Annotated in this window: 61 protein-coding genes (2 of these 61 cut by a window edge); 21 read left to right on the plus strand and 40 right to left on the minus strand. The window is 34.8% G+C overall.

The window, feature by feature from the left end:
• Positions 1–1,005 carry the 3' portion of a hypothetical protein gene (locus GJV76_RS00725; RefSeq protein WP_155090726.1) on the plus strand. It extends 648 nt beyond the left edge of the window, so 1,005 of the gene's 1,653 nt are visible here — the last part of the coding sequence; its start codon lies beyond the left edge, outside the window; its stop codon occupies positions 1,003–1,005.
• A gap of 81 nt (positions 1,006–1,086) precedes the next feature.
• Here GJV76_RS00725 and GJV76_RS00730 read toward each other — a convergent pair whose 3' ends face one another.
• The 3 genes from GJV76_RS00730 to GJV76_RS00740 form a co-directional block, all read right to left on the minus strand.
• Positions 1,087–1,434 (minus strand): tRNA-binding protein, encoded by a 348-nt coding sequence (locus tag GJV76_RS00730; RefSeq protein ID WP_155090727.1) that lies wholly within the window; start codon positions 1,432–1,434, stop codon positions 1,087–1,089.
• Positions 1,435–1,644: 210 nt separating this feature from the next.
• Positions 1,645–2,205 (minus strand): 2'-5' RNA ligase family protein, encoded by a 561-nt coding sequence (locus GJV76_RS00735; RefSeq protein ID WP_155090728.1) that lies wholly within the window; start codon positions 2,203–2,205, stop codon positions 1,645–1,647.
• A gap of 217 nt (positions 2,206–2,422) precedes the next feature.
• Complete coding sequence (locus GJV76_RS00740) at positions 2,423–2,641, minus strand: hypothetical protein (protein WP_155090729.1); 219 nt, start codon at positions 2,639–2,641, stop codon at positions 2,423–2,425.
• Between the two features lie 769 nt (positions 2,642–3,410).
• Here GJV76_RS00740 and GJV76_RS00745 point away from each other — a divergent pair.
• Entirely contained in the window at positions 3,411–4,226 is an 816-nt protein-coding gene (locus GJV76_RS00745; protein WP_196216208.1) for a hypothetical protein, read from the plus strand.
• 9 nt (positions 4,227–4,235) lie between these two features.
• Positions 4,236–5,108, plus strand: coding sequence for a DUF3592 domain-containing protein (locus GJV76_RS00750; RefSeq protein ID WP_155090731.1), 873 nt, complete (start codon positions 4,236–4,238; stop codon positions 5,106–5,108).
• 56 nt (positions 5,109–5,164) lie between these two features.
• Here GJV76_RS00750 and GJV76_RS00755 read toward each other — a convergent pair whose 3' ends face one another.
• Positions 5,165–5,614, minus strand: a complete 450-nt coding sequence (locus tag GJV76_RS00755) for a GNAT family N-acetyltransferase (RefSeq protein WP_155090732.1) — start codon at positions 5,612–5,614, stop codon at positions 5,165–5,167.
• A gap of 208 nt (positions 5,615–5,822) precedes the next feature.
• Here GJV76_RS00755 and GJV76_RS00760 point away from each other — a divergent pair, with 208 nt between their 5' ends.
• Positions 5,823–6,023, plus strand: coding sequence for a hypothetical protein (locus GJV76_RS00760; RefSeq protein WP_155090733.1), 201 nt, complete (start codon positions 5,823–5,825; stop codon positions 6,021–6,023).
• Positions 6,024–6,070: 47 nt separating this feature from the next.
• Here GJV76_RS00760 and GJV76_RS00765 read toward each other — a convergent pair whose 3' ends face one another.
• Complete coding sequence (locus tag GJV76_RS00765) at positions 6,071–7,324, minus strand: aspartate kinase (RefSeq protein WP_155090734.1); 1,254 nt, start codon at positions 7,322–7,324, stop codon at positions 6,071–6,073.
• Between the two features lie 3 nt (positions 7,325–7,327).
• Positions 7,328–7,798 (minus strand): GNAT family N-acetyltransferase, encoded by a 471-nt coding sequence (locus GJV76_RS00770; protein ID WP_155090735.1) that lies wholly within the window; start codon positions 7,796–7,798, stop codon positions 7,328–7,330.
• A gap of 96 nt (positions 7,799–7,894) precedes the next feature.
• Between GJV76_RS00770 and fbp the strand changes: the two genes are divergently transcribed.
• Positions 7,895–8,911: a class 1 fructose-bisphosphatase gene (gene fbp, locus GJV76_RS00775; RefSeq protein WP_155090736.1), complete on the plus strand. Its 1,017-nt coding sequence runs from the start codon at positions 7,895–7,897 to the stop codon at positions 8,909–8,911.
• Between the two features lie 66 nt (positions 8,912–8,977).
• Here fbp and GJV76_RS00780 read toward each other — a convergent pair whose 3' ends face one another.
• Positions 8,978–9,406 (minus strand): tellurite resistance TerB family protein, encoded by a 429-nt coding sequence (locus GJV76_RS00780; protein WP_155090737.1) that lies wholly within the window; start codon positions 9,404–9,406, stop codon positions 8,978–8,980.
• Between the two features lie 210 nt (positions 9,407–9,616).
• On the opposite strand from GJV76_RS00780, the gene GJV76_RS00785 reads away from it, so the two are divergent.
• Positions 9,617–10,045 (plus strand): deoxycytidylate deaminase, encoded by a 429-nt coding sequence (locus GJV76_RS00785; protein WP_155090738.1) that lies wholly within the window; start codon positions 9,617–9,619, stop codon positions 10,043–10,045.
• Positions 10,046–10,053: 8 nt separating this feature from the next.
• Positions 10,054–11,643: a S41 family peptidase gene (locus GJV76_RS00790; protein ID WP_155090739.1), complete on the plus strand. Its 1,590-nt coding sequence runs from the start codon at positions 10,054–10,056 to the stop codon at positions 11,641–11,643.
• A gap of 57 nt (positions 11,644–11,700) precedes the next feature.
• Here the strand turns inward: GJV76_RS00790 and GJV76_RS00795 are convergent, their stop codons facing one another.
• Entirely contained in the window at positions 11,701–13,770 is a 2,070-nt protein-coding gene (locus GJV76_RS00795; RefSeq protein ID WP_155090740.1) for a M13 family metallopeptidase, read from the minus strand.
• A gap of 159 nt (positions 13,771–13,929) precedes the next feature.
• Between GJV76_RS00795 and GJV76_RS00800 the strand changes: the two genes are divergently transcribed.
• The 4 genes from GJV76_RS00800 (at position 13,930) to GJV76_RS00815 (ending at position 17,496) form a co-directional block, all read left to right on the plus strand.
• Positions 13,930–14,640 (plus strand): SCO family protein, encoded by a 711-nt coding sequence (locus GJV76_RS00800; protein ID WP_155090741.1) that lies wholly within the window; start codon positions 13,930–13,932, stop codon positions 14,638–14,640.
• A gap of 335 nt (positions 14,641–14,975) precedes the next feature.
• Positions 14,976–15,203 (plus strand): FeoA family protein, encoded by a 228-nt coding sequence (locus GJV76_RS00805; RefSeq protein WP_160339034.1) that lies wholly within the window; start codon positions 14,976–14,978, stop codon positions 15,201–15,203.
• 45 nt (positions 15,204–15,248) lie between these two features.
• Positions 15,249–17,357, plus strand: a complete 2,109-nt coding sequence (feoB, locus tag GJV76_RS00810) for a ferrous iron transport protein B (RefSeq protein ID WP_155090743.1) — start codon at positions 15,249–15,251, stop codon at positions 17,355–17,357.
• 7 nt (positions 17,358–17,364) lie between these two features.
• On the plus strand, positions 17,365–17,496 hold the full coding sequence (locus GJV76_RS00815) for a FeoB-associated Cys-rich membrane protein (RefSeq protein WP_155090744.1): 132 nt from the start codon (positions 17,365–17,367) through the stop codon (positions 17,494–17,496).
• 151 nt (positions 17,497–17,647) lie between these two features.
• Here GJV76_RS00815 and trpA read toward each other — a convergent pair whose 3' ends face one another.
• The 30 genes from trpA to pdxA all read right to left on the minus strand — a co-directional run bounded on the left by trpA (position 17,648) and on the right by pdxA (position 45,631).
• The gene (gene trpA / locus GJV76_RS00820) at positions 17,648–18,427 is read right to left on the minus strand and encodes a tryptophan synthase subunit alpha (RefSeq protein WP_155090745.1); all 780 of its coding nucleotides are present in this window, start codon (positions 18,425–18,427) and stop codon (positions 17,648–17,650) included.
• Complete coding sequence (gene trpB, locus GJV76_RS00825) at positions 18,417–19,607, minus strand: tryptophan synthase subunit beta (RefSeq protein ID WP_155090746.1); 1,191 nt, start codon at positions 19,605–19,607, stop codon at positions 18,417–18,419. The genes trpA and trpB overlap by 11 nt, the downstream gene beginning before the upstream one ends.
• Complete coding sequence (locus GJV76_RS00830) at positions 19,594–20,226, minus strand: phosphoribosylanthranilate isomerase (RefSeq protein ID WP_155090747.1); 633 nt, start codon at positions 20,224–20,226, stop codon at positions 19,594–19,596. The genes trpB and GJV76_RS00830 overlap by 14 nt, the downstream gene beginning before the upstream one ends.
• Positions 20,223–21,014, minus strand: coding sequence for an indole-3-glycerol phosphate synthase TrpC (trpC, locus tag GJV76_RS00835; protein WP_155090748.1), 792 nt, complete (start codon positions 21,012–21,014; stop codon positions 20,223–20,225). Before trpC ends, GJV76_RS00830 begins: the two co-directional genes overlap by 4 nt.
• Entirely contained in the window at positions 21,011–22,000 is a 990-nt protein-coding gene (gene trpD, locus GJV76_RS00840) for an anthranilate phosphoribosyltransferase (protein WP_155090749.1), read from the minus strand. Before trpD ends, trpC begins: the two co-directional genes overlap by 4 nt.
• A gap of 4 nt (positions 22,001–22,004) precedes the next feature.
• Positions 22,005–22,565 (minus strand): anthranilate synthase component II, encoded by a 561-nt coding sequence (locus GJV76_RS00845; protein ID WP_155090750.1) that lies wholly within the window; start codon positions 22,563–22,565, stop codon positions 22,005–22,007.
• Positions 22,566–22,567: 2 nt separating this feature from the next.
• Positions 22,568–23,956, minus strand: a complete 1,389-nt coding sequence (locus GJV76_RS00850; protein ID WP_155090751.1) for an anthranilate synthase component I family protein — start codon at positions 23,954–23,956, stop codon at positions 22,568–22,570.
• Positions 23,957–24,416: 460 nt separating this feature from the next.
• Complete coding sequence (locus GJV76_RS00855) at positions 24,417–25,373, minus strand: carbohydrate kinase family protein (RefSeq protein ID WP_155090752.1); 957 nt, start codon at positions 25,371–25,373, stop codon at positions 24,417–24,419.
• A 373-nt stretch (positions 25,374–25,746) separates the two neighbouring features.
• On the minus strand, positions 25,747–26,535 hold the full coding sequence (locus tag GJV76_RS00860; RefSeq protein WP_155090753.1) for a lipopolysaccharide kinase InaA family protein: 789 nt from the start codon (positions 26,533–26,535) through the stop codon (positions 25,747–25,749).
• Between the two features lie 516 nt (positions 26,536–27,051).
• Positions 27,052–28,431 (minus strand): NADH-quinone oxidoreductase subunit N, encoded by a 1,380-nt coding sequence (locus GJV76_RS00865; RefSeq protein ID WP_155090754.1) that lies wholly within the window; start codon positions 28,429–28,431, stop codon positions 27,052–27,054.
• A gap of 55 nt (positions 28,432–28,486) precedes the next feature.
• Positions 28,487–29,920 (minus strand): complex I subunit 4 family protein, encoded by a 1,434-nt coding sequence (locus GJV76_RS00870; protein ID WP_155090755.1) that lies wholly within the window; start codon positions 29,918–29,920, stop codon positions 28,487–28,489.
• Positions 29,921–29,929: 9 nt separating this feature from the next.
• Positions 29,930–31,816: an NADH-quinone oxidoreductase subunit L gene (gene nuoL / locus GJV76_RS00875; protein ID WP_155090756.1), complete on the minus strand. Its 1,887-nt coding sequence runs from the start codon at positions 31,814–31,816 to the stop codon at positions 29,930–29,932.
• Between the two features lie 6 nt (positions 31,817–31,822).
• Positions 31,823–32,143: an NADH-quinone oxidoreductase subunit NuoK gene (nuoK, locus tag GJV76_RS00880; protein ID WP_155090757.1), complete on the minus strand. Its 321-nt coding sequence runs from the start codon at positions 32,141–32,143 to the stop codon at positions 31,823–31,825.
• Positions 32,144–32,145: 2 nt separating this feature from the next.
• Positions 32,146–32,661: an NADH-quinone oxidoreductase subunit J family protein gene (locus tag GJV76_RS00885; RefSeq protein WP_155090758.1), complete on the minus strand. Its 516-nt coding sequence runs from the start codon at positions 32,659–32,661 to the stop codon at positions 32,146–32,148.
• A 2-nt stretch (positions 32,662–32,663) separates the two neighbouring features.
• Entirely contained in the window at positions 32,664–33,209 is a 546-nt protein-coding gene (locus tag GJV76_RS00890) for a NuoI/complex I 23 kDa subunit family protein (protein ID WP_155090759.1), read from the minus strand.
• Between the two features lie 7 nt (positions 33,210–33,216).
• The gene (nuoH, locus tag GJV76_RS00895) at positions 33,217–34,248 is read right to left on the minus strand and encodes an NADH-quinone oxidoreductase subunit NuoH (RefSeq protein WP_155090760.1); all 1,032 of its coding nucleotides are present in this window, start codon (positions 34,246–34,248) and stop codon (positions 33,217–33,219) included.
• 11 nt (positions 34,249–34,259) lie between these two features.
• The gene (locus GJV76_RS00900; protein ID WP_155090761.1) at positions 34,260–35,285 is read right to left on the minus strand and encodes a 2Fe-2S iron-sulfur cluster-binding protein; all 1,026 of its coding nucleotides are present in this window, start codon (positions 35,283–35,285) and stop codon (positions 34,260–34,262) included.
• Positions 35,286–35,329: 44 nt separating this feature from the next.
• Positions 35,330–36,688, minus strand: a complete 1,359-nt coding sequence (gene nuoF, locus GJV76_RS00905) for an NADH-quinone oxidoreductase subunit NuoF (RefSeq protein WP_155090762.1) — start codon at positions 36,686–36,688, stop codon at positions 35,330–35,332.
• Between the two features lie 4 nt (positions 36,689–36,692).
• Positions 36,693–37,223, minus strand: a complete 531-nt coding sequence (locus GJV76_RS00910; RefSeq protein ID WP_155090763.1) for an NADH-quinone oxidoreductase subunit NuoE family protein — start codon at positions 37,221–37,223, stop codon at positions 36,693–36,695.
• 4 nt (positions 37,224–37,227) lie between these two features.
• Complete coding sequence (locus tag GJV76_RS00915) at positions 37,228–38,463, minus strand: NADH-quinone oxidoreductase subunit D (RefSeq protein ID WP_155090764.1); 1,236 nt, start codon at positions 38,461–38,463, stop codon at positions 37,228–37,230.
• A gap of 22 nt (positions 38,464–38,485) precedes the next feature.
• The gene (locus GJV76_RS00920) at positions 38,486–39,007 is read right to left on the minus strand and encodes an NADH-quinone oxidoreductase subunit C (RefSeq protein WP_155090765.1); all 522 of its coding nucleotides are present in this window, start codon (positions 39,005–39,007) and stop codon (positions 38,486–38,488) included.
• A gap of 1 nt (position 39,008) precedes the next feature.
• Positions 39,009–39,560: an NADH-quinone oxidoreductase subunit B gene (locus tag GJV76_RS00925; protein WP_155090766.1), complete on the minus strand. Its 552-nt coding sequence runs from the start codon at positions 39,558–39,560 to the stop codon at positions 39,009–39,011.
• A 13-nt stretch (positions 39,561–39,573) separates the two neighbouring features.
• On the minus strand, positions 39,574–39,939 hold the full coding sequence (locus tag GJV76_RS00930) for an NADH-quinone oxidoreductase subunit A (protein WP_155090767.1): 366 nt from the start codon (positions 39,937–39,939) through the stop codon (positions 39,574–39,576).
• Between the two features lie 206 nt (positions 39,940–40,145).
• Entirely contained in the window at positions 40,146–40,346 is a 201-nt protein-coding gene (locus GJV76_RS00935) for a cold-shock protein (RefSeq protein ID WP_155090768.1), read from the minus strand.
• Between the two features lie 235 nt (positions 40,347–40,581).
• Positions 40,582–41,934, minus strand: coding sequence for an acetyl-CoA carboxylase biotin carboxylase subunit (accC, locus tag GJV76_RS00940; protein ID WP_155090769.1), 1,353 nt, complete (start codon positions 41,932–41,934; stop codon positions 40,582–40,584).
• Between the two features lie 76 nt (positions 41,935–42,010).
• Positions 42,011–42,496 (minus strand): acetyl-CoA carboxylase biotin carboxyl carrier protein, encoded by a 486-nt coding sequence (gene accB / locus GJV76_RS00945; protein WP_155090770.1) that lies wholly within the window; start codon positions 42,494–42,496, stop codon positions 42,011–42,013.
• 25 nt (positions 42,497–42,521) lie between these two features.
• Positions 42,522–43,520: a beta-ketoacyl-ACP synthase III gene (locus GJV76_RS00950; RefSeq protein ID WP_155090771.1), complete on the minus strand. Its 999-nt coding sequence runs from the start codon at positions 43,518–43,520 to the stop codon at positions 42,522–42,524.
• A gap of 164 nt (positions 43,521–43,684) precedes the next feature.
• The gene (gene rpmF / locus GJV76_RS00955) at positions 43,685–43,882 is read right to left on the minus strand and encodes a 50S ribosomal protein L32 (protein WP_155035003.1); all 198 of its coding nucleotides are present in this window, start codon (positions 43,880–43,882) and stop codon (positions 43,685–43,687) included.
• A gap of 9 nt (positions 43,883–43,891) precedes the next feature.
• Entirely contained in the window at positions 43,892–44,509 is a 618-nt protein-coding gene (locus GJV76_RS00960; protein WP_155090772.1) for a YceD family protein, read from the minus strand.
• A 57-nt stretch (positions 44,510–44,566) separates the two neighbouring features.
• Complete coding sequence (gene pdxA, locus GJV76_RS00965) at positions 44,567–45,631, minus strand: 4-hydroxythreonine-4-phosphate dehydrogenase PdxA (RefSeq protein ID WP_155090773.1); 1,065 nt, start codon at positions 45,629–45,631, stop codon at positions 44,567–44,569.
• Between the two features lie 56 nt (positions 45,632–45,687).
• Between pdxA and GJV76_RS00970 the strand changes: the two genes are divergently transcribed.
• From GJV76_RS00970 to GJV76_RS00990, 5 genes are all read left to right on the plus strand, one after another.
• Entirely contained in the window at positions 45,688–46,281 is a 594-nt protein-coding gene (locus GJV76_RS00970) for a riboflavin synthase (RefSeq protein ID WP_155090774.1), read from the plus strand.
• 56 nt (positions 46,282–46,337) lie between these two features.
• Positions 46,338–46,916, plus strand: coding sequence for an RNA polymerase sigma factor (locus GJV76_RS00975; protein ID WP_155090775.1), 579 nt, complete (start codon positions 46,338–46,340; stop codon positions 46,914–46,916).
• Positions 46,917–46,918: 2 nt separating this feature from the next.
• Complete coding sequence (locus GJV76_RS00980; RefSeq protein ID WP_155090776.1) at positions 46,919–47,152, plus strand: hypothetical protein; 234 nt, start codon at positions 46,919–46,921, stop codon at positions 47,150–47,152.
• Positions 47,142–47,969: a mechanosensitive ion channel family protein gene (locus GJV76_RS00985; protein ID WP_230381471.1), complete on the plus strand. Its 828-nt coding sequence runs from the start codon at positions 47,142–47,144 to the stop codon at positions 47,967–47,969. The genes GJV76_RS00980 and GJV76_RS00985 overlap by 11 nt, the downstream gene beginning before the upstream one ends.
• A 222-nt stretch (positions 47,970–48,191) precedes the next feature.
• Positions 48,192–48,668, plus strand: a complete 477-nt coding sequence (locus GJV76_RS00990) for a hypothetical protein (RefSeq protein WP_155090777.1) — start codon at positions 48,192–48,194, stop codon at positions 48,666–48,668.
• A gap of 861 nt (positions 48,669–49,529) precedes the next feature.
• On the opposite strand, the gene GJV76_RS00995 is transcribed toward GJV76_RS00990, so the two are convergent.
• The gene (locus tag GJV76_RS00995) at positions 49,530–50,357 is read right to left on the minus strand and encodes a universal stress protein (protein WP_155090778.1); all 828 of its coding nucleotides are present in this window, start codon (positions 50,355–50,357) and stop codon (positions 49,530–49,532) included.
• A gap of 174 nt (positions 50,358–50,531) precedes the next feature.
• Here GJV76_RS00995 and rimP point away from each other — a divergent pair, with 174 nt between their 5' ends.
• The 4 genes from rimP to GJV76_RS01015 all read left to right on the plus strand — a co-directional run bounded on the left by rimP (position 50,532) and on the right by GJV76_RS01015 (position 56,102).
• Entirely contained in the window at positions 50,532–50,999 is a 468-nt protein-coding gene (gene rimP / locus GJV76_RS01000) for a ribosome assembly cofactor RimP (protein WP_155090779.1), read from the plus strand.
• Positions 51,000–51,015: 16 nt separating this feature from the next.
• Positions 51,016–52,254 (plus strand): transcription termination factor NusA, encoded by a 1,239-nt coding sequence (gene nusA, locus GJV76_RS01005; protein ID WP_155090780.1) that lies wholly within the window; start codon positions 51,016–51,018, stop codon positions 52,252–52,254.
• 47 nt (positions 52,255–52,301) lie between these two features.
• On the plus strand, positions 52,302–55,298 hold the full coding sequence (infB, locus tag GJV76_RS01010; protein WP_155090781.1) for a translation initiation factor IF-2: 2,997 nt from the start codon (positions 52,302–52,304) through the stop codon (positions 55,296–55,298).
• A gap of 132 nt (positions 55,299–55,430) precedes the next feature.
• Entirely contained in the window at positions 55,431–56,102 is a 672-nt protein-coding gene (locus tag GJV76_RS01015) for a zinc metallopeptidase (protein WP_155090782.1), read from the plus strand.
• A gap of 72 nt (positions 56,103–56,174) precedes the next feature.
• Here the strand turns inward: GJV76_RS01015 and GJV76_RS01020 are convergent, their stop codons facing one another.
• A complete protein-coding gene (locus GJV76_RS01020; RefSeq protein WP_155090783.1) occupies positions 56,175–56,996 on the minus strand; it encodes an endonuclease/exonuclease/phosphatase family protein in 822 nt (273 codons plus the stop codon).
• Positions 56,997–57,148: 152 nt separating this feature from the next.
• On the opposite strand from GJV76_RS01020, the gene GJV76_RS01025 reads away from it, so the two are divergent.
• On the plus strand, positions 57,149–57,363 hold the start of the coding sequence (locus GJV76_RS01025) for a bifunctional riboflavin kinase/FAD synthetase (RefSeq protein WP_160339394.1). The gene runs 739 nt beyond the window's last position; 215 of the gene's 954 nt are visible here — the first part of the coding sequence; it begins with the start codon at positions 57,149–57,151; the stop codon falls past the right edge of the window.

Consider the following 57,363-nt stretch of genomic DNA (forward strand, 5'->3'; position numbering starts at 1 on the left):
GTTAAGATAGGCGATGGCCTCTTGTTTGATGAAGATAGTTTTAATTTTGAAAATGAAGATGGATTTTTCTTAGTAGCTGAAGACGATGTTACTGTTGATTACTTAGACATACAATATGCTGTCGAAGGTTTTAATATAATAGCACTCGGGTATATTTTCTTGGGTAATTTAAGAGTTAAAACGTCTCTATTCAGTCGAGAGGTAGATGCTGCTCCAAGTTTGATCGTGATGAAGGAGCTATATGCCCAAAATACTTTTCTATGTGGTAATACACATTATATTGGCGGAGATGTACGAGGAGAGATGTTATATGCCAAAGGCAAATATGGAAGTTTGTATGTTAAAGGAACACTATTGGTTACTTGTATTGTAACTAATGATATGGCTTGTTATATCAATAAGGTTAATGCAGGGGTTATTATTAGTGATAATAATGTGTATGGTATTGATTTATTGAGAGATGAACATGGTTTTCCTTTGTTTCATTTGAATTTGTATCCTACTACGCATCGCGCTAAAGAGGTTTTTATTGATGAAATTCAAATTGAAGAACGCTGTGGGCAAGGCTTTCCCAATGAAGAAAACTTGATTGACTGTTTTATCGAAGGAAGAAGTGTACTAAAAAGCCCTGTACATAACAATTATGATACCTTTGAAGGCTCTATTGACAAGAGGTTTGACGATATATTTAATCTCATAAGAACCGACAGTTTAAAGATTGATGATGGTCATTTCAATGAGTATTTTTATACTATTTTTGAGTATGGTGATAAACACTATCGAGAGGTCGGAAGACTGGATAAACTGGGACACTATCAGGTCCGGATTCTCCATTGTTTAGAGGATTACGCTTATGAGGCGATGGTAGAATTTTATCAAGATGACAATAAGACTTTTATCAGTGCCTTCAAATCAAGAATGTCTGATAACTTTACGTCAACAAATACAGCCAAGTGTACATTTAATATTGCCGAAGAACTTATTTTTAAAAAGTTTAAGGGATAAGATAATAAAAGAATAAGTATCACTTTTTCTTTTATTATCTCGTTTGATGTAGGGGATATATCCTGTATGGAAATTATCCATCTATCCTATTCTCAGTCCATTCTTTGTAGGCTTATCCATTGTCATTAAAGTAACTTCTTTGCCTTCTACTGCTCCCATAACTAAACATTCACTCATTAAGTTAGCAATTTGTTTTGGTGGAAAGTTAACTACTGCTACGACTTGTTTGCCAATTAGTTCTTCAGTTGTATAAAGCTTGGTAATTTGTGCAGATGATTTGCGTTTACCTATTTCTTCCCCAAAGTCTACAATTAGCTTATAGGCAGGGTTTCTCACTTCAGTGAATACTTCTGCTTCTACAATAGTTCCCACTCTCATCTCTACTTTCGAAAACTCGTCCCAAGTCAATGTATTGTTGTTATTCTCCATTTTTTTTGATTGTGATTAAATTCAAAAGTAATGAAATAATTGTTTTTTTGCTATCCAGTTGCATGATAATTCAAGGTGAGTAAGTACTTACTTATACGCTTTTTCGGAATGTTTTCAGGGGTGTTTTTGTTTGTAAAACAATGACATTTAGCGCTTTGTGTTATTCGCTAATAATGGATAAGAATGCGATTATCTGATCTATTTGAAAAATTAAAATAGGGATAACTGCTCTGGTTCACTTGATGGTAAGTTCAAGAAAGGGAAGATACTGATGATATCGTACTGTCCACGTTCAGGGTTGAATTGACGAAGGGCAACTTGTTCACATATGAAAGAAATGGCTGGTTGGTCAAAAGTAGATTGAGCGATAGATAGCTTTTCAGTGTTTAATTTCCGAGCGATTGACAAGTGAGGTTCACTATTTTTGTAGGAATTAGGGACTGTTATTCTTGCTTGAATATTTTTGGCATAGTCCTGTAATATTGGTTTCGAAAAGGGATCTACTCCCAAGAAGAAAGCGCCATTGGGATATTGACCAAAGTGATCTAAGGTAACTTTTACTGGTTGGTAAGTAGCACATAATTGTTCGACTAAGGCAGCCATCTTATTGATTCCCGTACTATCGGATTTGAATTCAACAATAGTTATGTGAGCTAAAGCATTTTTACTATTGTACCATCCTATTGCCTCAGCGAGTTTTAACTTCATTTGTTTGACTACGTCAATAGTTGTTTCGTCAGGTTGAAAACAGAGGGAATACTTATTAATCATACGTCGCTTATTCGATACTTAGAAAGACAAAAATAGATAAATTGTCCAGGCATTGCTAAATTGTCTGCAATTATACACTAGTCAGATGGCTTTTTATAAGGATTCGAAATTGTGGATAGGTTGGTATTGACTCAACAGCAGTAACAGGTTCTACTGTATTACTGCTGTTGAGTAATCTTAGTGGGTTTTACACTATTTATATTTTTTCGGTTTTGTTCTATAAGATAACCATTCGCCCATGGAAAGGTTCTTTAACGGAAATATTAATATTGTGGGCTTTGGAAATGTATATTTTACAAGGCTCTACCTGGTAAACGAATTCATCTATTAGGCGTGATACCTGCACAATTGGATTTTCAATTTGGTGATTTTTAAAATCAATATTTAATGCATTACTGTCAAAGTCTAAGGCAGAAAATTCTACAACGTATTTCATAATTAATGGGTTTTTAGATTTAACAGTAAGATACGAAATTTTAGTTGGAGAACTTAGTCATTTAGATTATTTAACGTGAATTCGATTCAAATCTGCAGTTTATGACTTCCTCCTATCTATTCCCAACCAGCCTATAAGTTTATACCGATATGCTTCGGTGTTGCGTGATATTTTCTTGCACCTTTCTTCGACAAAAGTGCCCTCTGGGCAAGAAAACCCCTAGAAAAGTGCAAGGAATCCCTAAGGAAGTGCAAGAAAACGCCCCTAATAAAGCATGCTAATCTACTTTGCAAACTACGTTTGACTTATCTTTAACTTCGGTTATTCTGTTACTATATAAGATAGGATTAATCTTTTAAGAAAGATAAGTTCCTATAAATCATTGTTTTAAATAATATTGGCTTTTTTAATCTCTTATATTAAACTCACGTTATTTATATTTTTTCGGAGTTTTATTCGACAAGAGAATGCTTTTTGAAAGTTTCACGTTTGTGCTGATACTGTTTGTTCTTGAGATTATACCATTTCTGTTTGAGGTTAGTATTTAAAAATGGATTTACAAAGGGATTATCTTTAAGGTAAGTAAGGCTATTTTATTGCAATATATTTGGTGGTGGGTTTAAAATATTTATTAATGAAATAGGTGTTTTGTTGTTTATTCATTTGATTTATTGCTTGTTAATAAATAATAATTTCGTTAATTTGTGTGAAATAGTTTTTTACATTTTTGTTTTTTGAAAAATCACGAAATCAAGGATGTGAAATAGAAATGTTATCAGAAAAAATCATGCAACTAAAAGAACAACATCTTAAGAAGGGTGTAAATACAGTACAAATCGTTGTGGCTGTTATTGTTTTGTATTTTATATTCCCATGGCTTATTTCTTTTGGAGAATCGCCGTACAAAGGTTTTATTGCGTTAAGTAAGGGTGTGGAGTATACAGGAGTTCTTGAAACAAGACCCAGTGATTTTGGAAGTGATTTAACGGGAATTGAAGTGACTTATCCAAATGGGAAAACTGATTTTATTATGTCTGATTTAATAACGGACCTTTCTCAAGAGGTATTTTTGGGTAAAGAACACACTGTTTTTATAGATGAAAACGGCAATCAGTTTTGGTTTATATATGAAAGTTTAGTGATTATTTTCTTTAGTCTTTTTGTGTTCTTCTTTTTCCTGAGAATAGTTTTGTCATTGCTTGCTGTTATTATAAGTAAATTGAAAGTAGGGCAAGATAATAGGATAATTGAGAGAACGAATCAAATTACTTTGCTTTTTAAACCATTAACACTCTTATTCTTTGGATTTTTTCTGTATGCATTCTCTCAGTATCGCATTTTTGGTTTTGAAGATGAGAAAGAGTTCTTTTTTATCGCCTTGTATATATATGCTGCTTTCACAGTATTCGTATTCATACGTCGACTAATGCGTTTGAAAAATGACGTTGTTGTCAAAAAAGAGCAAGGTAGTTATGCTAGTTCAAGGAGTACTGAAGAAGTAGACGTAATTACTCCTATCAATAACGATTTGATCAAAAGAGACAAGGTAAAGTACAAACATCAAACATCTCGTTTTGATAGATAAAACGACTGTATGAGCTATTTACCATTAATATTCACTTTATATAGTGGGGCAAGGATATTGACTCTTTTGTTTAGCTTGTGGTTGACTTTTAAGATGACTACTGTCATTGGTAAAAGAAATGTCATCGAAGGTAGAGGTAGGATAAATCGCTTCAGGGTTGTCTATGTTTTTATTGTTGTATATTTTTTATTAGAATTAGCTTTAGGATTAATTCTGGCTTTGAGTTCGAAGATATACGCTGATGCGACTTTTTTTGTTCAAGGGGATTACTACGATGCAAAGATTGTGTCTTTTGATTCTCATAGAAGTAGGGGCTCTGGTTCAAGTCAGACGATGTATACGCCAATAGTAGAATTTCAAACTCGGGCGGGTGAAAATGTACTACACAAGTTATCTTATTCTACCAGTACTAAGCCTCAATTAGGAGATCGTATTTCTCTTTTTTACAAAGAAAAGACCAATGAAGCAGTTAGTTTTGGATTTATAACCACCTTACTTTTTTTGGGTTCATGTTTACTATTGTTTTTTCTTTTGTATTTGCTATGGGGGGCTCTGTTGTATGCTACCGATGCCGAAATGCAGAGATACAATCGTGTTATCAAATTTGTAGGGCTTTGCATCATCATTCCTGCTATAATGATATTTTTTGAAGGGCTTTTAATTATGGCATTATTTTATGGAAACAAAGTGCCTTGGTATGTATCACTTATATTGGTCTTGTTTATTTTGATATTAATGTTTGGTATTTGGGGATACATCAAAATGATACAGTCCAACGATATTAAATGGGTAAGAACAGGGGGCGGAAGTTGGTCTGGAGTGGCAGTTCCTAAGGAGAGTAATGCAAAGAGAAAAGAAAACCCCCTAATTAAGAGAAAGTAAATAGTGGAGATCACTACAAATTGAAAGTCAAATGGCAGTGTGGTAAGACTATCTTCTTATAGCGTTTTTTCAAAACAAATACTACTTTCAATTTCTTGGTATTGACCATAGTTCGGAATTAGTGTATAATTGTTTTTTCGGTAGAGTATTTCAGCTTGTGTTTGACGTTTACCCATTTCGAGAATACAACGCGAATAGCCCAGCGCTTTACTCCATTTTTCTAATTCGGTTAGTATAGTAGAGGCAACACCTTTTCCTCGTGCGTTTGGTTTGGTATACATTCTTTTTATTTCTATAGTATGCTGGTCATAGGGCTTTATAGCTCCACAACCTATTGCAATATTGTCGAAATAGATAATAATGACATGATTAATCTGATCCAATTTGTTGTATTGATCAAAGAAGTCGTGTTCATCTCCATCAGTTGTCTTTAAGTAGTCGTCTAACTCTTTGGTTAGATTGATGAAATCTTCGTTTGTTGCATCTGTTCGGATAATATTTAGCATAGTTGTAGCGATAAATTTATTGGTGTAAAGTTACAGGTTTTTGAAAGTAAGGTAGAGCGCCTGCTGATTGTGTTGCAGTAGATGATGTAAACTACAGTTGACGATAACTTTGATTGTAGAATGATTTTATTGTAATTGTTTGATTATCTTATTGTTGTTGTTTTTTTGTTGAGGTAATTTTATCAGAATAACTTTAAAAACAATTGCGATGAAGTATGTAGTTTACACACTGATTACCTCAATGGTATTTTACGGTTTTTATAAGTTCTATTTCCTAAGTAGTACTGTTTGCATTAGAGATTATGCATGTTATCTTAAAGACCCTATATTTTATGGCGCGTTATGTATCACTGTATTAGTTGATATTCTAATTCTTCACCTTATCACTAAGACACATCAAGAGTTTTAAATTGTTTAATTGATATATTGAGGGAGCCCCATAGAGCTCCCTTATTTTTATTCTTTAGTGACAATCTGCATTGTTTCTCTATTTACTTGTTTGAGTAATAGTGTTTTTCCTGTTAGGATTCGCTCGGCAGAGTTATTGTCAAAGTGTCTTACGGTATACAAAGATACATTCTCGTTATAGCTTACTTTGTAATCATTGACTAATCGAAGTCTTAAATCCTCAAAGTGATTAAACTTATCCTCTACGCATACCGAGAAGCTAATTGCGGAGTTTTGAATTACATTCACCTTGATATTGTATTCACAAAAGAGTTTGAATATATCACTGATATTCTGTTCCATGATGAAAGAGAAGTCCTTAGATGAAAGCGAGATTAACAATTGATTTTTCTTGACAATAAAACAAGGAACTTGCGGAGTTAAAGGTGCCCCTTTCGAGACATTAGTTCCCGCCAAAGTCGGGTTCAGAAAAGACTTGACATATAATGGAATCTCTTTTTGTCGAAGAGGTTGTAACGTTTTTGGATGAATCACTGATGCACCATAGAAGGCTAACTCTATAGCTTCTTGGTAAGAAATATGCTGTAATAATGTGGTATCTTCAAAATAGCGAGGATCAGCATTTAATACACCAGGAACATCTTTCCAAATGGTCACACTTTGCGCTTCTAACGCATAAGCAAAAATAGCTGCAGAATAATCAGATCCTTCTCGACCAAGAGTAGTCGAGAATCCATTGTAATCCGATCCTATAAAACCTTGTGTGATACACAAGTCATCAGTGTTTATTTCTCGTTTAATATTTTCTACTGTTATGTCCCAATTCACATTGGCATCTCGATAAACAGTGTCCGTTTTTAGTGCGTTACGGGCATCAATCCACTTGTTTGTTATGCCGCATTCTTGTAGATAAAAGTGGAGTATTGTGGTGGAGATTATTTCACCGTAGCTTACAATTTGATCGTAAACGAAATTGTAGTTTGGTGATTTGTTGTTTAACAAGAAATAAGTAATCGAATCGAAAAGCTCTTTCAATCGCACAAATACTTGGTGTTCTTTGTCCGTAAATAGTTCGTTTACTATGTCGAAGTGATATTTTTTTACTACTTCTACTGATTCAGCTAAGTCAAAGCGATTTTGGAAATAATTGTGAACCACTACTTCCAGTGCATTTGTTGTTTTCCCCATTGCTGAGGCAACGATAAGGCTATCTTTGTAGCCTACTGTCTGTAATACACGACAAACGTTTTTTACATTTTCTGCATCGCGTACTGAGGCTCCCCCAAATTTGAATACCCTCATGGATTACTGTTTGATAATATTATTTATTCCGTTCTCATTCATTTGTACAGTGTACCAATCTTCTAATACGGTAGCACCTGATTTTTCATAAAATTCAATAGCAGGTGTATTCCAATTTAGAACGACCCATTCCACTCTTCTTACCCCTTGCACTTTAGCGATTTTCATTACCTCATTATAAAGTGCTTTGCCTGCACCAGTTCCTCTGTGGTCTTTGCTGACAATTAAATCCTCTAAGTGGATTGTCTTTCCCTTCCACGTGGAATATCGATTATAATAAAGTGCTATGCCGATTATTTCGTCATTCACTTCAGCGACAATAGCTTCGAAAAGCGGACGTTCACCAAAACCATCTCTGACTAAATCATCCACTGTCAATACTACTGCTTCAGGTTCTTTCTCATAAAAGGCAAGTTCTTGTATTAGTTCTAATACACGAGGCATATCTGTAGCGATAGCTTTTCTAATGTTCATGGTTTTATTTGATTTTAGTTTGGTTATTAGTTCTGTAGAATAACAAAATTAACGATATTTGCAGAATTAAAGACACAACTAAGAATCATTTTTAAAATGACAACAGAAAGAAACCAGACTTTAGGAGAGTTCATTATTGATAAACAAGAAGATTTTAAATATTCTTCGGGTGAGTTTACAAGATTAATTAATTCTCTACGATTAGCTGCCAAGGTCGTAAGTCACCAAGTAAATCAAGCAGGTTTAGTTGACATCGTAGGTGCTTTTGGAAAACAAAATGTACAAGGTGAGCAACAACAGAAATTAGATGTTTATGCAAACGAGGTTTTTATTAAAACTTTGATAAACAGAGAAATTGTATGTGGAATTGCCTCGGAAGAAGAAGATGATTTCATTGCAATTAAAGGGAAAAATGGAGGAAACGACAATAAGTATGTTGTACTTATGGATCCTCTTGACGGTTCTTCAAATATTGATGTAAACGTTTCTGTGGGTACAATATTTTCAATTTATAGACGTGTTACACCAATTGGTACGCCTGTTACGCAAGAAGATTTCTTACAAAAAGGATCAAATCAAGTTGCTGCAGGTTATATTGTTTACGGTTCATCTACTATGTTAGTGTATACAACAGGAAACGGGGTAAATGGCTTTACACTGAACCCTGCAATCGGTACATTCTATTTGTCACATCCTAATATGAGCATCAGTCAAGATGGTCACATTTATTCTATTAACGAAGGAAACTACGTACACTTCCCTCAAGGAGTAAAGGATTATATTAAGTACTGCCAAGCAGAAGAAAACGATAGACCTTATACATCTCGTTATATCGGTAGTTTAGTATCAGATATTCACCGTAACATTCTCAAAGGAGGTATTTATATTTACCCAACAAGTACAAAAGCGCCGAAAGGAAAGTTGAGATTGTTGTACGAGTGTAATCCAATTGCATATATCGTTGAGCAAGCTGGAGGTAAAGCTTCTGATGGATATAATCGCATCATGGATATTGAACCTACTGAACTTCATCAGCGTGTTCCTTTCTTTTGTGGAAGTAAGAACATGGTCGAGAAGGCAGAAGAATTTATGGCACAGTATCCTCAAATATAAGGAGGAGTTTTATAAAGATAATAACAACAAAGGCGATTCACTTTTAGTGAATCGCCTTTGTTGTCATTATCTCTTTAAGCTTTTAATTTCGTAGATAAAAGTTTCTAAATCAACGTCTAATACTAAAAGCGATAAAGCTTTGTCAACAAGGTAATCTACTTCAGTAGTAAAGCCTAAAGCCACTGCGAATTTCTTCAAAATATCCTTTTGCTTCTTACCGAGTACATGGTCAACGTAAACCATTCTTGCCAAATCGTATAATCGCTCAATCCTGTGAATTTCTAAATAGGGAGGATTGACAGGAAACTTTTCAGGGTTTTCCAAGATTTTGATATAATCGTCCTCGGAGATCTCTAAGCGATCAGCTAATTGATCTATAAACTTCTTTTCTTCAATACTAAAGTTTCCATTGGCAAATGCCACTCTTACTATCGAGGCAAAATGGCCTCTGTTGCGGTCTTTAAATCCCGTATCAAACAAATCTGAGTATGCCATCTTATTGAATTATTTGGTTGTTAATATTCTTTGTATAGTAAATTAGTGAAATTATTTTTATTAATTGTTAATTTAAAATAAAAATATAGTCGATGGTTTATCAATAATGTAATGCCTCTAATTTGAAAATAGAATACTAAAGTAAATAGCAAACTTATATGTATTTTTGTTTAACTTGTTTAAAACTCAGAAACACAATTAAAAAACGATATGAGCAATCCTAAGATTACAAAATATGACAAGGCCTACCTAAAAATGGCTAAGGAATGGGGACAACTATCTTATTGTAAACGAAAAAAGGTAGGAGCTATCATTGTAAAAGATCGCATGATAATTTCCGATGGATATAACGGTACGCCAAGTGGTTTTGATAATTGTTGTGAAGATGGAAACGACGCTACCTTTTGGTATGTATTACATGCTGAAGCCAATGCAATATTAAAAGTTGCTCGATCTACTCAAAGTTGTCAAGATGCGACACTTTATATCACGATGTCTCCTTGTCGTGACTGTAGTAAATTGATTCATCAAGCAGGTATTAAAAGAGTTGTTTACCTTGAAGGGTATAAGGATTTAGAAGGAGTTCACTTTTTAGAGAAAGCAGGTGTAGAAGTCCTCCAGATTGCTGAACTTGATTAATGTATTAAATGAAAAAGTTTTTTTGGCCTCTTATCATTACTATTTCACTGTCCTTAGGTATTCTCTTGGGAGGATTCATTACGTCTGCTTCTTATCGTGCCAAAGGCGTTTATTTTACTAATCACAATAAGCTGAAATTAAATAGACTCATTGACTTTATTGAACAAGAATATGTTGATAAAGTCGATACAGATTCTATTGTTGATAAAACGGTTACCAATATTTTAGAACAGCTTGACCCACACTCTGTTTACATTGCGAATGAACAAATGAAAAGTGTTTCTGAATCTATGCAGGGAAGTTTTGTAGGAATTGGTATAAACTATTATTTCTATCGCGATTCAATTGCTGTTATTAAAAGTGTTGCAGATGGACCTGCTCTAAAAGCAGGTATTATGGCTGGAGATAGAATATTAGCTGTGGATGGTTATAAATTGTTTGGCAAACAAGTTACAAATGACACTATTACTGATCGATTAAGGGGAGAGGAAAATACGAAAGCGGTATTGTCTGTTTATAGAAAGAAAACCAATGAAGAATTAGCTATTTCTTTAGCTCGCAATGTCATTCCATTGAAGAGTGTGGATGTTGCTCTTAAACTCGATAATAATTATGGTTACATCAAGTTAAATCGCTTTTCCAGTACTACGTATACGGAGTTTAATACTAAGCTAAAAGAGTTGTTGAACAAGAACATCGAAGGGCTTATTCTCGACGTTAGGAATAATGGTGGTGGCTATTTAGACCAGTCTATCAAGATATTAGATGATTTATTAGATGAGGGACAAGTTATTGTCAAGACGGTAAATAAAGGAGGAGTTGAAAAAGTAACGTATGCAAAAGGCAAAGGACTTTTTAGAGATAAACCCATTTATGTTTTAGTTAATGAAAGTAGTGCTTCTGCCAGTGAGATTATTGCCGGAGCTATACAAGATAATGACAGAGGTGTTGTGGTTGGGCGTAGAACCTTTGGAAAGGGATTAGTGCAAAGAGAGTTAATGTTAGGGGATGGTTCGGCAATTAGATTAACAACAGCAAGGTATTATACACCTTCTGGGCGGTCAATTCAAAAACCATATAAGAATGGCATAGAGGAATACAATAATGATTTAAGGGCAAGGTACACACACGGAGAGTTGTATGCCTCTGATAGTATTAAGGTTGCTGATAGTTTACAGTTTAAAACCCTTAAAGGTCGAATTGTATATGGAGGTGGAGGAATTGTACCAGATGTATTTATTCCCATTAAAGGGAAGCATGGTGAAGATACAACCATTATGTTGATGAGGTCTGGAATCACGAGTTATTTTGTCTTCGAGCAAATAGATAAAGATCGATTAGCTTATGAGCAAATGAGTTCGGAATCATTAATAGATTTTGTTATGAATGACAATCGACTTTACAATCGCTTTATAAAACACCTCGAACAAAATAAACTATACTTTAAATTAGATAGGAGAAAAGAGTTAGTAAAACACTATATCACAGCTGAATTTTTGAATCAACTATTCGACGAAGAAAACTATTATAGATGGTTGATTAAAAGCGATGATATGTTAGAGAAAGTCGATAAGCTTATTAGGAATAACGTAGAGTAAGAATACAAAAAAAGGAGGACATTAAGTCCTCCTTTTCTTTATGATCACATTTTGGGATTACCAAATTTTTACTCTTTCTTCAGGTTTGATGTAAAGTTTGTCTCCTTCTTTGATATCGAATGCTTGGTAAAAAGCATCAACATTTTGTAGAGGAACATAAGCTCTATAATGTCCTGGAGCATGTGGGTCAGTTTTTACTTGGTTTTTGATCGCTTCATCACGAGCTTTCGTTCTCCAAATAGTTCCCCATGAAATAAAGAAACGTTGTTCTGGTGTGAATCCGTCAATATTTCCAGGATGATTACCTTCTTCTTTAAGATAGATTTGTAAACCGTCATAAGCAGCATTTACACCACCTAAGTCTCCGATGTTTTCTCCTAATGTAAATTTACCATCAACAAATACTCCTGGTAATGGCTCTAATGCACTGTATTGTGCCGCAAGTTTGTTTCCTAATGTTGTGAATTGCTCTAAATCAGCATCAGTCCACCAGTTGTTTAAGTTACCATCTTTGTCATATCGAGCACCAGAATCGTCGAAACTATGAGAAATCTCATGCCCGATTACAGCACCAATACCACCGTAGTTGATAGCTTCGTCTGCTTTGTAGTCATAGAATGGAGGTTGAAGAATAGCTGCAGGGAATACAATCTCATTATAGATTGGATTGAAATATGCATTCACTGTTTGAGGAGACATCCCCCAACGTGATTTATCAACTGGTTGTCCATAATCAGCATTGTTTTTCATTACTTCCCATCTCTCTGCATTTTTCATATTGTCGAAGTGATTTCCTCCTTCAGCAGGTGATTTGATTACCATTGCAGAATAGTCTTCCCATTTGTCAGGATAACCAATTTTTACAGTCGTTGTAGCTAATTTTTCTAATGCCCCTTTTTTAGTTTCTTCTGCCATCCAAGGTAAAGCCTTGATGCGCTCACCAAAAGCTGTCAGTACATTTTTAATCATTGCTTGTGCTTTAGCTTTAGCTTCAGCAGGGAACTTTTTCTCTACGTACAATTGCCCTAATGCTTCTCCAACAGTACCGTTAACAACTGCTAATGCTCTTTCCTCTACAGGTCTTTGTTCTTTTGCACCTTCAAGTGTTTTTGAATAGAACTCCCAGTTAGCTTTTTCTATCTCAGTAGAAAGGTAAGATGCATTGCTGTTAATTAAAGTCCATTTTAAATAAGCTTTAATGCTGCTGATATTCTTGTCAGCAAGAATATTGTTTAGCGCTTTCATGTATTTTGGTTGTGAAACCACAACTTTATCAATATTCTTTAATCCTTTAGCTTCAAAGTAAGCTGTCCAATCTACGATAGGCAATACTTTTTGAAGTTCTGCAATCGTCATTGGGTTGTAAGTAAGACGGCTATCTCTTCTTTCAACTCTTGTCAAACGAGGTTCTGCCATTTTTGTTTCTAAAGCTAAAACAAGTTTTGCTTCTTCTTCAGCTTGTTTACTATCAGCTGTGATCATTGATAACATACGAGTAACGTGAGCAACATATTGTTCGCGTTTCGTCTTCATATCTTCGCTATCCTCTAAGTAATAGTCACGGTCAGGTAGGCCTAAACTACCAAGGCTAACGTAAATTGTATTTGCTTTTGAGTCTTTGGCATCAGCGTATACATATGAAGAATAGAATCCTAAACCACCCTCATCAGCAAGGTCGTTGATAAATTTTGTAACGTCTTTTGCTGTAGCAATTGCGTTAATTTTATCTAAGTAAGGTTTTAATGGATCTACTCCTAATTTGTTTCTTGTCGCTTCATCTAAGTATGTTTCGTAAACTGCAACAGCCTTCGCTTGATCAGATTTTGAATCAAGGTTGTGATTTTTAGCAGCTTCGTCTAAGATTGCCAAAGCGTCTTTGTCTGTGTTTTTTCTCAATTCGTCAAAGCTTCCCCATCTTGTTCTATCACTTGGAATTTCAGTTTGGTCATACCAAGTACCGTTTACATAACGAAAGAAGTCATCACCAGGTTTTACTAATGTATCCATATACTCTAATGTGATACCGTGATTCTCTTGGTTTTTTGACTCGTCAGCTTTTTTGCCGTCTTTGCAAGCTACTAAGGTTGCTATAGCAAACGCAGAAGTCAACAATACTTTTTTGTTCATAGTATAAAATAGTTTTCGTTTTTAAAGATATTGTAACAAAAATAGAAAATATCTTTGGTTTATATTTTTTTTGTCAAATTTATTTGTAACTAATGTATTTATAAAGACTTTAACCAATTTATACCTTTGAATTTGTAAGTTTGTACAAACTCAAATGATATGTTCGATTTCTTTAAAAAATACAGATTGTTCTTCCTTTTCTTCTTCCTTTTATGCGCAGGAATAATGGTCATGTTTTATTCTGCATTGAAAACAAGAAAGTCACTTCCAGTGTACACCCCTTCAATGGTAAATCCTGAGATGGTAGATAGTTTGATTCAACATCAAGCTAATAAGAGAACGCATCGTATTGCTCCTTTCAAATTCGTTAATCAGAATGGAGATACTATTACAAATAAAGATTATTTGGGCCATATTTATGTCGCCGATTTCTTTTTTACTACTTGTCCTACTATTTGCCCTATTATGGGGGATAATATGGTCTGGTTACAAGATAAAATTAAAGATTTACCGGGCGTTAAGTTATTGTCGCATACGGTTACTCCAGATATTGACTCTGTTCCTGTATTGAAGCAATATGCACTGGATAAAGGTGTGAATGACGATATATGGAATCTGGTTACTGGAGATAAAAGAGATATTTACTTTATTGCCCGAAATTCTTATTTAGCTGTAAAAACTGGGTCAACAGAAGAATTGTATGATATGGTTCACACAGAGAATTTTATTTTAGTTGATAGTGAGGGCAGTATACGAGGTTTTTATGACGGAACTAATTTTGATACCAAAGACCCTGAGAGTAAGAATATGCAAGAGCTATGGGAAGATATTCAGTGGCTATATGAAAATGAGAAAAAAGAGAAAAAGTAGAGAATACAGTTTAGTTACTTTATTTGTTAGTATAGTAAGAGGAGCTCCATCGAGCTCCTCTTTTTTTGTATAATAGCCAATAGAAGGGTATAATAATGGTCAAAAACGATACTTCTTGCCTACTTTACTGCTTGGTCAGCTGTGTTTTGTAGTAAATCGTGTGGTAGAATAATTGAAAAGTGTATTTTTCTATTTTCTTTGAAATCCTTTACTATTACTTAAACTGAGGTATAGATGTTTGATTTAGTATCAATTCTAATAATAAAACTTTTATAACTAATGGGATAAGTTTTGATATTTGTTTATTTTTGCAATATAAACTAAATCTAAATAAAGTGAGTACGACTTTAGACTTATTGCAAAAAAACACAAAAGGTATCATTGCTGACTACGATATGCAAAATGTTCCTTTGAAGTTATTAGAAATGGGATGCCTACCTGGAAATGAGGTGGTATTGTTGGAAGTTGCTCCTTTAGGAGATCCAATCTACTTGTGTGTAAATGATACACATCTATCGATTAGAAAAGAGTTAGCAAAGGAAATTCTGATTGATATTGAATAAAGAGTAGCCTCTTTTTCTTATTGTTTTTATAACGAAGAGTATTTGATGAAAAATAATGTAAATGTTGCCCTAATTGGTAATCCAAACGTAGGGAAAACTTCTGTGTTTAATGCCTTGACAGGATTGAATCACAAGATTGGGAATTATCCAGGTATAACAGTTGATAAAATTAGCGGTGTAGCTAAGTTAACAGATGACGTTAATGCTAAGATTATCGATTTGCCAGGTACTTATAGTATCAATGCAAGCTCATTAGATGAACGCATTGTATTAGATTTACTCTTTAACCCACAACACGAAGACTTTCCTGATGTAGCTGTTGTTGTCGCAGATATTGAAAACCTCAAGCGAAACCTACTTCTATTTACGCAAGTAAAGGAATTAGGTATCCCTACAGTCTTAGCTATTAATATGGCAGATCGTATGTCTGAAAAGGGAATTACATTAGATATCCAGAAATTAGAAGAAAAATTAAAAACGAAAGTTGTTTTAATCAGTGCGAAGAAAAAACAAGGTATTGATGATTTAAAGACAGCTATTGGCAACTATAGGGAATACTCTATTGAACCTTCAGTGAATGCTACTGCTGCTGATTCTGACTTCTTCGGTAAGTTAGCTTTGACCTATCCAGCAGAACCTATTTACAAATTGTGGATGGTGTATTCTCAAGATTTAAAGATTGGTAAGTTAACTAAGGCGTCTTTGGAAGAAAAGGGGATTCACCTAAGTGAATCTGAGGTAAAAAGACTTCAACAAAAGAAAACAATTAAACGCTATCAGTTTATCAATGACTTACTGAAAGAAGTTTATAAGAAAGATATTAAACAAGCTACTGATTTGTTGAGTAAGGCGGATAGGGTATTAACGCATAAAGTTTGGGGATATGTAATCTTCTTTGCTATTATGCTTTTAGTATTCCAAGCGATTTTTACTTGGTCAAGTTATCCAATGGACTGGATCGATAATCAGTTTGCCAATTTATCTACTTGGGTACACGAAGTGATGGAGCCGGGGAAACTTACTGACTTAATTGCGGACGGTATCGTACCTGGTATTGGTGGGATAATGCCTTTCATTCCTCAAATTGCCATTTTATTTATGTTTATTTCGATTTTAGAAGAAACGGGATACATGAGTAGAGTTGTATTTCTAATGGACAGACTAATGCGTCCTTTTGGATTGAGTGGTAAGTCTGTTGTGCCATTAATTTCAGGAAATGCTTGTGCGATTCCTGCAATTATGTCTGCTCGTAATATCGAGAACCCAAAAGAGCGTTTGCTAACTATTTTAGTAACGCCATTGACAACTTGTTCTGCGAGAATACCAGTATACATTATATTGATTGCGTTAGTGATTCCAGATACACATTTGTTTGGTTTCCTTAGTTTACAAGCGTTGACTTTGACGTTGTTTTATCTGTTGGGATTCCTTTCGGCCTTGTTCTTAGCTTGGGTGTTGAAGTTCTTTATTCGCTCTTCGGCTAAATCGTATTTTGTGATTGAAATGCCTGAGTATAGAGTTCCTATTTTTCAGAATGTAGTTAGTACCATGTATGAGAAAACAAAGGCATTCGTATTGGGAGCAGGAAAGATTATTTTCTTTTTATCTATCATTATTTGGTTTTTAGGGGCTCATGGACCTGGTGAACGTTTTGAGAACGCTGAGGAAATTGTAACTGAACAGTACAAAGGGCAAGAGGTTTCTGAAACTGACTTAGAAGATCATATCGAGGGATATAAATTAGAAAATTCGTATATTGGTATTATTGGTAAATCAATTGAACCAGTTATTAAACCTTTAGGTTATGATTGGAAAATTGGTATAGCGGTGATTACATCCTTTGTCGCAAGAGAGGTGTTTGTGGGAACACTTGCTACAATATACAATGTAGGCTCAAGTGGCGAAGAAGATGAAGATGGTACTATTAAGCAACGAATGAGTGCAGAAGTATGGCCAGATACAGGAAAGCCAGTGTTCACTTTAGCCAGTGGTCTGTCTTTGATGGTATTCTATGCCTTTGCAATGCAATGTGCCTCTACGGTTGCTATCACAAGAAGAGAAACGAAGTCATGGAAGTGGACAATATTTCAATTAGTTTTCCTGACAGCGTTTGCTTATTTTGCAGCAATGTTAACATTCCAACTATTAAAGTAAAATCACGATGGGATATCAAGAAATTATAGCTTATGCTTTTTTAATTATTGCGGTAGGCTATTTGATCAAAAAGAGTTTTTGGAAGAATAACTCTAAGAAAAAAGGTTCTTGTGGTGGGGGTAGCTGCGGTTGTTCCTAATTCACAAACGAGAGATAATCAAAAGGCAGTCTATGTTGACTGCCTTTTTCTTTTTGTCATAACTCAAGGATTTCTTAGAAGTGTTGTATAAATTATATAATACAGTCTTAAACCCTTCTTATAGACATTATAGGGAAATCGTGTTTTGCATTTAGTTGTTGTTTTTAATTTGATTAGTAAAATTATTGATACTATTTTGAGCGATACCATTTGCTGTTATATGCTTGACAAAAGCAGATCCAATGATTGCTCCTGAACTATATTGACAACTGAGTTTATAAGTATCGTTATTGTGTATATTGAATCCGATTAAAGTTGGATTGTTTAGTTTGTTTTGTTGAATTCGACTGTAGTAATCCGTTTGAGTATTCAGGTCTTTGTTTGCACCTGTGATACTATTCGATGATACCATATAGATAAAACCCGTTGTACATTGGTCGATTTGTCTGATGCGTTCTTGTGAAGTTTCATTGCTAATCAGCATAATATTACTGATATTAAGCGTATGGCATGCTTCTTCAAAATGTTGTTTGTAGTATTCCATAGGTAAGTCTGGAACTATAATACCGTCTACTCCAAGGACGGCACACTGTTGCAAAAAATTGTTTACTCCATATTGTAGAATGGGATTGAGATACCCCATGAGTACAATTGGAATTTGAACTGTTTCGCGAATGTTTTTAAGTTGTTCAAAGAGTATTTGAAGTGTCATTCCATTGTCTAAAGCTATTTGTCCACTTTTCTGTATAGTTGGCCCATCTGCTAAAGGGTCGGAATACGGAATACCTATTTCTACCAGATCTACTCCTGCTTGTTCCAAGTGAGTTAATATAGTCGTGGTATTATCTAAGTTAGGGTATCCTGCGGTAAAGTAGATAGATAAGATCTCTTTGTCTTTTCGTTTGAATAATTGTGTGATTCTATTTTTCATGAGTAAAGTATTTTGAATAAGTGAGCATGTCTTTGTCTCCTCGCCCTGATACATTGACAACAACAATATCAGATGGGTTGAATTTTACCTTTTCTAAAATAGCAAGTGCATGTGCCGATTCAAGGGCAGGGATTATGCCATCTGTCTTTGTCAAGTGAAAGGCGGCTTGTATAGCTTCCTCATCGGTCACCGCTTCTACTGTTACTTTGCCTATATCGCTTAAGTAAGCATGCGCAGGACCTATTCCAGGATAGTCTAATCCTGCCGAGATAGAGTAGGGTTCGATAATCTGACCGTCTGCGGTCTGCATTAAGTAAGTCATGCTACCGTGTATAATACCCTTTTGCCCCAAGGTGATACTGGCTGCGGTTTCTTCTGTATCTACTCCTTTTCCTGCGGCTTCAACAGCAATTAGTTTAGTATGGCCGTTATCTATAAAGTGGTAGAAAGCCCCCATAGCATTACTACCTCCTCCAACGCATGCAATGACATAGTCAGGTTTGTCAGTATTTTCTTTTTCCATTAATTGTTTGGCAATTTCTTCGCTGATTATAGATTGAAATTTAGCCACCATATCGGGATAGGGATGAGGTCCTACAACAGAACCTATGACATAGTGTGTATCTTTTGGGTTGTTTATCCATTCTCGTATAGCTTCATTTGTTGCATCTTTAAGTGTTTGACTACCACTTAGTGCTGGTACAACTTCAGCACCGAGCATTTTCATGCGTTCTACGTTCGGCTTTTGTCTTTCTATGTCTACGGCCCCCATAAATACAGTACATTCTAAACCCAATAAGGCACATGTTGTCGCTGTTGCCACTCCATGTTGCCCCGCTCCAGTTTCCGCGATGATACGTTTTTTGTTTAGTCTTTTGGCTAAGAGTATTTGACCGATGGTGTTGTTTATTTTATGTGCTCCAGTATGGTTGAGGTCTTCTCTCTTGAGATATATTTTGGCATTGTACTGTTTTGACAAGTTATTAGAGTAAAACAAAGGGGTAGGTCTACCTACATAATCTTTTAGCAATTGTTGATATTCTACTATGAAGGACTCGTCTTTTATGATAGTTAGGTAGTGTTCTTGTAACTCTATGATATTAGCTTGTAGCATTTCTGGAATAAAGGCACCACCGTATTGACCATAGTATCCTTTTTCATCTGGATTAAAGTGTTTCATGTTTTATGATATTCGTTATTGTTTGTATCTGTTTGCAATCTTTGAGAGCAATTTCGGTTTCCAGTTGACTATTTAGGTCAAAACCGATTAGTTGCTTATGTGTTATTTTTAGTGCTTCTTTGATATTCTGCAATCCCAACCCTCCGCTAAGAAGGAAAGGTGTCTTTCCGTTATAGGATTGAAGTATAGTCCAGTCGAAACTTTTTCCACTTCCTCCGTATTGTTTACAAGCGGTATCGAATACAAATAGGGAACAGTATTTTTCGTAAGGTGCTGTTTGCTTGAAATCAAAAGTGTCTGTTATTGCAAAGGCTTTGATTATAGGTATATTTTGTTGATAAAAGTAATTGCAATCTTCTACTGTTTCTGCTCCGTGTAACTGTATATAGTCCAGGCAGTACAACGTCACTATGTCTTGTATCTCGCTGAGCTTTGCATTGACGAACACTCCAACCTTTTTTATAGTCGATGGTATGTCGCTTAGTAGGGTTGTATCGAGATTACCTGCATATCTCTTGGATGAAGGATAAAAGATAAACCCCATATAGTCAATTGGCAAAGAAGTTAGTTCTTGTATGTTTTCTTTGTACTTCAGACCGCAAACTTTTACTTGATTCATAGTGCTAATGCTTGTTTGGTTTCTCTTAGTTTTATTGCTGGTTCAGGAGCTCTCATAAAGTATTCTCCAATTAGAAAGGCCGAAAAACCTTGTTGGTATAACTTGCTAATTGTGCTGGCATTATCTATACCACTTTCAGCTATTTTAATTGCTTTGTTGGGAAGCAATTGACTTAGGGCAACGCTATTGTCAATGTCTACCGAGAAAGTGTTTAAGTCCCTATTGTTGATTCCAATCAGATCAAACTCTGTGGAGAGATGTTCTCTTATTTCTGTTTCACTGTGAGTTTCTAACAAGACTTCTAATCCGAGTTGATGTGCATAATCTGTTAGCTGTTTTATGACCTCTGGTGGAAGTAATTTAGCTATTAGGAGTATCACATCAGCCCCTAAAGATTTCGCCTCTGTAATTTGATATTTATCGACGATAAAGTCTTTTTGAAGCAGTGGTACGTTTAATGTTACTCTTGCTGTACTAAAGTCATCTGATTGTGCACCGAAGAATTGTGAATCGTTTAAAACAGAGATAGCAGAAGCTCCTTCTCTCTGATATCCCGTCGTGATGTTTAGCAAATCGGCATTTGGTCTAATGATACCCTTGGAAGGGGATTGTCTCTTAAATTCAGCTATAATGTGAGGAGTATGTTCCCTTTTTATTTTATCTACCAAGGATATTCCTTCTCTGTGAAAGAGCGGTCTGTTTTGTAATTCTAACTCAGTTATTAATGCTTTTCGGTGTTCGACTTCTCGTATTTTTTGTGCTTTGATTGTATCAAGTATATTTTTCATAGTTGTCTCAGTATTTCAAAAGATTGTTTTGCTTTACCTGTGAACAGGGAGTCTTTTGCTCGTTCCATTGCTTCTGTTATAGTCAATTTAGGGTAGTAGGTCTGTATGGCCAATGCTGCATTAGCTAAGACGACATTGCTTTGTTGTGTTGTTCCTTTTCCTTTTAAGATTGTCCAAAAGATGAGTGCAGATTCTTCTACTGTATTTCCTCCTTTGATGTCATGCTGTTTTATTGCGCTTAGATCAAAATGCGAAGCATCAATGATTCGCTCTCCTGTGTTGGTAGCTATCTTGCACTGAGAGGTTAAGCTACATTCGTCGTAGCCATCAAGAGAGTGTACAATACTGTATTGTGTTTGTTCTTGTTGTAAAAAGTATTGATACATACGCAGTAGCTCAAGGTTGAATAATCCAATAAGTTGTACTTTGGGTTGAGCAGGGTTCGTTAAGGGGCCTAACATATTGAAGAAAGTTTTGACCCCTAAGGCTTTGCGTATTGGAGCAATTTCTTTCATGGCAGGATGAAATAAAGGGGCGTGAAGAAAGCAAATGTTCGCTTCTTTTAGCTGTTTTTTTAAATCTTCTTCAGATGATTTAAAGTGTATACCTAAATTCTCCATTACACTTGAAGAACCTGAGATGGAAGAAACTCCATAATTTCCGTGTTTTGCTACTGGTATTCCCGCACCTGCAACAACAAAAGAGGCAAGGGTAGAGATATTAAAAGTGTCTTTGCCATCTCCTCCTGTGCCACACATATCCATAGGGTTGAATTCACTTAAATTAACTTTGATTGCCAATTCGACCATAGCTTCTCTGAATCCTTTTAACTCCTCTAATGTTATTGGACGCATTAAGAACGTTGTCAATAAAGCCGCTAATTGCATGTCTGAATAAGCTCGGTTAACCATGTTATATAGTACCTCTTTGGCTTGAGCCTTGCTCAAGGTTTTATGGTGTGTCAATTGATTGAGTATTTCTTTCATCCTTTTATTTTTTTAACCAGTTGTTTATAATTTGCTTTCCTGTTATAGTCAGTATTGATTCTGGGTGAAATTGCAATCCTCTGATGGGATAATCTCTATGTCTAAATGCTGTGATGTTTCCTTGGCCATCGTAGGCTAATACTTCTATATCTTCTGTCGGAGTATCTACAACCCACGAATGATAATGTGCAATAGGAAACGCATTGGTTAGTCCGTCAAATAGTTTGTCCTCTGCTACAATATTGATCGTACTGGAGATTCCATGCAGTGGTGTAGGTAGTTGTGTTAGTTGCATACCAAAGTATTGTCCTAAAGCTTGGTGGCCGAGACATATTCCCAATATATCTTTTGTGTGTGCATATTTAGTTATTACCTCCATGAGTTGACCTGCTTCTTCAGGGATACCTGGTCCAGGTGAAAGCAGTATTTTGTCATATTGTTGGATTGCACTTATATCTAATTCGTCGTTTCGCTTGATGTCTATTTGGTGTTCGCCAAATTCTTTGATTAAGTAGATTAGGTTGTAGACGAAGGAGTCATAATTATCTATTACAAGTATTTTCATGATTATAGTTCTTGTGCTTTTATAATAGCGGTTCGTATTGCTCTAAGTTTGTTGTTTATTTCTTCTAATTCGGATTGTGTATTTGACTTTGTTACTATGCCACATCCCGCTTGAAATTGTAATTCATTGTCTTGACTGAGAATGGATCGAATGTAGATAGCTTGATTCATCTCTCCATTTAGTTTAATTACTCCAACAGCTCCTCCATACAGTCCTCTGTTGGTGTTTTCATATTGATCTATGAGTTCCATCGCTTTATATTTAGGAGCTCCAGACAGAGTACCAGCAGGGAATGTGTCTTTGAATATTTCTATAGGATTAAAATCGGACTGTAGTTCACCACTGACCTTTGAAACTAAATGTATTACGTGGGAATAGTATTCTACGTGTTTTAATTTTTCAATATTTACTTTTTGACTGTGTTTGCTCAGGTCATTTCTGGCTAAATCTACAAGCATGATGTGTTCAGCATTTTCTTTTGGATCAAGGGATAGTGCTTTTGCTAATTCTTGGTCTTTTGCTAAATCTCCAGTTCGCTTAAAGGTGCCTGCTATAGGGTGTATGTAAGCTTTGTTGTTTCGTATAACCAATTGTGCCTCTGGAGATGAACCAAATATTTTGAAATTACCATAGTCAAAGTAGAATAGGTAAGGAGATGGATTTATGGATCTCAATGCGCGATACACATTGAATTCATCTCCACTGAATTTCTGTTTAAACTGACGAGAAAGTACTAATTGAAATACATCTCCTCTGAAACAGTGTTGTTTTCCTTTTTCAATTAATTCTAAAAATTCTTCCTCTGTGTTCGTTGTTGATTCTGTTTGGGTTGCAGAGAATGGAAACGAAGTCGGCTTCTGTCCATTGATTAGTTCAAATAGGTTGGACAGTTGTGACGATTCACCTTCGCTGAGGTGTTCTACCAAGTACAGTTCTGTATTGTAGTGATTAAAAACAAGGACATACTTAAAGAAATGATATTGAATTAACGGTGTGTTTTTGACTGTTGGTTTGAATGAAATGGACTCAAACAAGGGAATGCTATCATAAGACGTATAACCAAACAGTCCTGTGTTTAGAAATTCGACTTTAGCTTTATTAGTTATTTCAATACTTTGTCTGAAGTGATTCAGTTCGGTAGTTACTTCACTTTCTCTCGTGTTGAATGATCTTGTACTTCCGTCAATATAAGTTATACTTGTTTTATCTTCATCAGCTATGTATGAAGCAATAGGAGCTAAACCTATGTAGGAAAAACTATTCTCATTTGAGCTGTAATCAGAGCTTTCCAGTAGAAAACTGTGAGGGTATTTATCTCTTAGTTTAAGATAAAGTTCAACTGGTGTATAAGTATCACCAATAAGTTTTTGATAGTTAATTGTAAGTTTCATCTGTTGCAGTTATTGTGAATTAAACAAAAAAGGCCTACTGGATTCCCAGTAGGCCTTTTCTAATAGTGTAAGTTTTTTATTTGTCTTTATTTACCTTTCTACACTGTACTATATAGCCAACCGAATCCCACTTTGGAATTAGTTAACCACCACCAGTTTGTATTGATAAATAAATGAATCATGATTCTTAAGTTTAATAAGTATTTGTTCTTCTGTTTTTTGTTGAAAGGGTGTTAAATAAAAAAAGCCTACTGGGGTTACCAGTAGGCTATATATTAATGTAATATTATTTTTAGTATAAGATAATTACTTTAATACAAGGTATAACCAACTGAACCCATTATCGGATTTCATTTGCCACCACCAATTTGTATTAAATAATTTCATGTTCATTTTTATTGAATGTGTATGCTAATGTATTAAAAAAATAATATACTGTACCCTTTTTTATAAAAAATTATTAGGAAGGGTCTTCTTCTTTTAGTGGAGAAACTTTTATTTCTTCATCTAAATAGATATTTTCATCATAGAATGTAGTGAAGTCATCTATTTCATATTCTGGGCATGCTCCAGTGTGAGAGGTTATGAATGCACCTAATGTTGCCCCTTTCTTTAAAAACGTAATAGGGGTATTTGATTTTAATTTCTCTGCTAATAATCCTGCTAAGAATGCATCTCCACTGCCTACGGTGTCGCGGATGACTATTTCAATTGCTGGAAATCTATAAAGTGATTTTGTATCGCTGTAAATTCCACCTTTGGCACCTTTAGAAATAATAATTTCTTCACATTTAAAATATTCGTGGATAAAAGTGATGCTTTCTTCTTCTGTCGTGAATGTTTTATCTAGCTCGTTTAGGATAATTTCCAACTCCGCATTATTCATCTTGATGAGGTTGGCTTTTTTCATCATTTCCATTACAAATTTCAAGTCATAATGGGGAGGTCTTAGGTTGATATCAAAAACTTTGTAGTTCGCAACCTCTATTAATTGAGTCAGTGTGTTTCGACTTTTAGCTGATCTACTTGCTATAGACCCAAAGATGAATACATCTGAACGCTTAACAAGGTTGATTGTTTTTTCTTCTAAATCAATATAGTCCCAAGCACTATTTTCTAAAAAGTCGTAGTTAGCCTCATTGTGATCATCAAAAGTAGCAAAGACTGTTCCTGTTCTATACGTTGAATCTCGTTGAACATTGTCAGAGGAAATTTGGTTATCCTGTATGTGTTTTAATATTTTGTTACCTAAATCATCATCGCCGATTTTAGTTATAATATGGGTTTCTATACCAAATTTTCTTAAGTGATATACCACATTTAAAGGAGCTCCTCCAATTCTTTTGTATGTGGGAAATATATCCCATAAGACTTCACCGAAACTTACTGCAATAGGAGAGGAATTCTTTTGGATCATAGTATTGATTATTTTTATTTTATAAGGTCTAATATACGACTTTGGCGCTATTTCTATAATATGGAAACTTTAATTCTAAGTAATTATTTTAACTCTTATTATTGTTGATTTCTTACTGTCAATATCTTAGCTTCTTGTAAAGCTCTTAGTTAGGAGTGTAGTTGTGTTACCATTATAGAAAGGAATGTTTTTGAGAAATGGAGGGTAAAAAGATTGATAAAAGTGCATAGATTCCCGATTAAACTATTATAGTAATCTGTCATCTATATACCTTGTGATAGTGGAATTTTATAAGGTTGACATAGTTTGAGTTCTCAAGTGAGCATATTATATAAAGAAGGCTGTTCAAGTTTTACGTGAACAGCCTGTTTTTTTATTCGTGATAATACATTTTCTTGATCTTGTTTTTCAAGTCTTTCTTTTTGTAAAATCTAAATTGAAATTTTATGGTTTCTAACCATAGGCGAAGAAATACATCAAAGGAGTTTTTTCCAATTAAATGGGCATAGTGAGAAGCCATTTTTTCTATATCATCAATATTGGTCGTCAAATGAGATAGGTTTTTCATGCGCTTAGTAAAGTTCATTTCTTTATTGAACTTCATCCTATTTACGTCTACTAAGTAGAAGCTAAAAGTACCGTCTTCATTTTGCTTGATTAACGTGTTACCAGGTGAGTGGTCAAGGAATTTCACTTTTTTTTCATGAAGTTGGTACGTAAAGTCTATAAATTCTTTTAGGATTTTTTCTCTATTGGGATTTTCTGACTGCAGTAACAAATCTCTATACGTTAATTCTGCATCAACGTATTCTGATACATAAAAAGAGTTTCTCAAAGTTAGATTTGTAGTGTATTCAAAATAGGCAATTGCTTGAGGGCTATTTATTCCCAATTCATTTAATCTTTCAGAGTGTTCATAAGACCTTAAACCTTTTGGTTTTCGTATGAGTTTATAAACATATCTATTGATTATGTTTGGGATTTTAAATGATTTGATTGCTATTTTTTGTCCGTTCGAGAGTGTCGCAAGTTTGATGGAATTTCTTGATCCATTATAGATGCATGTATTTATTTCGTCATAGGCGTTGATAATTTTTGTTATTTCTTCTTTTAGATTTTGATATTGGGGATGTATTATCGCACTTACTCTTAAATGTTTCATAGTAAAAGTAGTTACAATTGTAGAGTAAAGTTAAATAGATTTTGAGAAACTCTATTTAAATATGGTTTTCCTTATGTTGTTTGTTATCAATGGTTTGTGTTTGTTTGAATGTTTGATTAATTATATTCTGAGTTTGTTGTTTTATCTTTAATTTATAAGATTAGGGGTTGTTTAAATTTGTTTGTTGAGTTGTTTTTACTTTTATTTCTGCTATTTAACTAATATTAAGTTATTTAGTTTTATGAGTATTTGTGGTTAATGTAATTTTGTAGTTTCTTGAAGATTTCAATTAAACTTAATTTTGCGAATTTATAATTAGAAAAAGGAGGGAATTGTATTAATTTATTTATAATTATGTCAAGATTTGTTGGGTTGGAAACTGCTTTTCGATCACTTTTACAAGTTTGTTTGCGTTGGAATTGGATTGAATTTAAATGTTAATAATATGTAAAAAAAGAGGGTGTCTGCCCAAACAGATACCCTCTTTAATGCGGTTTATAACTTGTTAATGACTATCTATTGAAAGATATTTAACAAAATTGAAGGACATAGTCCTATTATGATATTAATTGCTACAGCCAGTACACCTACTATTTTATAAGATAGAGGTATGCTTAGTGCTGTTTCTTCTGCTGTTTCATCGTTATTAGTAAACATAACTATAATTACTTTTAGGTAGTAATAGATACTTATAAAAGAGTTAATAACACCGAATATAACTAATGTGATGAAACCTTTAGATATAGCTTCAGAGAATAGAAAGAATTTACCAAAGAAACCTGCAAAGATTGGAATCCCACCCATTGATAATAAAGCAATAGATAAAACTATAGCCATTAATGGATTGCGTTTACCTAATCCACTGAAGCTTTGAATTAATTGGTTTTCTTTTCCTTTAGTTACTGCCATCAATACAGTAAATGCTGCAATACCTGCAATAGCATAAGCTGTCGCGTAATAGAATAGGTTAGCTGCTGAGGTATTTAATGCAGTTAAAGCCATCATCATGAAACCAGCGTGTGATATACCAGAGTAAGCAAGTAATCGCTTCATGTTTTCTTGGCGTAGCGCCATAATATTTCCTACAGTCATTGTAAGAATTGCAATTACGACAATCGCTGTTATATAGCCTTCAGGCATTTGTCTTAACAGATGGAAACTAAGTTTGAACAAAGTTGCAACAGCAGTTACTTTTACTAAAGTACTCATCATAGCTGTTGTCAAAGTTGGTGCTCCTTGATACACATCTGGTGCCCAGAAGTGGAAAGGTACAGCTGCTATTTTGAATAACATCCCTATGATGATCATTACTACACCTAACGAGTACCATATAGGTAGAGTTCCCTGTGATGTAATAGTAATGATTTCTGAAATGTCGAAAGACGCAGTAGCACCATATACTAATGCTATCCCAAACAAAACAATTCCTGAAGCAAATGAACCTAACAAGAAATATTTCATTGCTGCTTCATTACTTTTGATATTTGCTCGATCTGAACCACAAAGTATATAAAGTGTAATCGATAAGATTTCAAGTCCTAAAAAGAACATGGCCATATTTCCAAAACTCACCATACAGATGGCTCCCATAAGAAGAAATAGTTTTAGTGAAATATAGTCTGAAATCTTAGAAAATTCTTTTTGATAAAAATCTTTACTTAACGCTACTAAGAAAATTGTTAATGCGATAAATAAAGAGCTAAAAGCGTTTGAGAATTTCTTAGTAATAAACATATTGTTATAATATGAAACCTCTACGTCAATATTACAAACTGTGTAACCTAATATACCCACTAATCCTATTATAGTCATAGGGATAACAAGCTTACGCAGATTGATAATCTCTGCTATAAGTACTAAAACTGCTAATACTCCAATTGCTATTAATGTGTTCATTTGTGATAATTTGGAATTATGATAGTACCTCAAAAGAAGCACTACCTATATTTTATTACTTAATGTACGAAACGATTTCTACCAATGAAGGTGTGATTAAATCCGCCAATGGTTTAGGATAGATACCTAAGAATATGATGACAATTGCCAAGACACCTAAAATTATGCTTTCTTTTGTATTAAGATCAGCAAAAGGTTTAGCATTTGTCTCTCCTAACATTGCTTTCTGGAACATTCTAAGCATGTAAAATGCACCGAATATCAATGTTGTACCACCTATTACAGCATACCATAAATTAATTTGTGATAGACCATATAGTATATTGAATTCCCCTATAAAACTGAATGTTCCAGGTAAACCAATAGAAGCAAACATTAAAATCATAAAGATAGAAGCAAATTTAGGAGCTTGTTGACGTATACCTCCCATTTCTCCAATCATTCTCGTTTGATATCTTCTGTAGATTATCTCTCCTACGAAGAATAATCCTACAATTACAAATCCGTGAGCGATCATCTGTAATACTGCTCCTTTCATACCATCTAATGTTAGCGTGTATGCACCTGCAGCTATTAATCCTACGTGAGCTAAAGACGAGTAAGCAAAGAATCGCTTGATATTAGCTTGTTTTAATGCCACTATAGAGCCATATACTACACCAATAATTGATAGAACTAAAATAGTTGGCATTACTTCTTTAGCAGCGATTGGCGTAATTGGAATTTGCCAACGAATTACGGAATATAACCCCATTTTTAGCATGATCCCTGCCAAAAGCATTGTTCCTACTGTTGGTGCTTTTTCATAAGTACTTGCTTGCCAAGTATGGAATGGGAATACAGGTATCTTAATTGCATAAGCTAAGAAGAAGGCAAGAAACACCCAATATTGTTCTGTACCTGTTAATCTTGCATTATATAAATCTTGTAATAAAAAGCTTCCTGTTTTACTGTATAAGTAAATGAAACCTACTAACATAAATAGGGATCCAGCAAACGTATAAATAAAGAATTTTAAGATTGCCTTTTTTCTTACTTCAAAAGTATCATTACCCCATAATAAGGCTATGAAATAGATTGGCAATAGCGATAATTCCCAAAATACATAATATAATAAACCATCAGCAGCTAAGAATGTACCAGTCATAGCAAATGACATAAACATCACTAAGCTGTAGAATATGTTTGATTTTTCAATATGATCACCGAAAGATGAAAATATAATAATTGGTGTTAGCGCTGTTGTTAACAGAGTAAGTGCTAATGCTAAACCGTCAGCTTTTAGAGCTATATGAATATTTGGATTACTTATCCATTGCGTCATATATCCAGCATCTGTTCCCGCGTTATGTTGGCAGATTAAAACAATAGTTTCTACAAAAGCAACTAATCCAAATAATAGAGCTACTTTGGCTGCTGGTTTTTTACCTGAAATATAGGTAGCTATTGCACCAACTAATAACGTTAATAATAGTATAGTTACGTTCATCTCTCTTAATTATCTTGCAATGAATAAATAGTATAACAATAAACAGATTCCGAATACAAATGCAAATAAGTACAGACCAATGTTTCCATTCTGTGCTTTTTTACCTTGTAACGATAATTCATCTGCAATTTTTCCAAGTCCAAATACAGCACCTGACAAGGCTACTTCGACAACATCTCTAAAGAAAGTAGCAATGATGTAGATTGGTTTCACAAATAATTTATCATAGATTTCATCGATATAGTATTTGTTGTACAATACTTTATGGAATCCAGTGATTTTATCATCCTCTTGTGGTACTTGTGCTTTTTGGATGTATTTTCTAAATGCCCAAATTAATCCGATAAGGAATCCAACTGTCGCTACTCCCATCAACATATACGCTTCAAATCCTAAGGCATGTGGGTGGTTTGCAGCACTCTTCACAATTACGGGCTGTAAATATTGATTCAACCAACTACTACCTGGCCAACTGATCAATCCTCCAAAAATGGATAACACAGCTAAAACAATTAGCGGTAAAGTCATTGAGATTGGACTTTCATGCAAGTGATTTTTCTGCTCTTGTGTTCCTCTAAAGCCTTTTTTGAAAGTTAAGAATACAAGTCTAAACATATAGAAAGCAGTCATAATCGAAGCAATAGAGCCTATGATATATAGGGCTTTATTATGCTCAAATGCAACCATTAATATTTCATCTTTTGAAAAGAATCCTGAAAGGAATGGAAATCCTGATATTGCTGCAGTTGCTATTAAAAACGTGATATATGTTACCTTCATGTATTTGTCAAGTCCTCCCATGCGTCTCATATCTTGTTCTCCTCCCATAGCGTGGATAACTGAACCAGAACCTAAGAATAAACATGCTTTAAAGAATGCATGCGTAATTACATGGAATACAGCAACTTCATAAGCACCAAATCCTATAGCCATAAACATTAATCCAAGTTGAGATACCGTAGAGTAGGCTAAGACCTTCTTGATGTCATTTTGTACTAATCCAATTGATGCAGCGAATAAGGCTGTAAATGCCCCAACTATCGCTATTGTATCTTGTACTAATGGAGCTAAATCAAATACAAAATTTAATCTCGTGATTAAGAAGATACCTGCAGTTACCATTGTAGCTGCGTGGATAAGTGCTGAAACAGGTGTCGGTCCTGCCATTGCATCAGGTAACCATGTATACAGTGGTATTTGAGCACTTTTACCAATTGCACCTATAAAGATTGCCAAAGCAGCACAACCAATCCAAGTGTTGATTTGGTGGTTAGTCCCTGACATTAATGCAGTTTTGATAGTCATATAATCTAATGAATGGAATAAGAATGCTAAAATAAATACTCCAATCAAGAAACCTAAATCACCAATACGGTTCATAATGAAAGCTTTTTTGGCTGCATCATTATAATCTTGGTTTTTATGCCAAAATCCAATAAGTAGATATGAACACAGTCCTACACCTTCCCATCCAATAAAAGTGATTAATAAGTTGCTTCCTGCTACTAAAATGATCATGAAAAAGATAAATAGGTTTAAGTAACCAAAGTATTTACCATAATTCTCATCTCCTTTCATATAGCTTGTTGAGTATAGGTGAATTAAAGTACCAATACCCGTGACAAACAATAGCCATAGAAGTGAAAGTTGATCTAATAGGAATCCAAATGAAATAGAGAACTTTTCAACAGCTATCCATTCAAATAGATTTCCTTGAATAGGAGTCTTTGTACCATTTACTTGTACAAAGGCTACTACTGTAACGATAAATGAAATTAAAACTGCTAAAGTTGCAATAATTCCAGAACCATTACCTAATTTTTTTCCGAAGAAAATATTAACTAAAGACCCTAAAAGCGGGACTAATAATAAAAGTAAAATTACGTTTGTATCCATGCGGAATTACCCTTTTAAGTTTTTTAATTTATCTATATCAATTGATCCAATGTTTCGATATATAGTTACCAAAATAGCTAATCCTACTGCTACCTCTGCAGCGGCTACAGCCATGGTAAAGAATACGAAAACTTGTCCTTCAGCATCTTGGTGAAACGTTGAAAAGGCAACTAACAACATATTAGCTGAGTTCAACATAATCTCGATACACATGAACATGACAATTGCGTTACGTCTATAAAGTATACCAAATACCCCGATACAAAATAAGATGATCGATAAGTATATGTATTTGTCAATACCGATGATTTCAATTACATTTTCCATAATTATGCTCCTTTTTCGGTTTTATCTTTTTTAGAAATTAGTACAGCTCCAATCATTGCCAATAGTAATAAAACTGCTACCATTTCGAAAGGCATTACGTATTCGTTTAGTAATATTTTACCCAATACATGTGCTGATTGAAAATCTTGACCTGAAGTAGCATATTGTAAATCGTAGGTTTGTGCACCACGCATTACGATAGACAGCATTAAAATTCCTATTAAGCAAAAAGCTACAGTCGCAACAAGCTTAGTGATGAATGGTTTTGATACCTCATGGCTGATATTAAGGTTCATCAACATAATCGTAAATAACATTAATATCATGATGGCACCAGAGTAAACCATGATGTGAACCATACCTAAAAACTGAGAGTTTAATAAGATGTAGTGTCCTGCTAAAGAGAAGAAACTTACAACCAACCATAATGCACTATGGATAGGGTTTTTGCTCAGTACTGTTAGAGCTGCACTTCCGAGTGTAATTGTCGAAAGTATGTAAAATAAAATTTCTATCATGATTAAGCTTGATTCTGTTGTTTAGTATTGTGTATTGCCATCTCTAAAGGCATCACTAATTTATCTTTTCCAAATATGAAGTTTTCACGAGTAACATCAGCTTTAGCTATCTGTTTTGATGTGGTTAAGTAGATTGCCTGTTTTGGACAAGCTTCTTCACATAGACCACAAAAGATACATCTAAGCATGTTAATCTCATATATTTCAGCATATTTTTCTTCTCTATACAAGTGTTTTTCATCTGCTTTACGTTCAGCAGCTTTCATTGTGATAGCTTCTGCTGGACATGATAAAGCACAAAGACCACAAGCTGTACAACGCTCTCTTCCTTCATCGTCTCTCATCAACATATGACGTCCACGATAAACAGGACTAAAAGGGCGTGTTTGTTCTGGATATGCAATCGTTACCTTCTTCTTAAACATGTGTTTCAAGGTAACCATCATACCCTTGAAGATAGCTACTAAGTAGATTCGCTCTGTCCAAGTCAGTTTCTTATCTGAAACTGTCTTTTTTCTTCCTGATAATGAATAAGTATTTGATGACATGTTTAAATTATTTTATAAGTAAAATTACAATAGCAGTAACAACTAAATTTAAAAGGGCTAACGGAATTAACGTTTTCCATCCTAAATTCATTAATTGGTCATAACGGAAACGCGGCAATGTCCAACGCACCCACATATAAACAAAGATAAAGAAACAGATCTTAACGAATAAGGCAAAGATACCGATGACGTTACCAATGTTAACTCCCCAGTTTTCTACAACCCACGACATTCCTGGGTAATTATATGCTCCAAAGAACAGTACAGCGATTATTGTAGAAGAAATGAATAAGTTTGCGTATTCAGCAAAGAGGTAGAACCCCATTTTCATCGATGAGTACTCAGTGTGAAAACCACCTATTAATTCTTGCTCACATTCTGCTAAGTCAAATGGTGCTCTATTGGTTTCTGCAAAAGAACAGATAAGAAAGATTAAAAATCCAATTGGTTGATAAAACACATTCCAATTCATTCCGCTTTGTTGTAGCGCAATCTCTCTCATACTTAGAGTCTGTGTCATTAGCAACAGCGCAATCAATGACAACCCCATTGCGATTTCGTATGATATCATTTGTGAAGCGGCACGAATACCACTCATCAATGAGTATTTATTATTAGATGCCCAAGCTCCAATCATTATTCCATATACTCCCACTGATAGTACAGCTAAGATATATAAAACACCTACATTCAAGTCTGCTGCCTGTAAGATAATATCACGTCCAAAAAGGTGAAACTTATCCCCCCATGGAATAACAGCACTTGTCATTAGTGCAAGGGTCATTGCTAAGAATGGTCCAAATTTGAATAAGAACTTGTTTGGTGTATTCGGTTCGTATTCTTCTTTAGCGAATAATTTTAAACCGTCTGCAAGAGGTTGTAATATACCTCCTTTTCCGGCGCGGTTTGGACCTAATCGGTCTTGTATCCAAGCTGCAATCTTTCGTTCTGCAAGTGTTGCATACATGGCCATTAGCATTGTTACAGCAAATACAACAATTATAATAACCGCTTTGTCTATAATAATAGTTTTATCCATTCTAAGCTGCTTTATTCTTTAGATTCATGTTCTGTGTAAGGGATATCTTTCATGCTTATCTTTTTGCGGTCTTGTTCACGACCAGCTAAGATATGCTCTTCAGTATTCAATACAACTTTATCAAGTTTTTTCGTGTAGTTATTTTGGTTGATAACTGAGAATTTTTCAAATTTTCGAGGACCTTCAATAACCCAGTCTTTAGGATCTTTATGATCAAAACGACAGTCATTACAGATAAATTCTTCTACTTCATGAAATTCATCTTTACGCGCTGTTACCCTTTGTATTTCTTCTCCAAACATCCACAAAGTTACTTTACCAGAGCAAGTTGGACAATTTCTATGAGCATTGTACGGTTTGTTAAACCATACACGAGATTTGAAACGGAAAGTTTTATCTGTTAATGCCCCTACTGGACACACATCAATCATATTTCCAGAAAACTCATTGTCTATCGCTGCTGATATATAAGTAGAGATTTGAGCGTGTTCACCTCTACCACACACACCGTGTACGCGTTTATCTGTTAGTTGTTCCGCCGTTTTTACGCAGCGGTAACACAAGATACAACGGTTCATGTGTAATTGAATATTGGGTCCAATATCTTCTGGTTCAAATGTTCTCTTTTCCTCTTTATAACGCTTTTGAGATTTTCCGTGTTGGAATGCTAAGTTTTGTAAATCACATTCACCTGCTTGATCACAAATTGGGCAATCAAGTGGGTGGTTGATTAATAAAAACTCAGTTACTGATTTACGAGCTTCTAAAACACGAGGTGAAGATATACTCTTAACTTCCATACCATCCATAACTCCTGTTTTACAAGAAGCCATTAACTTAGGCATTGGACGTGGGTCAGCTTCGCTACCTTTTGAAACTTCAACTAGACAAGCGCGACATTTTCCACCTGTTCCTTCTAGTTTTGAATAATAGCACATTGCTGGTGGCACTGATTCTCCACCAATCATTCTTGCTGCTTGTAGAATGGTTGTTCCTGGTTCTACTTCTATTTCATGTCCGTCTATAGTAACTTTCATAAACTGTGCTTGTTTTGACTAAACAATAACTTGTTTAGTATATATTATTTATTAATCAAGTGTTTTACATTTTCAAAAGGTTCTTTTACAAAGTGATTTCTGTCTTTAACCTTTTCTGGATATAAAACGTGATATTCGAATTCTTCTCTAAAATGTCTTAGAGCTGCTGCTACTGGCCATGCAGCTGCGTCACCTAATGGACAGATGGTATTACCTTCGATATTACTTTGTATGTTCCATAATAAGTCGATATCGTCCATTGTACCTTGTCCAGTTTCAATGCGGTATAACACTTTTTCTAACCATCCAGTTCCCTCTCTACAAGGTGAACATTGGCCACAACTTTCGTGAGCATAAAATCTCGCAAAGTTCCAAGTATTTCTAACGATACAAGCTGTATCATTATACACGATGAACCCACCTGATCCAAGCATAGATCCTGTCTCAAAACCACCATCTGATAGAGATTCGTACGTCATTAAACGATCTTCACCATTAGCTGTTTTATAGATTAAATGTGCCGGTAAGATTGGCACCGAAGATCCTCCAGGTACTAAGGCTTTTAACGGACGATCATCCATCATACCTCCACAGTACTCATCCGAATTGATAAATTCATCGACTGTGATACCCATTTCGATCTCATATACTCCTGGTTTTCTGATATGACCCGAAGCTGATATTAACTTCGTTCCCGCAGAACGACCTAATCCTAATTTTGAATAGTCTTCACCTGAATTCATTACAATCCAAGGAACGTTAGAAATTGATTCAACGTTATTAACTACTGTAGGGTTTCCCCATAGTCCACTAACTGCTGGGAAAGGAGGTTTGATACGAGGATTACCTCTTTTTCCTTCTAGTGATTCAATTAAAGCCGTTTCCTCACCACAGATATATGCTCCTGCACCACAGTGTACGTGTAAGTCTAAATCAAAGCCAGAACCTAAGATGTTCTTACCTAACCAACCAGCTGCATATGCTTCTTTAATTGCTCTTTCCAGTGTCTTGAAAACCCACATATACTCACCGCGGATATAGATGTAAGATAAGTTAGCCCCTAAAGCATAACTCGCCGTAATCATCCCTTCAATTAATAAGTGAGGGATGTGTTCCATCAAATATCTATCTTTGAATGTACCTGGTTCAGACTCATCCGCATTACATACAAGGTGTCTTGGTTTACCTGACTTTTTATCGATGAAACTCCATTTTAATCCAACAGGGAATCCCGCACCTCCACGACCTCTTAATCCAGAAGCTTTAACTTGCTCAGTTACATCATCTGGAGTCATTGTTTTTAATGCTTTCTCAACTGATGCATACCCTCCGTTTTGGCGATATACCTCATATGATTTGATTCCAGGGATATCTATTTTGTCTAATAATATTTTTGTTGCCATATTACTATTTGTCGTGAAGAATTACTTTTCCTGATTTACAATCGTCAATGATTTGATCGATTTTTTCTTTTGTTAAGTGTTCTTTGTAGAAATCTCCTAACTGCATCATTGGAGCGTAACCACATGCACCTAAGCATTGTACTCCAACAACCGAAAACATGCCATCTTCTGTTGTTCCTCCTGGTTGTATGCCCAATTTTTCACAGGCATATTCCATCATATCGTCCGCTCCTCTAATTCCACAACATGAAGTTAGACAGAACTCAAACATGTATTTTCCCATTGGTTTTTGATTGTACATGGTATAAAATGTAACAACTTCGTAAACTTCAATAGGCGTGATTTCCAATATCTCTGCAACTTTATCCATTAGTTCCGCACTCAGCCAGTTATCATGAGCATCTTGTACTTCATGTAATACTGGTAGTAATGCTGATTTCTTTTTATCAGCAGGGTAGTGGCTTAGAAGTTCGTTAATACGCTCTTGTAAAGCTGGAGTGATATCTATATTTTGTTTATATTTCTTAGTTTCCATAGTATTATGCGTCTAATTCTCCTGCAATGATGTTTAAACTTGATAAAGTGATGATTGCATCTGATAACATACCATCTTTTACAATGCTATTATAAGCTTGATAGATGATAAAGCATGGTCTTCTAAAATGTAATCGATATGGCGTTCTACTTCCGTCAGTAATTAAGAAAAATCCTAATTCACCATTGGCAGCTTCTACTGGGTGGTACAATTCTGTAACAGGTACAGGAACTTCACCCATAATTATTTTGAAGTGATAGATTAGTGCTTCCATGTTTGTATACACATCTTCTTTTGGAGGAAGATAGTAGTCAGGAACATCTGCATGGTAAGGCCCTTCAGGTAGTTTGTCTATGGCTTGTCTAATGATTTTTAAACTTTCCCATACTTCTGCATTTCTAACACAAAAACGGTCATAACAGTCACCGCTTGTTCCTACTGGGATTTCAAAATCAAAATCTTCATATGAGCAGTAAGGTGTTGCTACACGCACATCATAATCTACTCCAGCAGCTCTTAAGTTAGGTCCTGTAAAACCATAATTGATTGCTTCTTCTGCTGAAATACCTCCAATACCAATGGTTCTGTCCATGAAAATTCTATTTCTTGTCAATAGACTTTCAAATTCAGCCCATATTGCAGGGAATTCTGAAAGAAACTCTTCGATTAATTGCCAAGCTTTAGGACTCCATTCTCTCTCGAATCCTCCGATTCTACCCATATTAGTAGTTAATCGCGCTCCGCAAATCTCTTCGTATATTTCGTATATTTTTTCTCTATATTGGAATACATAAAGGAATCCTGTTAACGCACCAGTATCCACACCCATAACTGAGCTACAGATAATGTGATCAGCTATACGCGCTAACTCCATTATGATAACACGCATGTATTGTACGCGTTTAGGAATTTCAATACCCAATGCTTTCTCAACAGTCATCCACCAAGCTGTATTGTTGATAGGTGATGAACAGTAGTTCAATCGATCTGTTAAAACATTGATTTGATAAAAAGGTCTGTTTTCAGCGATTTTCTCAAATGCTCTATGTATATAACCTATAGTTCCTTCACCATCTATCACTTTCTCACCATCTAACAAGATAATGTTTTGAAAAATACCGTGAGTAGCTGGGTGCGTGGGACCAAGGTTTAATATTTGTAATTCTGTACCATCTTGCTTAAACTTTTCTTCTATAAGTTTAGCATATCGCTCTTCAGGAGGTAATAATAAGTCTGACATAATACTTTCTTTACCAGTTTAATTAACAATTATGAACAGTTCGTCCAAAGAATCTGTCATCTTTGTCTGTTCTACCTGCATCTTCCATTGGATGTTCTTTTCTCAATGGGAATGATTCCATTGTATCTACATTTAGAATACGCTTTAATTGAGGATGTCCTTTAAAAGTAATTCCGTAGAAATCATACGTTTCTCTTTCTTGCCAATTAGCACTTTTGTACAAGTCAGAAACTGTATCAACAACTGGGTTTTTAATGCTTAGGTAGGTTTTGATACGCACTCTTACATTTTCAAACCAGTTATGCAAATGATATACAACTGCTAATTGTCTGCTCTCTACTTCTTCTGCATAGTTTACTCCGCAAACATCAGTTAGAAAGTTAAAGCCCATTTCTTCATCTTCTTTTAAGAATTGGATGATATCATGTGCTTTTTCGTGTGAAACTTCGAACACTAGCATACCGTGCTGTTCGTGAAAGTCTACTACAGCTTCACCAAAGGTAGCTTGTAACTTTTTTTGAATTGTGATATTATCTAGTGCCATTTTATTTATTGATATTATATGAATTTAATAAGTCGTCGTATTCTTTTGTACCTCTTCGATTTACTGATTCAGATTTGATGATTTCTTGTAAGCGAAGTACACCGTCTAATATTTGTTCTGGTCTTGGAGGACATCCTGGTACGTATACATCTACTGGGATTACTTTATCGATTCCTTGTAGTACTGAATATGTGTCAAAAATTCCACCCGAACAAGCACAAGCTCCAACAGCAATAACCCATTTAGGTTCAGCCATTTGTTCGTATACTTGACGTAAAATAGGTGCCATTTTCTTTGAAATGGTTCCCATTACCATTAGCATATCAGCCTGTCTTGGAGAGAAACTCATACGTTCAGAACCAAAACGAGCAACATCGTATGTTGCTGCCATTGTTGCCATAAATTCGATACCACAACAAGATGTTGCGAATGGAAGTGGCCACATTGAGTTTGCTCTTGCTAAACCAACAACTGAGCTAAGCTTTGTTGCAAAAAAGCCTTCTCCCACATAGCCCTCAGGGGCATCTACCATATTGTAATTTTTTTCACTCATCTCTTTTGAAGTTTTAGTCCCACTCTAGTCCTTTTTTCTTGAACTCGTATAGTAATCCGATTAAAAGAATAAATAAGAATATTCCCATTTTAGCTAAACCGTCCCAGCCTAATTCTTGGAAATTTATAGCCCATGGATATAAGAAGATTACTTCAACGTCGAATAAAACAAAAAGGATTGCAACTAAGAAGTATTTAACATTAAAAGGAATTCGGGCACTACCTAAAGACTCCAAACCACATTCCCAATTACTGTCTTTTATTTTTGAATGTTTTTTAGGTCCCAATTTTCCAGATACCCAAATTGTCAAGGATACAAACCCAGCTGCTAAAGCGATTTGCATCAATACGGGTATAAAATCGAGTTGACTTATTTGCATATAATATAGTATTTATGTTAATACAATATACAAATATAGTGCCTCGGTCGCGTTTTACAAAGCTTTGGGTTTGTTGGTGTTGGCTCAATTAAGAGGAAAGGTGAAATACGTATTTAGATTAATTTAAAATAGTATATTTAAGTATATAAAAAGCCATCTTAAGACTAAGATGGCTTCTGTAACAGTGATTAATTATATAATGATTCTTAACCTTCTATAATTGTAACTTCTGTAGCGATAAGGCCTTTTTTTCCTTTTTCTTCAATGTAAGAAACCTTATTGCCTTGTTCGATATTTTTGCTTGTTAATCCTGTGATGTGAACAAAAATGTCTTGTTTAGTTTGGTCGTTAGTGATGAAACCAAAACCTTTTTCTTCGTTGAAGAACTTAATTACGCCCGTTTGCATTTGTAAATAATATAAATTAATAATAACCAAATATAAGGTTTGTTTTAAGATTATCAGATTTATATTTTATTTTTTTACAAAAAAATAGCTATTTACTCGAAATCTTAATTCTATACCGTGTTAAGTGTAGTTTTTTGTGTTTAATGCTTGGTATAAAGTGATTTGCTGTGCGAAATCATTAATGTAGGCAGATAAAAAAAGAGCGTATTTTATATAAATACGCTCTTGCTTTTTATTATTCTTCTTCTACAGGTTTCATTTTGAATGTGTCCATAAATGCTGTAGTGTAATTTCCTGCAACATAATTTGGATCATCCATTAATTGTCTGTGGAATGGGATTGTCGTTTTGATTCCTTCAATTACGAATTCATCTAAAGCTCTTTTCATTTTGTTGATTGCTTCTTCTCTTGTTTGAGCAGTTGTAATCAACTTAGCTATCATTGAATCGTAGTTTGGTGGAATTGTATATCCAGAGTACACGTGAGTATCAAGTCTTACTCCATGCCCACCAGGAGCATGTAAGGTAGTAATTCTACCTGGAGAAGGTCTGAAGTCATTGTATGGATCTTCAGCGTTGATACGACATTCTATTGAGTGTAATTTTGGAGTATAATTCTTACCTGAGATAGGTGTACCAGCTGCAACTAAAATTTGCTCTCTGATTAAATCATAATCAATTACTTGCTCAGTGATAGGGTGTTCTACCTGGATACGAGTATTCATTTCCATGAAGTAGAAGTTTCTGTCTCTGTCTACTAAAAATTCGATTGTACCAGCACCTTCATATTTAATATATTCAGCTGCTCGCACTGCTGCTTCACCCATTTTTTCTCTTAATTCATCAGTCATGAATGGAGAAGGTGTTTCTTCAGTTAATTTTTGGTGACGTCTTTGTACAGAACAATCTCTTTCAGATAAGTGACATGCTTTTCCGTATTGATCTCCTACAATTTGAATTTCGATGTGACGTGGGTCTAAAATTAATTTCTCCATGTACATTCCATCATTACCAAATGCAGCAGCAGCTTCTTGTCTTGCGCTCTCCCAAGCTTTTCCAAGATCTTCTTCTTTGAAAAGTTCACGCATTCCTTTACCTCCACCACCTGCTGTAGCTTTCATCATAACTGGGTAACCAATTTCTTTAGCTGTTTTTTTAGCATGCTCTAATGAAGTAAGTAATCCTTCAGAGCCTGGTACTGTAGGTACTCCTGCTTTTTTCATTGTTTCTTTAGCAGTAGCTTTGTCTCCCATTTTTTCGATTTGTTCTGGAGAAGCACCAATAAATTTGATACCGTGCTCTTGACAAATTTTTGAGAACTTAGCATTTTCAGATAAGAAACCATATCCAGGGTGGATAGCGTCAGCATTTGTGATTTCTGCAGCAGCAATAATGTTAGACATCTTTAAGTAAGATTGGCTACTTGGTGCAGGTCCTATACATACTGCTTCGTCAGCAAAGCGTACGTGTAAGCTATCTGCATCAGCAGTTGAATAAACAGCTACTGTTTTAATCCCCATTTCTTTACATGTTCTAATAACGCGTAAAGCAATCTCACCTCTGTTTGCAATTAATATTTTTTTAAACATCTCTTGAAATTTTAATTTTACTTTTGTTGTTCACTTTTCTTGAAAGTGAAATAGAAATTGTATTTATAAAAATTCCTTAAGATGGATCAACTAAGAATAATGGTTGATCAAACTCTACTGGAGAAGCGTCGTCTACTAGTACTTTTACAATTTTACCAGAAATTTCAGATTCAATTTCATTGAATAATTTCATTGCTTCAATAACACATACTACATCACCAGATTTAATAGTTTTTCCAACTTCAGCAAAAGGATCTTTGTCTGGAGCAGGTTTTCTATAAAATGTACCAATGATAGGAGATTTAATAGTGATATATTTAGAATCTTCATCAGCAGCTTTTACTTCTGTTGCTGGTGCAGCTACAGGAGCGTTTCCTTGCGTAGGCACAGCTGTTTGTTGTAAAGATGAAGCAACTGGTACTTGTTGAATGTAAGTAGTCTCAGTGTTTCCAGTTTCAGTCGTTTTGATAGTGATTTTAAAATCATCCATCTCTAATTTTACTTCTGTAGCACCTGATTTTGCTACGAACTTAATTAAGTTTTGAATTTCTTTAATGTCCATACCCAATGAATTGGTTAGTTGTTTTTTATTGTTTTGTATAAGCCCACTTTAGATAAATTGAACCCCAAGTGAAACCACCTCCAAAAGTAGCAAAAATAATATTGTCTCCTTTTTTTAGTTTATCCTCGTAGTCGCAAAGTAATAACGGTAAAGTGGCAGATGTTGTATTTCCGTATTTTTCGATGTTCATAAGAACTTTAGCCTCGTCTAAGCCCATGCGGTGCGCAGTGGCGTCAATGATGCGTTTGTTAGCTTGATGAGCTGCTAACCAAGTTACGTCTTCATGGCTAAGATTGTTGCGTTTCATGATTTTTTCACTTACGTCAGCCATGTTAGATACAGCGTATTTGAATACAGATTTACCATCTTGGAACACATAGTGTTGTTTGTTGGCAACTGTTTCAGCGCTTGCAGGTAAGATAGAACCTCCTGCGTCAATTTTTAGATATTGTCTTCCAATTCCATCACTTCTTAAGTATTCGTCTTGGAATCCATAGCCTTCTGTATTAGGTTCAAAAAGTACAGCTCCTGCAGCATCTCCAAAGATGATACATGTAGCGCGATCAGTATAGTCAATGATAGATGACATTTTATCTGATCCTATAAGTAGTACTTTTTTGTATCTACCAGATTCTATGTAAGCTGATGCTACTGACATTCCATAAAGGAAGCTTGAACATGCGGCTTGTAAATCAAATGCAAAGGCGTTTGTAGCTCCAATCTGTGTTGCTACATAAACTCCTGTGGTTGCTACTGGCATATCAGGGGTAGCAGATGCAAGAATGACTAAATCAATATCTTTTGGATCTAGATTAGCTTTTTGCATTAGGTTCTCAGCGGCTTTAATAGCCATATAAGAAGCACCTTCTCCTGGTTTCTTAAGAATTCTACGTTCTTTTATACCTGTTCGTGTAGTTATCCACTCATCGTTAGTGTCAACCATTTTTTCTAAATCTGCATTCGTCAGTTTATCTTCTGGTAAGAAGCATCCAACTGCAGTAATGGCTGCGTGTATTTTTGTCATATGGTGTTGCTTTACTTTATAAAAACATTCCAAAAAGAAGCGAAAATTACAAAAAAAAAACGAATCTAAGCTCTTTCGGAGCTATAAAGTGATTTTTTTGGTCTGTTTCAAACAAAAAAAAACTCTCACACATTGTGAGAGTTCTTAAAATACTTTTCTCAAGGTTACGCTTCTACTTCAGTAGTTTTGTCGATAACAACTTGTCCTCTGTAGTACATTTTTCCTTCGTGCCAGTAAGCTCTGTGGAATAAGTGAGCTTCTCCTGTTACTGGGCAAGTAGCGATAGTTGGAGCTACTGCTTTGTAGTGAGTTCTTCTTTTATCTCTTCTTGTTTTCGAGGTTTTTCTCTTAGGATGTGCCATTTTACTATATTATTTATCCGTTAATAGTTTCTTTAATTCTGCCCATCTAGGGTCTATTTCTTCATTGTTATTTTCTTGATCATCGATGTCTTCATCTTCTTGATCGTCGAAATCATCTTCTAGTTCTAAAAAGTCTAGTTCGTCATCAAAATCTAAATCCAAATCATCTTCGTTATAGTATCCTAAGATATCTAAAGCTTCAGATTCTAATGTTCCATCTAATACACCTGGGTGTACTCGCTTTTGCGGAATAGATAGTACTATCATCTCATAAACATATTGAGCTATGTCGATTTGATGTTCTGTAAATGGTACTATAAGTAACTCATCGTGATCGTTGTTGAACTCGTCTCCAAATTTAACGACAAGGTTTAACTCGTTGTTTATTGGTAAATCAAAGTCTTGATTTGTAACGTCACAAGGTACATTTGCTATTCCGTTGCTTTCAAAATGTAATTCTAAAAGCGTGGTTTTCTTGTTTAAAAGAACGGTTATTTGAGCGTCAATTGTATTGAAGTCATTGTAATCATAGTTGTCAAAAAAACTATTATCTACTTGAATTTCAAATTTGTGCTCTCCATTTTTTAATCCTGTAAAAGGAATTAAAAATTTATTTTCAACTTTCATGAAATACATGATTTGAGCGTGCAAAGATAAAAAAATATTATTATTACAAGCTAGTTATCAATTTTTTTTTGTACCAAAATCTTTTTCTTGTGGTTCTAAGGGATTTGCTGAAGCCTCCGCATTATAGGCTCTATTGTTATAGATGTCAATAGCCAAATAGATTGCTTCTCTAAAAGAAGTAGCATCAGCGAGCCCTTTCCCTGCTATCTCGTATGCTGTTCCATGGTCAGGGGAAGTTCTGATTTTGTTCAAACCAGCAGTATAGTTGACTCCCTTTCCAAATGAAAGCGCTTTAAATGCTGCTAAACCTTGGTCGTGGTAACAAGCAAGTACAGCATCAAACTTTTTGTGTGTTTCTGAGCCGAAGAATCCATCAGCCGGGAATGGTCCTGAAACTAAAATACCTTCATCACTTAGTTTTTTAATAGTTGGAATTATGGTTTCTTGTTCTTCCGTACCTATAATGCCATTGTCGCTTGCATGTGGGTTTAATCCTAATACTGCGATACGTGGCTTAAAGATATTGAAGTCATTGATCAAAGAGTGATTGATAGTTTTCACTTTTTTCTCTATGAGTTCTGGTGTTATAGCTGCCGAAACATCTTTTAAAGGGATATGGTCTGTTAATAAACCTACCCTTAAATCTTCAGCTACCAAAAGCATTAATGCATCTCCTTCTAATTCACTGTTTAAATAGTCTGTGTGACCAGGGTATGAAAATTCCTCATCGTTGCTATTGTATTTGTTGATTGGAGCTGTGACTAATATGTCAATTTCACCTTCTTTTAGCGCTTTTGTAGCTTCTGTGAATGACTTTATAGCGTATTTACCTACTACTGGATCATTTTGTCCGAAAGAAATATTTACATTTTCTTTCCATAGGTTATAAACGTTTAGCTTGTGGGGAATAACCTGTGTTAAGTCGTCAATTCCCTGTATGGCTGTATTGTTGTTTATCGTCTTTTTTACGTATGATAAAGGTTTTGAATTTGCAAAAATAATTGGTGTACAGATTTCAAGCATTCTATTGTCTTCAAAAGACTTAAGTATTACTTCACATCCAATTCCATTTAAATCACCTATCGAAATCCCTACTTTTATATTTTCTTTTTTTTGGGTCATAGTATCGCGTAATTATTGCTACTTTTGAAGCAAATTTAATAAAAATAAATTGAGTTATGTTTACAGGTATTGTTGAAAGCATTGGAAAGATAGAAAAAATTAAAGGTGATCGCTCAAATCTTCACATAACAGTTAGTTGTGATTTTACAAGTGAACTGAAAGTTGATCAAAGTGTTTTGCACAATGGTATTTGCTTGACTGTAGTGTCAATTGAAGGAAATGCCTATACTGTGACAGCAATAAAAGAAACAATAGATGTAACTACTGTTGGAAGTTGGACAGAGGGAATGAAACTGAACCTTGAGAGAGCAATGCTGTTTAACGGTCGATTGGATGGACATATAGTACAAGGGCACGTAGATCACATAGGGGAATGTGTTTCTATTGAAGATGTGTCTGGTAGTACATACTATGGCTTTAAATTTAGTGAGAATTCTATTCATACTACAATTGAAAAGGGGTCCATTACGGTAGATGGTACTAGTTTGACTGTTGTGGATTCGGGGGTAAATACGTTTAAGGTGGCTATTATACCTTATACGAAGGAGCACACTATTTTTCAGTACTATAAATTGGGAACAACCGTCAATCTCGAATTTGATGTAATAGGTAAGTATGTTTCTAAATTAATGCAAATAGGTAGGTTGTAATAACCTTTCGATTATAAAATATAAAAGGCTTTTTTGATAAAGTCTAATAAAGTGGTATGAAGGTTAATCTACAGAATAATAACTTTACTACTATGACAGATGAGGACTTAGTCCAGATGATTGTGCATAGTGGTAATACAAGTTTGTTTGGGATTCTCTATGATCGGTATGCTCAGAAAGTGTATTCAAAGTGTTTAGGTTTTGCGGAGTCGAGAGATGTCGCAGAAGATTTGACACAAGATGTTTTTGTAAAGCTATATCTGAATCTTAAAAAGTTTAGGGGGGAATCAAAGTTTTCTACTTGGCTGTATTCTTTTACTTATAATCATTGTGTGAATTATTCCAAATTGGTTTTGAAAAAAAGAAGACGAGAAGAGGATTTGAATGAGGAATATCAGGACTTGATGGCTGATGAAGAAATAACAGACGAAGAAATCTTTGCTTTAAGTGTTGGTAAGTTACAAGAGGCCTTAGGGCAAATTGATGCAGAAGATAAGATTATCTTATTGATGAAATATCAAGATGATAAATCTATTAAGGAAATTGCTCAAATGCTTGAAATGGGGGAGAGTGCTATTAAAATGCGATTGCATAGAGCAAAGAAAAAAATTGTTGAAATTTATAACTCATTATAATTATGGATAATCCTTTTAAAAAAATACTGCAGGACGAAAAGTTGCCTGTCTATATAAAGGATAGAGTAATTGATAATCTAAACTTTATCAAGCTGTCCTTAGATGTGTCTGAGTTATATACTGTCAAAGTACCTCAGGCACTGGGTAGTGTCATAGGTGAAAGTGACAAAAAGAAAGAACAAGAATTGATTGAAAAAATTATAAACGCAAAAAAGAACGAAAATAATGATGAATAGACTGTTTAATTTTGAGTATCCAACAGAAATGTTGAACTCAGTATTTGATTCGTTAATACGTGGTGTGATAGGCTTTGCATTAATTTTAGGTTATGTGTTGCTGTGTTGGTTGTTAGTTAAGTTTTTTGCTTACTTATTGAAAAAAATATTTCAATTTATCCGCTTGGATAGTGTTCAAAAACTGATTGATGAGAATGACTTTCTTGCTAAAACAAATATTGCAATCAAAGTTGATGCAATCGTTATTTTCTTTATGAAAATCTTCATTATCTTCTTGATGATTGTTATTGGAGCCGAAATGTTTGGTCTAAGTATAGTGTCTAAGGAGATAGGAAATCTAATGTTGTATATTCCACAGGTATTTGTTGCTTTGTTGATTTTTGTAGGAGGACTATATTTGGCAACTTGGATTAAGAAAACTGTGGTAGGTGTGCTCAAGGCTGTTGACTTCAGTGGTGCGAGAATGATAGGGAATATATTGTTTTACTTTATTCTTGTATTTGTTGTCATTACGACTTTGAATCAAATGGGAATTAATACTTCTATTATTACGAATAATATTTCGATCATCGTCGGTGCTATTCTGTTGACTGTAGCTCTGTCTTTAGGGTTAGGTGCAAAGGATGTGGTGACAAGGCTGCTGTTTTCTTTTTATACAAGAAAGAATTTGGAATTAGGTCAGTTAGTTCGAATTGATGGTTTAGAAGGGTATGTGATTTCTATTGACAATATTTATTTGTGTCTTTTGGTAGAAGGGAAAAAGCATTTCTTGCCAATTGCAAAGGTGTCTGAAAGTCATATTGAAATTGTAAAATAAGCAATTTTTAGTAATAGGTAGGTTATGATGACGAATAGTTGGTATTTGATTAAAATGACTGCCGCTACTCTTTTTATAATTTATGGTTTGTATCGATTTTCTCTTGCAAATACCCGAATATTTGTATGTTGATGATTTGGTTGAAGGGTATTTGTCCTGTTTTAGAAATGAATAATAATATGCAGAAAGGCAGTCGAAAGACTGCCTTTTGCGTTATGTTATGTGAATAAGTTTGAGTTAGTTGGGCTTAGTTATATGTATGATGCAGATGGTGTCAATACGAATGAATATAATGTCATAAAGGTAAATGTCAATGATTTTAGTGGTTTTGATGTTGAGGCGGAAAGCAAAGTGGTACCATTACTGACAGATGGTCTTTCATTGCACGATGCAGTTGGTTTTGGTATGGATAAGTTAGGCAATTACTACTGTGCATTCAATCATAGTGAGAATGGAGAATATGGTAGTAAAGTTTTTTTAATTGATAAAAGCAATGGAACTTTAAAAGAAGAATTTACTACGGGTGAAATCTATTCTTTAGAATATGATGATAAGTCAAATTCTCTTTTCTGTGTAGTCTATGATGAAGATAGTGGAGATGTAAGGTTTGTTCAATATGATCTGTCATCGCGAACTAAGGTTCGCAATGAAGTTTTAAATCATGCAGCGGGTATTATAGGAATGAGAGTGATGAAATAAAAAAGGTAAATAGTAGATTACTTGGCAATAAAGGTAAATAGATAGCATTATAGGAAGTCGTTTTTTTATGGAGAATTATGTCTGTTGAGAAAAAGTTGACAAGTGTATAAATATTGTATCCAGAGGTTTTTTCTCTCTGGATATTTTTTTGTTTATCAAGTGGTGTAGTGTGTAAGGTTTGGTCAGAAAAGTATAGGGTGTAATCACTGTGATAGACATGGTAGTGTCTGAGTACTGTAGTTTGGGTAGGGTTGGTTCAAGAGGTAGAAACGTGATGTGAGGGCTGTACTTTAGAGATGTTGACGCATTTCTATTTAATTCCAGATACACCAATGTTTGTTATTGGTGTAATCACGGAGGTTGATACTAATGTCGAGAAGTTTTTAGAAGTCAATCCGGTTATCTTATAAAAGGGGTTGGCTTGCACTTTCTTGGGGATTGCTTGGGGTTTTCTTGGAGTTTCCTAGCCTAAAGGGTGGTTTTGTCGAAGAAAGGTGCAAGAAAGGTGCAAGAAAAGTACAAGATAGTCGCAGGCGACCTTCTGGTAGATTAGTGCAAAATGTTTGGTGATTGGTGTGTGAATACAGTAAAACAGTAGATTTTCTCTGTATTTATTTTCGAAAAGATGTTTTAGTATTGCTTTATAGACTGTTAATTCAAATACATGAGGGAGGTATTTGTTACGCTATGAGCGGTATTGGTTGGGTTGTTGTTGGGTTGTTGTTGGGTCTTTTGAAAGGGATGTTGTCATTGCACTTAAATATAATGTATAAAAAAAATCCAGAGAGATTACCCCTCTGGATCTGATATGTGTTGACTTGTCAACTTGTTTAGTAAGTAGACAATATACTATAGGTAGTATTAATCTATTTTGAAAGTAATAACAGATTTACTTGAGTGATTTACTAAATCTTCACTTATACTGCCATTGAAGAAGTGAGCTAAACCTGTACGACCATGTGTTGCTATACCGATTAGATCAGCATCTATTTTCTTAGAAAAGTTGATTATTCCTTTTTCGATATTCATATCGTTATAAGTACATAGGTCGAACTCTTTGTCTGTTAAAGTATCTAAGAACTTTTCTACAATTTCTTCTGCTACGTGAGTAGGTTTAAAATTGTTAGGTGTGTTTACCATTAACAGGTGGAATTTACTTCCTAATATTTTATTGAAATTTAGTGCTTTTTTAAAAGGCTCAGTCATCCCTTCTGAGAAATCAGATGCAAAAACAAAATCTTTAATCTCAAAATCTTCTACCTCACCTTTAATTACCAAAACAGGAATATTTGATGTTCTGACAACTTTTTCGGTATTAGATCCTACGAAATACTCTTTTACTCCACTTACCCCATGAGATCCCATGACGATAAGGTTCACTTTGTTGTTCTCTGCAGATTTAGTCACACCTAAAGAAGTGCGATCTAAGATAAGGCTTGATGATATTGTAATTCCGTTAAATATAGGGTCGTGCGCTAATTCTTCAAGCTTTGCATCAGCAGCTTTTTTAAAGAACATAACTTCAGTAGCAGGAGTTCCTTTGTTGATACTGTCACTACCTTGTTGTGGCAAATCAAGAATGTGTAGTAAAATGATTTCTGCGTTCATTTTTCTGGCAATAATAGCAGCGGCTTTAGTTGCATTATAGGCTTGATTAGAGAAATCTGTTGGAACTAGAATCTTTTTCATGATGTAATTAATTTGAATATGAATTATGTTGTTTTATTGATTAAATAAAGTTAAGAATATAATTATCAATAGACAAAAGTTTTATTTGTAATAAAAAAATTGTACATTTGTGTCGTTATTTATTAAAAAAGTTAAATAATGAGGGGACATAGTAGTCCCCTCTTTTTATAGCATATGACGTTAAAAGTAAAAGTACAAGGATTAATTGATCAGGCATTTGAAGAGTACACAGACTTGTTTTTGATAGACTTTACAATATCGGCTGATAATAAGATTGTTGTAATTATAGATGGAGATCAAGGTGTGACGTTGCAGAATTGTATTGATGTGAGTCGTGCTATTGAACATAACTTAGATAGAGAGGAGGAGGACTTCGCTCTTGAAGTTGCATCTGCAGGAGCAGCAGCACCTTTAAAATTATTGAGACAATATCCTAAAAATATTGGACGTAAATTAAAGGTAATAACTACAGAACAAGAAAAAATAGAAGCTACACTTGAAAGTGTAGGTGATGATAGTATTGTTCTGAAATGGAAAGCAAGAGAGCCTAAACCGATAGGAAAGGGAAAGGTTACTGTTGAAAAGGAAGCTATAATTCCTTTTGATAAGATTAAAGAAGCGAGTGTTATAATTTCATTTTAAAAAAATAGAATATCCGATGGAGAATAGAGATTTAGTAGATTCATTCTCAGAATTTAAAGACGAAAAAGATATTGAGCGTGTAGCGCTTATGGCAATTCTTGAAGATGTATTGAAAAATGCCTTGAAGAAGAAGTATGGATCAGACGATAATTTTGATATTATCGTTAACCCAGACAAAGGAGATTGTCAGGTGTTTAGAAACAGAATTGTTGTAGCAGATGGAGAGGTAGAAGATGATAATGCAGAAATTTCTTTGTCAGAAGCAAGAAAAATTGAAGCAGATTTTGAAGTAGGAGAAGAGGTGTCAGAGGAAGTGAAGTTGGAAGGACTTGATCGAAGAGCTATCTTGGCGTTACGTCAAAACTTGTATTCTAAGGTAACTGAACATGACAATACTTCTTTATACAAACAATTTAAAGATTTAGTTGGAGAAATTTATTCAGCTGAAGTGCATCATGCTCGTCCAAAAATCATAATTTTGATGGACGAAGGAAAGAATGAAATTGTTTTGCCAAAAGAGAAACAAATTCCATCTGATTTCTTTAGAAAAGGAGATACAGTACGCGGTATTATTGAGGCGGTTGAACTAAAAGGTTCAAAACCTCAAATTGTTATGTCAAGAACTTCATCTAAGTTTTTAGAGAAATTATTTGAACAAGAGATTCCAGAAATCGAATCAGGGGAAATTACAATTAAGAGAGTAGTTCGTATCCCAGGTGAGAAAGCAAAAGTGGCAGTAGATACTTATGATGATAGAATTGACCCAGTTGGAGCATGTGTCGGAGTAAAAGGATCTAGAATTCACGGAATCGTTCGCGAATTAGGAAATGAGAACATTGATGTAATCAATTATACAGAGAATACAGAATTGTTTATTAAGCGTGCATTAGCACCAGCGCGTATCAATAAAGTAGTGATAGATGAAAATGCTAAAAAAGCAAACGTTTATCTTGATTTAGAAGAAGTATCACGAGCAATCGGTAGAGGAGGTCAAAACATTAAATTGGCTGGAATGTTGACAGGGTACGATATCGATGTGATGCGTGAATTAGACCCAGAAGACGATGACGTTGAATTAAGAGAATTCAAAGACGAAATCGAAGCGTGGGTGATTGAAGAATTTAGTAAAATAGGTTTAGATACTGCGAAAAGCGTGTTGAACCTAGGTGTTGAGGAATTAGTAAAGAGAACTGACCTTGAGGAAGAAACGGTATTAGATGTAATCCGTATCCTAAAAGAAGAGTTTGAAGACTAATTGAAGCACCAAAACAACACAACACATTAATACACTAAAAAGATAATATGTCTGAAGAAAGAGCAATAAGAATTAATAAAGTTTTAAGGGAATTAAATATTTCTCTCGATAGAGCCGTAGACTTTTTGAAAGGCAAAGGATATGAAATCGATGCAACACCAAATGCTAAAATTTCTAAAGAAGAATACAGTGTTTTGTGTAAACAATTTTCTGCTGATAAAGGCAAGAAAGAAGCTTCTATTGAGGTAAGTGAAGAGAAAAAGAAAGAAAAAGAAGCATTAAAATTGGAGCGCGATAAAGAGCTTGAAGAGAAAAGAAAACAAGAGGAAGCACGTATTAAACGCGAGCAAGAAATTATCAGAGCTAAAGCAGAGGAAATTACTGCTGTAAAGACTGTTGGTAAAATTGATCTTGAACCTAAGAAAACTAAAGTTGCTTCAGGCGAGTCTAAAAAGGTGGAAAATGTTGTGAAAGATGCAACAGTGGCTGAAAAAGTAGACAAAAAAGTAGAAAAAGCTACTAATGCTGATACTAAGAAGAAAACAGTTAAAGCTGAAGAAAAACAGGTAGCTCCAAAAGTTGATGCAAACGAAGCAACTAAAATAACGAATACGGAAAAGCAAGTGGAAGCTAAGAAAGAAGTAAATAAATCACAACAGAAAAATACTGTAGAGGAGAAAGATTCTTCAAACCAAAAGCAGAATTTCAAGAAAGAGGCAAATGATGCGCAAGCTGAGCCTACGGCAGGGGATGAAGTAATCAAAACAAATTATCAGAAACTTTCAGGTACTACTTTTACAGGTAAAACAATTGATTTATCTCAATTTGATAAACCTAAAAAGAAAAAAGAAGATCCTAAAAAAGGAAATTCAAAAGATGGTAACAACCCTGGAAGCGGAAAGAATAAGAGAAAACGCATTGCTAAGCCAGCTAATGGAAATGCTGAAGGAGCAAATAACAACGAGAATAATAACAATAACCGACCAAACAATAACAACAATAATAATAAGGGCGGTAACAATAATAGTGGTAATAACAACAATCGCGGAGGTAACAACAACAACCGTGGAGGAGGAAAATTTGGTAACAAAAACCAAAATAACAGAAGAAATACTCCACCTGTTGTAAAAGCTGAACCTACTGAGGAAGAAGTTAAAAACCAAATTAAGGAGACACTTGAGCGTCTTCAAGGTAAGGGTAACAAATCTAAAGCTGCTAAATATCGTCGTGATAAACGAGATGTTCATAGAAAAAAATCTGATGAAGAGCAAAAAGCATTAGAGGCTGGAAGCAAAACATTAAAAGTAACCGAGTTCGTTACTGTTGGTGAAATTGCTACTATGATGGATGTGCCTATTACTAAAGTTATTGGTACTTGTATGTCTCTTGGTATCATGGTTACCATGAATCAGCGTTTGGATGCTGAAACATTAACTATTGTTGCTGATGAGTTTGGATTCGAAGTTGATTTTACTACTGCAGATTTAGATGAGTCTATTGAGGAAACTCCAGATAGACCAGAAGATTTACAACCAAGAGCGCCAATTGTGACAGTGATGGGTCACGTTGACCATGGTAAAACATCTTTGTTAGACTATATTCGTAAAGCAAACGTTATTGCAGGAGAATCAGGAGGTATTACACAGCATATTGGTGCTTACGGAGTAACACTTGAAGGAGGACAAAAAATTACATTTTTAGATACTCCTGGTCACGAGGCGTTTACCGCTATGCGTGCGCGTGGTGCTCAAGTTACCGATATCGTAATTATTGTGATTGCTGCGGATGATGATATTATGCCACAAACAAAAGAGGCTATAAGTCACGCACAAGCTGCTGGTGTACCGATTATCTTTGCTATTAATAAGATAGATAAGCCTACGGCTAATCCAGATAAAATTAAAGAAAAACTTGCTTCAATGAACTTGTTAGTTGAGGAATGGGGTGGTACTTACCAATCTCAAGATATCTCTGCTAAGCAAGGTCTTAATATGAAGGAATTACTTGAAAAAGTATTGCTTGAGGCAGAAATGCTTGATTTAAAAGCAAACCCTTCTAAGCTTGCAGTTGGTACAGTAGTAGAAGCGTACTTAGATAAAGGACGTGGATATGTATCTACTGTATTAGTACAAGCTGGTACATTAAGAGTGGGAGACTACTTGTTGGCAGGACGTAGCCACGGAAAAGTTCGTGCAATGCACGATGAACGTGGAAACTCTGTAAAAGAAGCAGGTCCTTCTCGTCCAATTTCTGTACTGGGATTAGATGGAGCACCAACTGCTGGTGATAAGTTTAATGTATTTGAGGAAGAGAAAGAAGCAAAACAAATTGCTGCTAAACGTACTCAATTGATTCGCGAGCAATCTGTACGTGCACAACGTCATATTACTTTAGCAGAGATTGGTCGTCGTATTGCATTAGGTGATTTCAAAGAGTTAAATATTATTCTTAAAGGGGACGTGGATGGTTCTGTGGAAGCATTATCTGATTCATTCTCTAAATTATCTACTGAGGAAATTCAAATCAATATTATTCATAAAGGAGTTGGAGCTATTACAGAATCTGACGTATTGTTAGCTTCTGCTTCGGATGCTATTATTATCGGATTTAACGTTCGTCCAATGGCTTCTGCTAAACAATTAGCTGATAAAGAGGAAATCGATATCCGTAACTACTCAATTATCTATGACGCTATTGATGACTTGAAAGATGCGATGGAAGGTATGTTATCTCCAGAATTGAAAGAGGAAGTTACTGGTACTGCTGAGATTCGTGAGTTATTCAAAATTTCTAAAGTTGGTACGATTGCTGGATGTATGGTTACTGACGGTAAGATTTTCCGTAGTTCAAGAATCCGCCTTATCCGCGAGGGTGTGGTTATCTACACTGGTGAGTTGACTGCTTTAAAGCGTTTCAAAGACGATGTTAAAGAAGTGGCGAAAGGATATGACTGTGGTATTCAGATTAAAAACTACAACGATATTAAGGAATATGACACTATAGAGGCGTTCCAAGAAGTTGAAGTTAAAAAGAAATTGAAATAATCAATTATACATAGGAAAGGGAGTTGCGAAAGCAACTCCCTTTTTTGTTTTACATCATGACAATCTGACGAAATGACATATTTTATTTTTGGCTTGTGATTTGCTATATTTATAGTAGTAAATATTAATGATATGATGTGGATTCTTTTGATAGCTGTAATGATTGCAAGCTATTACATTCAATACAAGTTGAAATCAAAGTTTGAAAAGTATTCTAAAGTACAATTGCAGAATGGAATGAGTGGTGCAGAAGTTGCACAAAAGATGCTGTTGGATCACGGTATTAGGGATGTGCGCGTGATATCTACTCCAGGTAGATTGACTGATCACTATAATCCAAGTGATAAGACTGTGAACCTTAGTGAAGCTGTCTATAATGAACGCAATGCTGCTGCAGCTGCTGTAGCTGCACATGAGGTTGGTCACGCTGTTCAGCATGCAACTGCTTATCATTGGTTGACTATGCGCTCAAAGATGGTTCCTGTAGTAAGCTTTTCTTCTAATATTGTAACTTGGGTGTTGTTAGGTGGAATCTTATTGATTAACACTTTCCCTCAATTGCTATTATTCGGTATTGGGCTTTTTGCTTTGACAACGATCTTTTCGTTTGTTACCTTACCTGTTGAGTACGACGCAAGCGCAAGAGCCTTGAAGTGGTTGGAAGCCAAAAACATCGTTACCCAGCAAGAATATGCAGGTGCTAAAGATGCATTGTCTTGGGCAGCCAGAACGTATGTGGTCGCTGCAATATCATCATTGGGTACACTTTTGTATTACGTGATGATCTATATGAACAGACGTTAGTTATTAAATTTTATATAAGTAAAGTGGAGGACACCTTTAATAAGGTGTCCTTTTTTTGTTTTTTTACAGTCTTTAGTTAGGAGTTACTCTTACTGCTATCGGTATGTGATCAGATATTTTTCTTGCTTCTTTTATGTCATTGAAGTCCTCGTAGAATAGAATTGTATCTTGACTCTCAATGGTGAAATCTTTTTTAGATAAGAAGATATTATCATATTCAGAAGCTAAGCAGTCATTGTTAATACACTTTTGTCTTAGACTTGTTTTTTGGTCAGTAAAAACGGGTTGGTAAGTCATTTTCTTTAGGGGATTAAAAACACTGTGACTTTGGGGAGTATTGAAATCTCCTAAAAAGATCAATCTTTGATCAGTATATTGTGTGGGAAAGAATTTGAAGTATTTAATCTCCTTTTCGGGTTGATGTTTTTTGGGTAAGGCATGAAAGTTGAATATCATAAACTCTTTTCTTTTGTATTCAAAAGTAGCTATGTAAGGTTCTCTTTCGATTTGATCTTTGTAAGTCTGTTCTAAAGTAGGTCTGTTTTTTAGCTTTACTTTACTTGTTTTCCAAAGGTAAGCATATCGTTCTGAGCGATAAGGGCTACTATCTGTCGGTGGGCTAATAGCGTAATCCCATTTGGTACCTGTCGAATTAGTTAATTCAAGATGTAGTGCGGCCAGTGTTTTTGCCCCTGAGGGATTGGTGACTATTTCTTGTATAGCGACGATATCAGCAGATTTAATTGTTTTAGCAATGAATTCAATTTCATCAGTAGTTTTACTTGAACCGAAGTTATTTAAATTCCATGTCATGATTGTTACTTGTGCATATAATGGTAAAAGGAATAATAAAAAAAATAGTGTAACAGTTGTTTTAAAAGATTTTTGAGGCATATATGATATTTAATATGTTAAACCTAATTGTAGATAGGTAGATTAAAGAAATTTTGTAAATACAATTTGTAAAAATGCCGTATTTTTACATTTCTTTACGAGCTATTAGGCGCGCTCAAAAGTAAACATCTAATCTAAAATTTTAAATTAAAGTGAGAACATTTTCTTCGATAAACGAGTTTCATGCAGAAAAGAAAGTTGTAGCAACATTGGGAACATTTGACGGTGTACACAAAGGTCATCAGAAGATTATTCACCGATTAGTTGAAGCGGCGAAGAAGGATAATGGAGAAAGTTTAGTTCTAACATTCTTTCCACATCCTCGTATGGTTTTGAAACAAGACAATAGCATTAGGTTGTTGAATAC

The sequence above is a fragment of the Myroides albus genome, assembly GCF_009711045.1.
GTDB classification, from domain to species: Bacteria; Bacteroidota; Bacteroidia; order Flavobacteriales; family Flavobacteriaceae; genus Flavobacterium; species Flavobacterium album_A.

Bases quoted from the DNA above. Each gene is read 5' to 3' on its own strand.
- GJV76_RS00730 (WP_155090727.1), bottom strand. From the start codon at position 1,434: ATGGAGAATAACAACAATACATTGACTTGGGACGAGTTTTCGAAAGTA.
- GJV76_RS00735 (WP_155090728.1), bottom strand. From the start codon at position 2,205: ATGATTAATAAGTATTCCCTCTGTTTTCAACCTGACGAAACAACTATT.
- GJV76_RS00740 (WP_155090729.1), bottom strand. From the start codon at position 2,641: ATGAAATACGTTGTAGAATTTTCTGCCTTAGACTTTGACAGTAATGCA.
- GJV76_RS00745 (WP_196216208.1), top strand. From the start codon at position 3,411: ATGTTATCAGAAAAAATCATGCAACTAAAAGAACAACATCTTAAGAAG.
- GJV76_RS00750 (WP_155090731.1), top strand. From the start codon at position 4,236: ATGAGCTATTTACCATTAATATTCACTTTATATAGTGGGGCAAGGATA.
- GJV76_RS00755 (WP_155090732.1), bottom strand. From the start codon at position 5,614: ATGCTAAATATTATCCGAACAGATGCAACAAACGAAGATTTCATCAAT.
- GJV76_RS00760 (WP_155090733.1), top strand. From the start codon at position 5,823: ATGAAGTATGTAGTTTACACACTGATTACCTCAATGGTATTTTACGGT.
- GJV76_RS00765 (WP_155090734.1), bottom strand. From the start codon at position 7,324: ATGAGGGTATTCAAATTTGGGGGAGCCTCAGTACGCGATGCAGAAAAT.
- GJV76_RS00770 (WP_155090735.1), bottom strand. From the start codon at position 7,798: ATGAACATTAGAAAAGCTATCGCTACAGATATGCCTCGTGTATTAGAA.
- fbp (WP_155090736.1), top strand. From the start codon at position 7,895: ATGACAACAGAAAGAAACCAGACTTTAGGAGAGTTCATTATTGATAAA.
- GJV76_RS00780 (WP_155090737.1), bottom strand. From the start codon at position 9,406: ATGGCATACTCAGATTTGTTTGATACGGGATTTAAAGACCGCAACAGA.
- GJV76_RS00785 (WP_155090738.1), top strand. From the start codon at position 9,617: ATGAGCAATCCTAAGATTACAAAATATGACAAGGCCTACCTAAAAATG.
- GJV76_RS00790 (WP_155090739.1), top strand. From the start codon at position 10,054: ATGAAAAAGTTTTTTTGGCCTCTTATCATTACTATTTCACTGTCCTTA.
- GJV76_RS00795 (WP_155090740.1), bottom strand. From the start codon at position 13,770: ATGAACAAAAAAGTATTGTTGACTTCTGCGTTTGCTATAGCAACCTTA.
- GJV76_RS00800 (WP_155090741.1), top strand. From the start codon at position 13,930: ATGTTCGATTTCTTTAAAAAATACAGATTGTTCTTCCTTTTCTTCTTC.
- feoB (WP_155090743.1), top strand. From the start codon at position 15,249: ATGAAAAATAATGTAAATGTTGCCCTAATTGGTAATCCAAACGTAGGG.
- GJV76_RS00815 (WP_155090744.1), top strand. From the start codon at position 17,365: ATGGGATATCAAGAAATTATAGCTTATGCTTTTTTAATTATTGCGGTA.
- trpA (WP_155090745.1), bottom strand. From the start codon at position 18,427: ATGAAAAATAGAATCACACAATTATTCAAACGAAAAGACAAAGAGATC.
- trpB (WP_155090746.1), bottom strand. From the start codon at position 19,607: ATGAAACACTTTAATCCAGATGAAAAAGGATACTATGGTCAATACGGT.
- GJV76_RS00830 (WP_155090747.1), bottom strand. From the start codon at position 20,226: ATGAATCAAGTAAAAGTTTGCGGTCTGAAGTACAAAGAAAACATACAA.
- trpC (WP_155090748.1), bottom strand. From the start codon at position 21,014: ATGAAAAATATACTTGATACAATCAAAGCACAAAAAATACGAGAAGTC.
- trpD (WP_155090749.1), bottom strand. From the start codon at position 22,000: ATGAAAGAAATACTCAATCAATTGACACACCATAAAACCTTGAGCAAG.
- GJV76_RS00845 (WP_155090750.1), bottom strand. From the start codon at position 22,565: ATGAAAATACTTGTAATAGATAATTATGACTCCTTCGTCTACAACCTA.
- GJV76_RS00850 (WP_155090751.1), bottom strand. From the start codon at position 23,956: ATGAAACTTACAATTAACTATCAAAAACTTATTGGTGATACTTATACA.
- GJV76_RS00855 (WP_155090752.1), bottom strand. From the start codon at position 25,373: ATGATCCAAAAGAATTCCTCTCCTATTGCAGTAAGTTTCGGTGAAGTC.
- GJV76_RS00860 (WP_155090753.1), bottom strand. From the start codon at position 26,535: ATGAAACATTTAAGAGTAAGTGCGATAATACATCCCCAATATCAAAAT.
- GJV76_RS00865 (WP_155090754.1), bottom strand. From the start codon at position 28,431: ATGAACACATTAATAGCAATTGGAGTATTAGCAGTTTTAGTACTTATA.
- GJV76_RS00870 (WP_155090755.1), bottom strand. From the start codon at position 29,920: ATGAACGTAACTATACTATTATTAACGTTATTAGTTGGTGCAATAGCT.
- nuoL (WP_155090756.1), bottom strand. From the start codon at position 31,816: ATGGATACAAACGTAATTTTACTTTTATTATTAGTCCCGCTTTTAGGG.
- nuoK (WP_155090757.1), bottom strand. From the start codon at position 32,143: ATGGAAAATGTAATTGAAATCATCGGTATTGACAAATACATATACTTA.
- GJV76_RS00885 (WP_155090758.1), bottom strand. From the start codon at position 32,661: ATGATAGAAATTTTATTTTACATACTTTCGACAATTACACTCGGAAGT.
- GJV76_RS00890 (WP_155090759.1), bottom strand. From the start codon at position 33,209: ATGTCATCAAATACTTATTCATTATCAGGAAGAAAAAAGACAGTTTCA.
- nuoH (WP_155090760.1), bottom strand. From the start codon at position 34,248: ATGGATAAAACTATTATTATAGACAAAGCGGTTATTATAATTGTTGTA.
- GJV76_RS00900 (WP_155090761.1), bottom strand. From the start codon at position 35,285: ATGAAAGTTACTATAGACGGACATGAAATAGAAGTAGAACCAGGAACA.
- nuoF (WP_155090762.1), bottom strand. From the start codon at position 36,688: ATGGCAACAAAAATATTATTAGACAAAATAGATATCCCTGGAATCAAA.
- GJV76_RS00910 (WP_155090763.1), bottom strand. From the start codon at position 37,223: ATGGAAACTAAGAAATATAAACAAAATATAGATATCACTCCAGCTTTA.
- GJV76_RS00915 (WP_155090764.1), bottom strand. From the start codon at position 38,463: ATGTCAGACTTATTATTACCTCCTGAAGAGCGATATGCTAAACTTATA.
- GJV76_RS00920 (WP_155090765.1), bottom strand. From the start codon at position 39,007: ATGGCACTAGATAATATCACAATTCAAAAAAAGTTACAAGCTACCTTT.
- GJV76_RS00925 (WP_155090766.1), bottom strand. From the start codon at position 39,560: ATGAGTGAAAAAAATTACAATATGGTAGATGCCCCTGAGGGCTATGTG.
- GJV76_RS00930 (WP_155090767.1), bottom strand. From the start codon at position 39,939: ATGCAAATAAGTCAACTCGATTTTATACCCGTATTGATGCAAATCGCT.
- GJV76_RS00935 (WP_155090768.1), bottom strand. From the start codon at position 40,346: ATGCAAACGGGCGTAATTAAGTTCTTCAACGAAGAAAAAGGTTTTGGT.
- accC (WP_155090769.1), bottom strand. From the start codon at position 41,934: ATGTTTAAAAAAATATTAATTGCAAACAGAGGTGAGATTGCTTTACGC.
- accB (WP_155090770.1), bottom strand. From the start codon at position 42,496: ATGGACATTAAAGAAATTCAAAACTTAATTAAGTTCGTAGCAAAATCA.
- GJV76_RS00950 (WP_155090771.1), bottom strand. From the start codon at position 43,520: ATGACAAAAATACACGCAGCCATTACTGCAGTTGGATGCTTCTTACCA.
- rpmF (WP_155035003.1), bottom strand. From the start codon at position 43,882: ATGGCACATCCTAAGAGAAAAACCTCGAAAACAAGAAGAGATAAAAGA.
- GJV76_RS00960 (WP_155090772.1), bottom strand. From the start codon at position 44,509: ATGAAAGTTGAAAATAAATTTTTAATTCCTTTTACAGGATTAAAAAAT.
- pdxA (WP_155090773.1), bottom strand. From the start codon at position 45,631: ATGACCCAAAAAAAAGAAAATATAAAAGTAGGGATTTCGATAGGTGAT.
- GJV76_RS00970 (WP_155090774.1), top strand. From the start codon at position 45,688: ATGTTTACAGGTATTGTTGAAAGCATTGGAAAGATAGAAAAAATTAAA.
- GJV76_RS00975 (WP_155090775.1), top strand. From the start codon at position 46,338: ATGAAGGTTAATCTACAGAATAATAACTTTACTACTATGACAGATGAG.
- GJV76_RS00980 (WP_155090776.1), top strand. From the start codon at position 46,919: ATGGATAATCCTTTTAAAAAAATACTGCAGGACGAAAAGTTGCCTGTC.
- GJV76_RS00985 (WP_230381471.1), top strand. From the start codon at position 47,142: ATGATGAATAGACTGTTTAATTTTGAGTATCCAACAGAAATGTTGAAC.
- GJV76_RS00995 (WP_155090778.1), bottom strand. From the start codon at position 50,357: ATGAAAAAGATTCTAGTTCCAACAGATTTCTCTAATCAAGCCTATAAT.
- rimP (WP_155090779.1), top strand. From the start codon at position 50,532: ATGACGTTAAAAGTAAAAGTACAAGGATTAATTGATCAGGCATTTGAA.
- nusA (WP_155090780.1), top strand. From the start codon at position 51,016: ATGGAGAATAGAGATTTAGTAGATTCATTCTCAGAATTTAAAGACGAA.
- infB (WP_155090781.1), top strand. From the start codon at position 52,302: ATGTCTGAAGAAAGAGCAATAAGAATTAATAAAGTTTTAAGGGAATTA.
- GJV76_RS01015 (WP_155090782.1), top strand. From the start codon at position 55,431: ATGATGTGGATTCTTTTGATAGCTGTAATGATTGCAAGCTATTACATT.
- GJV76_RS01020 (WP_155090783.1), bottom strand. From the start codon at position 56,996: ATGCCTCAAAAATCTTTTAAAACAACTGTTACACTATTTTTTTTATTA.